Origin of the sequence: Hydrotalea sp. AMD (genome assembly GCF_004100315.1) — a bacterium.
GTDB classification, from domain to species: Bacteria; Bacteroidota; Bacteroidia; order Chitinophagales; family Chitinophagaceae; genus Hydrotalea; species Hydrotalea flava.
In genome coordinates, this window is record NZ_SCKY01000004.1 from 57,672 (window position 1) to 115,342 (window position 57,671).

The 57,671-nt window shown below is 36.4% G+C and carries 50 protein-coding genes and 1 tRNA gene (1 of these 51 only partly in view); 25 read left to right on the top strand and 26 right to left on the bottom strand.

Annotation, left to right across the window (positions count from 1 at the left end):
• A protein-coding gene (locus tag EO766_RS03235; RefSeq protein WP_287100674.1) for an L-serine ammonia-lyase crosses the window boundary here: on the bottom strand, positions 1-1,199 show its 5' portion. The gene continues 238 nt to the left of window position 1, outside the view; the window shows 1,199 of its 1,437 coding nt (coding positions 1-1,199); the start codon lies at positions 1,197-1,199; the stop codon falls past the left edge of the window.
• 121 nt (positions 1,200-1,320) lie between these two features.
• On the opposite strand from EO766_RS03235, the gene EO766_RS03240 reads away from it, so the two are divergent.
• Together EO766_RS03240 and EO766_RS03245 are read left to right on the top strand one after the other, a co-directional pair.
• A complete protein-coding gene (locus tag EO766_RS03240; RefSeq protein WP_179853756.1) occupies positions 1,321-2,517 on the top strand; it encodes a serine hydrolase in 1,197 nt (398 codons plus the stop codon).
• A 95-nt stretch (positions 2,518-2,612) separates the two neighbouring features.
• A complete protein-coding gene (locus EO766_RS03245; RefSeq protein WP_074420217.1) occupies positions 2,613-3,809 on the top strand; it encodes a pyridoxal phosphate-dependent aminotransferase in 1,197 nt (398 codons plus the stop codon).
• 131 nt (positions 3,810-3,940) lie between these two features.
• Here the strand turns inward: EO766_RS03245 and EO766_RS03250 are convergent, their stop codons facing one another.
• The 3 genes from EO766_RS03250 to EO766_RS03260 form a co-directional block, all read right to left on the bottom strand.
• The gene (locus tag EO766_RS03250) at positions 3,941-4,930 is read right to left on the bottom strand and encodes a YpdA family putative bacillithiol disulfide reductase (RefSeq protein WP_074420216.1); all 990 of its coding nucleotides are present in this window, start codon (positions 4,928-4,930) and stop codon (positions 3,941-3,943) included.
• Between the two features lie 48 nt (positions 4,931-4,978).
• The gene (locus EO766_RS03255; RefSeq protein ID WP_074420215.1) at positions 4,979-6,565 is read right to left on the bottom strand and encodes a peptide chain release factor 3; all 1,587 of its coding nucleotides are present in this window, start codon (positions 6,563-6,565) and stop codon (positions 4,979-4,981) included.
• A 272-nt stretch (positions 6,566-6,837) separates the two neighbouring features.
• Positions 6,838-7,446, bottom strand: coding sequence for a GNAT family N-acetyltransferase (locus EO766_RS03260; RefSeq protein WP_287100675.1), 609 nt, complete (start codon positions 7,444-7,446; stop codon positions 6,838-6,840).
• An 83-nt stretch (positions 7,447-7,529) separates the two neighbouring features.
• Here EO766_RS03260 and glmS point away from each other — a divergent pair, with 83 nt between their 5' ends.
• The 5 genes from glmS (at position 7,530) to EO766_RS03285 (ending at position 13,572) form a co-directional block, all read left to right on the top strand.
• Entirely contained in the window at positions 7,530-9,368 is a 1,839-nt protein-coding gene (glmS, locus tag EO766_RS03265) for a glutamine--fructose-6-phosphate transaminase (isomerizing) (RefSeq protein ID WP_074418147.1), read from the top strand.
• Positions 9,369-9,392: 24 nt separating this feature from the next.
• The gene (locus tag EO766_RS03270; protein WP_074418157.1) at positions 9,393-11,630 is read left to right on the top strand and encodes a DUF4954 family protein; all 2,238 of its coding nucleotides are present in this window, start codon (positions 9,393-9,395) and stop codon (positions 11,628-11,630) included.
• 86 nt (positions 11,631-11,716) lie between these two features.
• The gene (locus EO766_RS03275; protein WP_074418148.1) at positions 11,717-12,370 is read left to right on the top strand and encodes a hypothetical protein; all 654 of its coding nucleotides are present in this window, start codon (positions 11,717-11,719) and stop codon (positions 12,368-12,370) included.
• Between the two features lie 69 nt (positions 12,371-12,439).
• A complete protein-coding gene (locus tag EO766_RS03280) occupies positions 12,440-12,913 on the top strand; it encodes a 23S rRNA (pseudouridine(1915)-N(3))-methyltransferase RlmH (RefSeq protein WP_074418149.1) in 474 nt (157 codons plus the stop codon).
• A gap of 20 nt (positions 12,914-12,933) precedes the next feature.
• Complete coding sequence (locus EO766_RS03285) at positions 12,934-13,572, top strand: rhomboid family intramembrane serine protease (RefSeq protein WP_228733069.1); 639 nt, start codon at positions 12,934-12,936, stop codon at positions 13,570-13,572.
• Here EO766_RS03285 and tilS read toward each other — a convergent pair.
• Both tilS and EO766_RS03295 read right to left on the bottom strand, forming a co-directional pair.
• Positions 13,560-14,909, bottom strand: a complete 1,350-nt coding sequence (gene tilS, locus EO766_RS03290) for a tRNA lysidine(34) synthetase TilS (protein ID WP_074418150.1) — start codon at positions 14,907-14,909, stop codon at positions 13,560-13,562. The two genes, EO766_RS03285 and tilS, sit on opposite strands and share 13 nt — an antisense overlap.
• Before the next feature lie 37 nt (positions 14,910-14,946).
• Positions 14,947-16,608 (bottom strand): glutamine--tRNA ligase/YqeY domain fusion protein, encoded by a 1,662-nt coding sequence (locus EO766_RS03295; protein WP_218330350.1) that lies wholly within the window; start codon positions 16,606-16,608, stop codon positions 14,947-14,949.
• A gap of 236 nt (positions 16,609-16,844) precedes the next feature.
• Between EO766_RS03295 and EO766_RS03300 the strand changes: the two genes are divergently transcribed.
• Entirely contained in the window at positions 16,845-18,530 is a 1,686-nt protein-coding gene (locus EO766_RS03300; RefSeq protein WP_287100676.1) for a T9SS type B sorting domain-containing protein, read from the top strand.
• On the opposite strand, the gene hutH is transcribed toward EO766_RS03300, so the two are convergent.
• Entirely contained in the window at positions 18,519-20,018 is a 1,500-nt protein-coding gene (hutH, locus tag EO766_RS03305; protein WP_074418152.1) for a histidine ammonia-lyase, read from the bottom strand. The genes EO766_RS03300 and hutH overlap by 12 nt on opposite strands.
• 194 nt (positions 20,019-20,212) lie before the next feature.
• Here hutH and EO766_RS03310 point away from each other — a divergent pair, with 194 nt between their 5' ends.
• Positions 20,213-21,478 (top strand): MFS transporter, encoded by a 1,266-nt coding sequence (locus tag EO766_RS03310; protein ID WP_074418153.1) that lies wholly within the window; start codon positions 20,213-20,215, stop codon positions 21,476-21,478.
• A gap of 94 nt (positions 21,479-21,572) precedes the next feature.
• Here the strand turns inward: EO766_RS03310 and EO766_RS03315 are convergent.
• Positions 21,573-21,646, bottom strand: a tRNA-Arg gene (locus tag EO766_RS03315).
• A 59-nt stretch (positions 21,647-21,705) separates the two neighbouring features.
• On the opposite strand from EO766_RS03315, the gene ung reads away from it, so the two are divergent.
• Together ung and EO766_RS03325 are read left to right on the top strand one after the other, a co-directional pair.
• Positions 21,706-22,377: a uracil-DNA glycosylase gene (ung, locus tag EO766_RS03320; protein ID WP_074418154.1), complete on the top strand. Its 672-nt coding sequence runs from the start codon at positions 21,706-21,708 to the stop codon at positions 22,375-22,377.
• A 19-nt stretch (positions 22,378-22,396) separates the two neighbouring features.
• Positions 22,397-23,149: a lysophospholipid acyltransferase family protein gene (locus EO766_RS03325; RefSeq protein WP_074418155.1), complete on the top strand. Its 753-nt coding sequence runs from the start codon at positions 22,397-22,399 to the stop codon at positions 23,147-23,149.
• Positions 23,150-23,157: 8 nt separating this feature from the next.
• Here the strand turns inward: EO766_RS03325 and EO766_RS03330 are convergent, their stop codons facing one another.
• Positions 23,158-25,800 carry a putative LPS assembly protein LptD gene (locus EO766_RS03330; RefSeq protein WP_287100677.1) on the bottom strand — a complete coding sequence of 881 codons (2,643 nt, stop codon included), beginning with the start codon at positions 25,798-25,800 and terminating at the stop codon, positions 23,158-23,160.
• A 147-nt stretch (positions 25,801-25,947) separates the two neighbouring features.
• On the opposite strand from EO766_RS03330, the gene EO766_RS03335 reads away from it, so the two are divergent.
• Genes EO766_RS03335 through EO766_RS03345 form a run of 3 tightly spaced genes read left to right on the top strand, consistent with a single transcriptional unit; the run spans position 25,948 to position 29,602 of the window.
• A complete protein-coding gene (locus EO766_RS03335) occupies positions 25,948-26,892 on the top strand; it encodes an N-acetylmuramoyl-L-alanine amidase family protein (protein WP_074420452.1) in 945 nt (314 codons plus the stop codon).
• Between the two features lie 51 nt (positions 26,893-26,943).
• Positions 26,944-27,957 (top strand): MlaD family protein, encoded by a 1,014-nt coding sequence (locus EO766_RS03340; RefSeq protein WP_074419642.1) that lies wholly within the window; start codon positions 26,944-26,946, stop codon positions 27,955-27,957.
• Between the two features lie 52 nt (positions 27,958-28,009).
• Positions 28,010-29,602 (top strand): OstA-like protein, encoded by a 1,593-nt coding sequence (locus tag EO766_RS03345; protein ID WP_074420451.1) that lies wholly within the window; start codon positions 28,010-28,012, stop codon positions 29,600-29,602.
• Between the two features lie 71 nt (positions 29,603-29,673).
• Here the strand turns inward: EO766_RS03345 and EO766_RS03350 are convergent, their stop codons facing one another.
• Together EO766_RS03350 and EO766_RS03355 are read right to left on the bottom strand one after the other, a co-directional pair.
• A complete protein-coding gene (locus tag EO766_RS03350; RefSeq protein ID WP_218330344.1) occupies positions 29,674-31,104 on the bottom strand; it encodes a type III PLP-dependent enzyme domain-containing protein in 1,431 nt (476 codons plus the stop codon).
• A gap of 244 nt (positions 31,105-31,348) precedes the next feature.
• Positions 31,349-31,786 (bottom strand): YqaE/Pmp3 family membrane protein, encoded by a 438-nt coding sequence (locus EO766_RS03355; protein ID WP_218330343.1) that lies wholly within the window; start codon positions 31,784-31,786, stop codon positions 31,349-31,351.
• Between the two features lie 254 nt (positions 31,787-32,040).
• On the opposite strand from EO766_RS03355, the gene EO766_RS03360 reads away from it, so the two are divergent.
• Both EO766_RS03360 and EO766_RS03365 read left to right on the top strand, forming a co-directional pair.
• On the top strand, positions 32,041-32,934 hold the full coding sequence (locus tag EO766_RS03360) for a hypothetical protein (protein WP_143439447.1): 894 nt from the start codon (positions 32,041-32,043) through the stop codon (positions 32,932-32,934).
• Positions 32,935-32,948: 14 nt separating this feature from the next.
• On the top strand, positions 32,949-34,256 hold the full coding sequence (locus tag EO766_RS03365; protein ID WP_074419649.1) for a bifunctional folylpolyglutamate synthase/dihydrofolate synthase: 1,308 nt from the start codon (positions 32,949-32,951) through the stop codon (positions 34,254-34,256).
• On the opposite strand, the gene EO766_RS03370 is transcribed toward EO766_RS03365, so the two are convergent.
• The 6 genes from EO766_RS03370 to EO766_RS03395 all read right to left on the bottom strand — a co-directional run bounded on the left by EO766_RS03370 (position 34,253) and on the right by EO766_RS03395 (position 38,225).
• On the bottom strand, positions 34,253-34,813 hold the full coding sequence (locus tag EO766_RS03370) for an NUDIX hydrolase (RefSeq protein WP_074419650.1): 561 nt from the start codon (positions 34,811-34,813) through the stop codon (positions 34,253-34,255). The two genes, EO766_RS03365 and EO766_RS03370, sit on opposite strands and share 4 nt — an antisense overlap.
• Positions 34,813-35,340, bottom strand: a complete 528-nt coding sequence (locus EO766_RS03375) for a YfiT family bacillithiol transferase (protein WP_074419651.1) — start codon at positions 35,338-35,340, stop codon at positions 34,813-34,815. Before EO766_RS03375 ends, EO766_RS03370 begins: the two co-directional genes overlap by 1 nt.
• 7 nt (positions 35,341-35,347) lie before the next feature.
• Positions 35,348-36,109 carry an ABC transporter ATP-binding protein gene (locus EO766_RS03380; RefSeq protein ID WP_218330339.1) on the bottom strand — a complete coding sequence of 254 codons (762 nt, stop codon included), beginning with the start codon at positions 36,107-36,109 and terminating at the stop codon, positions 35,348-35,350.
• Between the two features lie 2 nt (positions 36,110-36,111).
• The gene (locus EO766_RS03385) at positions 36,112-36,618 is read right to left on the bottom strand and encodes a hypothetical protein (RefSeq protein ID WP_074419710.1); all 507 of its coding nucleotides are present in this window, start codon (positions 36,616-36,618) and stop codon (positions 36,112-36,114) included.
• The gene (fbp, locus tag EO766_RS03390) at positions 36,602-37,630 is read right to left on the bottom strand and encodes a class 1 fructose-bisphosphatase (protein ID WP_074419711.1); all 1,029 of its coding nucleotides are present in this window, start codon (positions 37,628-37,630) and stop codon (positions 36,602-36,604) included. Before fbp ends, EO766_RS03385 begins: the two co-directional genes overlap by 17 nt.
• A gap of 97 nt (positions 37,631-37,727) precedes the next feature.
• A complete protein-coding gene (locus tag EO766_RS03395; protein ID WP_218330338.1) occupies positions 37,728-38,225 on the bottom strand; it encodes a CAP domain-containing protein in 498 nt (165 codons plus the stop codon).
• 116 nt (positions 38,226-38,341) lie between these two features.
• Here EO766_RS03395 and EO766_RS03400 point away from each other — a divergent pair, with 116 nt between their 5' ends.
• Entirely contained in the window at positions 38,342-39,607 is a 1,266-nt protein-coding gene (locus EO766_RS03400) for an aspartate kinase (protein WP_218330337.1), read from the top strand.
• Between the two features lie 3 nt (positions 39,608-39,610).
• Here EO766_RS03400 and EO766_RS03405 read toward each other — a convergent pair whose 3' ends face one another.
• Positions 39,611-40,363 carry a L,D-transpeptidase family protein gene (locus EO766_RS03405; RefSeq protein WP_074419677.1) on the bottom strand — a complete coding sequence of 251 codons (753 nt, stop codon included), beginning with the start codon at positions 40,361-40,363 and terminating at the stop codon, positions 39,611-39,613.
• 140 nt (positions 40,364-40,503) lie between these two features.
• Positions 40,504-41,640, bottom strand: a complete 1,137-nt coding sequence (gene hppD, locus EO766_RS03410; protein WP_287100678.1) for a 4-hydroxyphenylpyruvate dioxygenase — start codon at positions 41,638-41,640, stop codon at positions 40,504-40,506.
• 316 nt (positions 41,641-41,956) lie between these two features.
• On the opposite strand from hppD, the gene EO766_RS03415 reads away from it, so the two are divergent.
• Entirely contained in the window at positions 41,957-43,075 is a 1,119-nt protein-coding gene (locus EO766_RS03415) for a 5-(carboxyamino)imidazole ribonucleotide synthase (protein WP_287100679.1), read from the top strand.
• Here EO766_RS03415 and EO766_RS03420 read toward each other — a convergent pair.
• Positions 43,058-44,095, bottom strand: a complete 1,038-nt coding sequence (locus tag EO766_RS03420; RefSeq protein WP_068241342.1) for a DUF3078 domain-containing protein — start codon at positions 44,093-44,095, stop codon at positions 43,058-43,060. The two genes, EO766_RS03415 and EO766_RS03420, sit on opposite strands and share 18 nt — an antisense overlap.
• Positions 44,096-44,299: 204 nt before the next feature.
• Between EO766_RS03420 and miaB the strand changes: the two genes are divergently transcribed.
• The 7 genes from miaB to EO766_RS03455 all read left to right on the top strand — a co-directional run bounded on the left by miaB (position 44,300) and on the right by EO766_RS03455 (position 51,215).
• Positions 44,300-45,727, top strand: coding sequence for a tRNA (N6-isopentenyl adenosine(37)-C2)-methylthiotransferase MiaB (miaB, locus tag EO766_RS03425; protein ID WP_218330335.1), 1,428 nt, complete (start codon positions 44,300-44,302; stop codon positions 45,725-45,727).
• A gap of 52 nt (positions 45,728-45,779) precedes the next feature.
• Positions 45,780-47,063, top strand: coding sequence for a sigma-54 interaction domain-containing protein (locus EO766_RS03430; protein WP_068241344.1), 1,284 nt, complete (start codon positions 45,780-45,782; stop codon positions 47,061-47,063).
• Complete coding sequence (lptE, locus tag EO766_RS03435) at positions 47,047-47,619, top strand: LPS assembly lipoprotein LptE (protein WP_287100680.1); 573 nt, start codon at positions 47,047-47,049, stop codon at positions 47,617-47,619. The genes EO766_RS03430 and lptE overlap by 17 nt, the downstream gene beginning before the upstream one ends.
• A 20-nt stretch (positions 47,620-47,639) precedes the next feature.
• Positions 47,640-48,797: a hypothetical protein gene (locus tag EO766_RS03440; protein ID WP_074419350.1), complete on the top strand. Its 1,158-nt coding sequence runs from the start codon at positions 47,640-47,642 to the stop codon at positions 48,795-48,797.
• Position 48,798: 1 nt separating this feature from the next.
• Positions 48,799-49,131 (top strand): preprotein translocase subunit SecG, encoded by a 333-nt coding sequence (gene secG, locus EO766_RS03445; RefSeq protein WP_074419351.1) that lies wholly within the window; start codon positions 48,799-48,801, stop codon positions 49,129-49,131.
• 69 nt (positions 49,132-49,200) lie between these two features.
• The gene (mltG, locus tag EO766_RS03450; protein WP_074419352.1) at positions 49,201-50,241 is read left to right on the top strand and encodes an endolytic transglycosylase MltG; all 1,041 of its coding nucleotides are present in this window, start codon (positions 49,201-49,203) and stop codon (positions 50,239-50,241) included.
• Positions 50,238-51,215 carry a YihY/virulence factor BrkB family protein gene (locus tag EO766_RS03455; protein ID WP_074417979.1) on the top strand — a complete coding sequence of 326 codons (978 nt, stop codon included), beginning with the start codon at positions 50,238-50,240 and terminating at the stop codon, positions 51,213-51,215. The genes mltG and EO766_RS03455 overlap by 4 nt, the downstream gene beginning before the upstream one ends.
• On the opposite strand, the gene EO766_RS03460 is transcribed toward EO766_RS03455, so the two are convergent.
• The 6 genes from EO766_RS03460 to EO766_RS03485 all read right to left on the bottom strand — a co-directional run bounded on the left by EO766_RS03460 (position 51,212) and on the right by EO766_RS03485 (position 57,541).
• The gene (locus EO766_RS03460) at positions 51,212-51,700 is read right to left on the bottom strand and encodes a TlpA disulfide reductase family protein (RefSeq protein ID WP_074419353.1); all 489 of its coding nucleotides are present in this window, start codon (positions 51,698-51,700) and stop codon (positions 51,212-51,214) included. The two genes, EO766_RS03455 and EO766_RS03460, sit on opposite strands and share 4 nt — an antisense overlap.
• Before the next feature lie 18 nt (positions 51,701-51,718).
• Complete coding sequence (locus EO766_RS03465) at positions 51,719-52,318, bottom strand: TrmH family RNA methyltransferase (RefSeq protein WP_074417981.1); 600 nt, start codon at positions 52,316-52,318, stop codon at positions 51,719-51,721.
• A 43-nt stretch (positions 52,319-52,361) separates the two neighbouring features.
• Entirely contained in the window at positions 52,362-53,525 is a 1,164-nt protein-coding gene (locus EO766_RS03470) for a dipeptide epimerase (protein WP_228733066.1), read from the bottom strand.
• Entirely contained in the window at positions 53,485-56,517 is a 3,033-nt protein-coding gene (locus tag EO766_RS03475; RefSeq protein ID WP_228733065.1) for a 4-alpha-glucanotransferase, read from the bottom strand. Before EO766_RS03475 ends, EO766_RS03470 begins: the two co-directional genes overlap by 41 nt.
• A gap of 169 nt (positions 56,518-56,686) precedes the next feature.
• A complete protein-coding gene (locus EO766_RS03480) occupies positions 56,687-57,091 on the bottom strand; it encodes a c-type cytochrome (protein ID WP_074419362.1) in 405 nt (134 codons plus the stop codon).
• 240 nt (positions 57,092-57,331) lie between these two features.
• Entirely contained in the window at positions 57,332-57,541 is a 210-nt protein-coding gene (locus EO766_RS03485) for a hypothetical protein (protein WP_068241358.1), read from the bottom strand.
• Positions 57,542-57,671: the final 130 nt, after the last annotated feature.

The following is a 57,671-nucleotide window of genomic DNA, read 5'->3' on the forward strand; positions in this document are numbered from 1 at the left end:
CAGGTTAAACCCAAATGATGCTCCATGGCAATTTCTGCAGCCATTAATGCCTGTCGCTGGCTACCTCCCATACATTCAGTTAAAGCAGCGGCTGCCATGGCACTGCTTACACCAATTTCGGCCTGACAGCCACCCATTGCCGCTGAAATGGTTGCCCCCTTTTTAAATATCGATCCAATTTCGGAAGCGGTTAACAGAAAACGAATAATTTTATCGGTTTCATTTCCATTACAAAAACAAATAAAATATTGCAATACGGCAGGTATTACACCGGCAGCACCATTGGTAGGAGCTGTAACTACCCTGCCAAACGATGCATTTTCTTCATTTACCGCCAAAGCAAAACAACTTACCCAATCTAATGTGTATTGAAAGGCGTTGCCGCCAGCCTGTATTTTAGTAAGCCAAATATCATAATCCGGCGCAAGGGTTCCACCCATTAATTTTTTATTCAGCTCAAATGCCCTGCGTTTTACTTTTAATCCACCCGGTAATTCGCCTTGTGTATGGCACCCTCTGTAAATACAATCTCGCATGGTTTCCCAAATATGTAAAACGCCTTCGCGAGTGGCCTCTTCACTACGCCACGCCAGTTCATTTTCCATCACCACATCACTAATGCTAAGGCCTTTCATGCACCAACGCAATAAATCATTCGCCCTATTAATCGGAAAAGGCAATTCAACCTGATGATGTGTGGAAGCAAGCTCCTCACCTTCCTTCACAATAAAGCCTCCACCAATAGAATAATAAGTAGCACAAATTTCTTGACCATCACTTAATGATATCAAAAAAGAAAGACCGTTTGGGTGATAAGGCAACGTTTCCTGTTTCAAAAAAATAATATCATTTTCAGGTTGAAAATGAATTGCTATTTCATTGCCTAAATACAAAGTGCCCTGTTCTCTAATTTGAGCCACTTTTAGAAGAATGGAATTTACATCAATCGTTTCAGGATTTTCGCCACAAAGCCCCATCATTACAGCAATATCGGTACCATGCCCGTGCCCTGTTTTGGCTAAAGAACCATACAGTAACACTTGCATTTTTTGTACTAACTGTAATTGATATGCAGTCTGTAAATTATTAACGCATTGCAAAGCTGCTTTCCATGGCCCCAATGTATGCGAACTGGAAGGCCCCACGCCTATTTTAAAAATATCGAACACTGATATAGACTCATGTACCTGATTTGCCATTGTGCAAAGTTAGGAACCGGCTTCATGTAATGTTACAGGATTTGTATATTTGGAAATGCTTCAAAAAATGTTTATTTTTTTTATCATCGCAATATTGTTTGCCTGCAATACCCCTAAAAAAATGATGCAGAATATGCTTCCGGTTAATTTTTTAGAAACCTTAATGCAACAACATCCCGACCAATTTTCAGCCATTTTACAAAACCGGCAGGCATATAATGTTCAAATTATTTACACCCAAATTAACCGTGATAAAAACAACCAGCCCATCCTTACAGAATATCATTTCTACACTTCCAACAACTATTTCTATCCGGCCAGCACGGTAAAAATGCCCATTGCTTTTTTGGCATTAGAAAAATTAAATGAAATCAATATTTCCGGCGTTAATGCAAACACCACTTTAATTACCGATAGTAGTGCACCCCAACAAAGTTTTGTTTTTACACAGCCAACCGCTATTGATAGCCGGCCTACCATTGCCAATTACATCAAACAAATTTTTTTGATAAGTGATAATGATGCATTTAACCGCCTTTATGAATTTTTAGGACAAAAAACCATCCTGAATCAACTCAAACAAAAAGGTTATCCCAATGCCATTATCCGCCATCGGCTACAGGTAAGTTTAACGGATGAGCAGAACCGCCAAACCAATGCCTGCTCTTTTTACGACACTTCAGGTAAACAGTTATGGCACCAACCGGCGCAATATAACGATGGTCCATTGCCGAACCTAAATGTGTTTTTAGGAAATGGTTATTACAATAATGGAACATTGGTTCACCAACCCTTTAATTTCTCAGAAAAAAACAGGGTGTATTTAGAAGATTTAACGCATATACTCCGCTCCGTTATTTTTCCGGAATCTGTTCCGCCTCAAAGCAGGTTTAACTTAACAGCCACCGACAGACAATTTCTGTTACATTGGATGAGCGCCTACCCCCGCGAAAGCAATTATCCTAATTATGATACTATTGCATACTGGGATGCTTATTGCAAATTTTTAATGTATGGTTCACAAAAAGGGTCTTTACCCAAAAACATCAGAATTTTTAATAAAGTAGGCGATGCTTATGGTTTTTTAACCGATGTAGCCTATATCATCGATACCCAAAATAAAATAGAATTTATGTTGAGTGCAACCATTTCCTGCAATTCAGATGGCATTTATAACGACGATCAATACGATTACGATTCCATCGGCTATCCATTTATGAAACACATCGGACAACTGCTTTACCAATATGAGTTAACAAGAAAACGGACATACGTGCCAGATTTATCGGAATTTATATTCGATTACCAAAAACAGTAAATTTTATTTAGTTTTTTCAGTTTCTGCTGAAAATTCTCTAATAAACCTGTTCAGTAATTAAGTACATTTGGTGCCATTTAAAAAGCAATTGAATCATGAGCACCAATTTATCTACTTTACTACTGCGTTTCAGCGAACCCGAAACACTTAAAATGGCCAAATTAGGTCGCGAACTAAGGGCAAAAGGCATTGATGTAATTGACCTGAGTTTGGGAGAACCCGATTTTGATACCCCCCAACATATAAAAGATGCAGCCATTAAAGCCATTAACGACAACTGGAGCCATTACACACCTGTTGCCGGATTTGCCGATTTAAAAGAAGCCGTTTGCACCAAATTAAAACGCGATAACCATTTAGATTATAAACCCGAAAATATCATTACCTCAACCGGCGCCAAACAAAGCTTAGCCAATGCCATTTTAGCCTTGGTGGATGAGGGTGATGAAGTAATTATACCCACACCGTATTGGGTTACTTACTCTGAACTGGTTAAAATTGCCCGTGGCCATGTTGTTGAAATAAGAACTACGGTTGAAAATAATTTTAAAATTACACCACAACAATTAGAAGCGGCTATTACTTCCAATACCCGTGTTTTCATGTTCTCATCGCCATGCAACCCTTCCGGCGCTGTTTATACCAAAGAGGAACTGGTTGCTTTGGTAAAAATATTTGAAAAGCATCCAAAAATCACCATTTTATCTGACGAAATTTACGAATACATTAATTTCATTGGTCAACATGAAAGTATTGCGCAATTCTCTTCCATCAAAGAAAGAGTGGTGGTGATTAACGGATTAAGTAAAGGCTTTGCCATGACGGGCTGGCGCTTAGGTTATATTGCAGCCAATACAGATATTGTAAAAGCCTGCGAAAAATTACAAGGCCAGTTTACCAGCGGCACCTGCTCTATCACTCAAAAAGCAGCTGTAGCAGCACTTACCGGCGATTTGGCACCTTCACGTGCCATGACTGCCGAGTTTGCCCGCCGCAGAGAAAAAACATTAGCATTGGTAAAGAGCATTCCGGGTTTTAAATGTTTTGAACCACAGGGTGCATTTTACGTATTTCCTGATGTAAGTGCTTATTATGGTAAAAAGAATGGCACTGAAACTATTGCCAATGCGGCCGATTTAAGCATGTTCTTACTAAACACAGCACATGTTTCATCCGTAATGGGCGATGCTTTTGGTGAACCCAACTGTATTCGATTCTCTTTTGCCAACAGCATGGAAAATATTGAAAAGGCCTGGGCAAGAATTAAAGATGCACTTGCAACTTTGCAATAAACTAATTACCAACGGGATGGTATTGTTGTACCCGGCATTATATACCATTGTGCAGTTTCGTTGCGTCGCACACTTGTACGTTCTGTTCAGTATGCAGCCACTACAAAATACCATCCCGCTTATTATTTATATTATGTATTTTTTGCGGCAATATGATTCAAAATTTTAATCGCATGTTCCCGCGAATTTTCAATAAATAACCGGTGTGTATTCAAACCACCACAAACCACACCGGCTAAATAAATGCCGGGTACATTGGTTTCGTGTGTGTTTTCATCATAAGATGGTTTCTTTACCCCATCATCCGACAATTGAATACCCATTTGCTGCAGGAATGAGAAATCGGGCTGATAACCCGTAGCTGCAATCACCCATTGGTTGGGAATGGTAACCGCACCATCCGGCGTTTGAATATGTACCTGATGTGGTTCTATAGCCGTAATAACAGAATTAAAATATGCCCTGATAGAGCCTTCTTCAATTCTGTTGATGATATCTGGTCGTACCCAATATTTTACCCTTTCACCAATCTGGCTTTCCCGAATTACCATGGTAACGTTTGCGCCCTTACGCCAGGTTTCTAATGCAGCATCAACTGCCGAATTATTGGCACCTACCACAATCACCTGCTGAAAAGCATAAAAATGAGGATCTTTATAATAATGCGTAACTTTTGGTAAATCTTCCCCCGGTACATTTAATAAAAAAGGAATGTCATAAAACCCTGTTGCAGTAACAATATTGTAACTGTGATAAGTAGCCTTTGAAGTTTTTACCTCAAAAACAGGTTTATTTCTTTCCTGTAACGGCTTGACACACAATACTTTTTCAAACAAATGAATATTGAGTTGTTCTTTAATGGCCACTCGCCTATAGTATTCCAAAGCTTCATTACGAGTAGGCTTTGACGCAATGCTCACAAATGGAACGCCACCAATTTCTAACTTTTCAGAAGTTGAGAAGAATGTCATATTCATGGGATAATGGTACAATGAATTCACCAGACATCCTTTTTCAAGAATTACATAATTTAATTGATGTGTTTTTGCTTCTAATGCACAAGCCAAACCAATGGGTCCGCCACCAATAATGATTACATCGAGTATTTCAGATTCGTTCATCGCAAATATTTAATACGAATTAGGGTCAATTCATTTATTCAACAAAAGTTACTTATGAATTTCACTGCTAAAGTGAAAAATAATATCCGGGTTATTGGTAATTTCCGTATTCAAAAACCATTCGCTTTGTGCCAGGTATACCGGATGTCCATCTTTGTCTTCTACGGTATTCTGTTGTTTAAACCTAAGAAAATCTTCTAATTTTTTTGCATCATTACTGGTAAGCCAACAGGCTTTATAAAAAGGCAGCGATCTGAACTCAACCGCAGCGCCATATTCCTGCAATAACCGGTATTGAATCACCTCAAACTGCAACTCACCAACGCATCCAATAATCTTTTTGGTTCCCCCAAATTGAGAAAATAACTGCGCAACACCTTCATCAGTTAACTGCTGTATACCTTTTTCAAGTTGTTTGGCTTTCATTGGATCCTTATTCACCAATTCCTTGAATATTTCCGGAGAAAATGTGGGTATACCCAGAAAATAAAAGTTGGCTCCCGCTGTAAGTGTATCACCAATTTTAAAATTTCCGGTATCAAACAAACCCACCACATCACCAGGATAAGCATCTTCAATCACATCTTTACTTCTTGCCAAAAATGAATAGGGATTATTAAAGCGAATATCTTTATTCAACCGAACATGATGGTAATATTTACTACGTTCAAATTTACCACTGCAAACTCTCAAAAAAGCTATTCGATCTCTATGACGGGGATCTAAATTGGCATGTATTTTAAAAATGAATCCACTAAATGTACTATCATCTGGAGCTACCGATCCTTTTGAGGTAGCCCTGTTTCTCGGTGTAGGTGCAATATGAATAAAAGTATTCAACATCTCCTGCACCCCAAAATTATTCACAGCACTACCAAAGAATACGGGCGCTACTTTTCCTGCTAAATAATCATCAATCACCAAATTGCCATGTACACCTTCAATCAGTTCCACATCCTCTCTTAATTGCGCAGCATCGCGTTCACCAATTTTATTGTCAACAATTGGGCTATTCAAATCATCAATTTGTAATACATCCTCATCATCTGCTTTGGTGCCGGCAGTAAATAGCAATAAATTTTTATTGGTAATATTGTAAACCCCTTTAAAATCTTTCCCACTATTAATGGGCCATGTCATGGGATGTAAAGCAATATTCAATTCTTTTTCAATTTCTTCCAACAAATCAAAACGGTTTTTGCCATCTCTGTCCATTTTATTGATGAACACTATAACGGGTGTGTCACGCATTCTGCAAACCTCCATCAACCGGCGGGTTTGCTCTTCTACCCCATTTACACTATCAATAACCAATACCACACTATCCACTGCAGTTAAAGTTCGGTAAGTATCTTCTGCAAAATCTTTATGGCCGGGTGTATCTAATAAATTAATTAAATAACCTTCATATTCAAAGGTCATTACACTGGTAGCTACAGAAATTCCACGCTGGCGCTCAATTTCCATAAAATCGCTGGTGGCATGTTTTTTTATTTTATTACTTTTTACAGCCCCTGCTGTTTGAATAGCACCCCCAAATAATAGTAATTTTTCAGTAAGTGTTGTTTTTCCGGCATCGGGGTGAGATATAATGGCAAAGGTTTTTCTTCGTTCTATTTCCTGTTGATAATTCATTGATTAATGCGCAATTACTTTTAATTTTTTATAAATAGGAGCCGCAAAGGTACAAAATTGAGGTGTTATGAGCTAAATTGCCATTTTCAATAAATCAACGTCTACATAAGTGTGTAACTAACTACAAACAAGTACCCAATTTTTTGTTGATATGCAATTCTTATTGAAATATGATAGAACAATTGAATCAATTAAGAATAAAATAAAGCCTTTGTTGCATAGACCATTTTGCATAAAACCAAAAATAAATACGAACTAATCAATTTAAAAAATCATATTATTTTACACTGCTCCTCCAACCTTTGTTTCACCCCTTCCATCCATTCATTTCTTAAGATACTCAATACCATTGAATCTCTCCTTCTCCGGTTTGCACTCAATGCATTGTTACGCAAAATCCCTTCCGTGGTAAAACCTATTTTTTTCATGGCAGCAATACTTCTTTTATTTAACGTATCTGCCCTGGCTTCTACCCTTTCAAACATTATCGTTTCAAAAGCAAATGAAAGCAGTAAATATTTACAGTGCAAATTCAAACCAGTTCCCTGAAATTTTTTTCCATACCAGGTATACCCCAATTGCATAGTTGCATGTGCGCTTTGAATATCATAAAATCGGGTGCATCCTGCGTATTCCTGCCACTTTTTATCGTACACAATAAACGGATAGGAAATACCTGTTTTTCTATCCATCAAAGCCTTATCGATGTATTGTTTAAGCAAATCATCACCGGCAGCAGACTGAATAGAATATTGCCATAACTCTGGCTCATGTTGCGAAAAAAAACGCAGATATACCTCATCATTTTGTTGTAAACTACGCAATTTTACGCGTTCATCTTCCAACACAATTTCATCTAAAAAAGGAAATACAAGTTGCATGCAAATAGAGTATTTATGCATGAACATACAAATTTTTCCATTAAAATTTAGGATATTGCACACTCATCTTAAATTCGATTATTATGTGTGGAATTGTTGGTTATATCGGTAAAAGAGAAGCTTATCCGGTTATTATTAAAGGCTTAAAACGTTTGGAATACAGAGGCTACGACAGTGCAGGTGTTGCATTGGTAAATAATGGCGCTTTAAATGTGTACAAGAAGAAAGGAAAAGTAGCTGAACTGGAAGAAGAAGCACTTGGCAAAAATGTACATGCACATATTGGTATTGGGCATACACGTTGGGCTACTCATGGAGAGCCCAGCGATAGAAACGCACATCCGCATGTCAGCAACAATGGTAATCTGGCCATGATTCATAATGGTATTATTGAAAATTACGTTGCTATAAAAAATGATTTACTGAAAAAAAGCTATCACTTTACCAGTGATACAGACACGGAAGTATTACTGAATTTTATAGAAGACATTCAAAAGAACAATAGTTGCAGCTTAGAAGAAGCTGTTCGTATCGCTTTAAAAAGAATTGTAGGCGCCTATTGTATTTTATTGGTAGATAAAAACGATCCTGAAACTATCATAGCTGCCAGAAAGGGCAGCCCGTTGGTAATTGGCATAGGTAAAGGGGAGCATTTTTTAGCCAGTGATGCCTCTCCAATTATTGAATATACCAAAGAAGTGGTGTATGTAAACGATTATGAAATTGCCATTGTTAAACCCGATGAGCTTACTTTAAAAAATTTAGGCAACGAGAAACAAACCCCTTTCATAACGCAATTGGATATGGATTTAGCTGCCATAGAAAAAGGCGGTTATGAACATTTTATGCTGAAAGAAATTCACGAACAGCCTGAAACCATTCACGATTGCTTACGTGGCCGATTGTTACCCGATGTTGGAAAAATTATGATGAGTGGTATCGAAAACCATATTGAAGCACTTACACAGGCACAACGTATCATTATTGTGGCTTGTGGTACCAGTTGGCATGCCGGTTTAATTGCAGAATATATGATTGAAGAATTATGTCGCATCCCGGTAGAAGTTGAATATGCCAGTGAATTCAGATACAGAAACCCTATCATACACCAGGGAGATGTTATTGTTGCCATTTCACAAAGTGGCGAAACAGCCGACACATTGGTGGCATTAGAAAATGCAAAAGAAAAAGGTGCTTTTATTTTTGGAGTTGTGAATGTAGTAGGCAGTAGTATTGCCCGGTTAAGCCATGCAGGTGCCTATACCCATGCAGGGCCTGAAATTGGCGTAGCCAGTACCAAAGCATTTACCGGTCAGTTAGCCGTATTGGCAATGATGGCTTTTAAAATAGGTTTGGCCAAAGGCACGTTATCTTATGAACGTTATAAAGCACTCATGCATGAATTAGAAGCCATTCCGGAAAAAGTAAAAGAAATTTTAAAAGATACATCCAATATTCAAAGTATTGCAGAAAAATATAATAATGCGCACGACTTTTTATTTCTTGGCCGGGGATACAATTTCCCCGTTGCATTGGAAGGCGCTTTAAAACTGAAAGAAATTTCTTATATACATGCCGAAGGATATCCGGCGGCAGAAATGAAACATGGTCCTATTGCACTTGTTGACAATACCCTACCCGTTGTATTTGTTGCAACCAAAGACCGCTATTATGAAAAAGTAATTAGCAATGTGCAGGAAATTAAAGCACGTAAAGGCATTATCGTAGCTGTTGTAAGCGAGGGTGATACAGTATTACCCGGAATGGCGGATAATATTATGTATGTACCGGATGCCGATGAAATTGTAGCACCTTTATTAAGTGTTATACCACTTCAATTGCTCAGTTATTATGTAGGGGTTACAAAAGGATACGATGTAGATAAACCACGCAACTTAGCCAAAAGTGTTACCGTTGAATAATGAATGATCTTAAAATTAAAACAAATGCCTGAAAATAATATTCAAAAAATTCCCATGCCACAATTGGGATATAATTTTATTCCTTTGCAGTTTTTGCCAAAAGGTAAAGATGAATATTATTTAAGAGATACCCAGAACAGAAGCGGTATACAATACAGGCGCTTAACGGCATATGAAATTGAAGCTTTGGTTAAAAACAGAAATACCAGTGACGACTGGAATAATATTCTGGTATCCGATGCATTCAATCCTGAATTGGTAAAAAATTGTAAATTTTTTGGGCTGGTTAGAATTGGTAAACTGGAACCGGTTTGCCTTAACTTTAGTGATTTAACCATTCCTGTAGGTTTATACAACTCCATCATCATTAGTTGCGATATTGGTGATAATGTAGTAATTGACAATGTAAATTATCTTTCGCATTTCATTATTGGCAATGAATGTATTTTGGCCAATATTAATGAAATGGTAACTACCAACCATGCTAAGTTTGGAAATGGTATTGTAAAAGAAGGGGAAGACGAGGCCATTAGAATTTGGATGGAAATTTGCAACGAAAATGGCGGCAGAAGCGTAATTCCATTCAATGGCATGTTACCCGGCGATGCTTATTTATGGAGCAAATACAGAGACGATTCTATTTTGCTGCAGCAATTTAAAAATTTTACTGAAAAGCAGTTTAACCAAAAAAGAGGATACTACGGAAAAATTGGCAGCAGAACTGTTATTAAAAACTGTGCAATTTTAAAAGATGTTTGGATTGGTGAAGATGCCTATATTAAAGGCGCAAATAAATTAAAAAATTTAACCATTAATTCTGGTAAAGAAGGGCAAACGCAAATTGGTGAGGGTTGTGAACTGGTAAACGGCATTATTGGTTATGGATGCAGAATATTTTATGGTGTTAAGGCGGTAAGATTTATTATGGCTTCGCATTCCCAATTAAAGTATGGTGCAAGATTAATTAACTCATATTTGGGCAATAATGCTACTATTTCCTGCTGTGAGGTACTGAATTCACTTATTTTTCCCGCACATGAACAACACCATAATAATTCATTTTTATGTGCGGCACTTTTAATGGGACAAAGCAATATTGCAGCGGGTGCCACTATTGGTTCAAACCATAACTCCAGAGGTGCAGATGGCGAAATGGTGATGGGCCGGGGCTTTTGGCCGGGTTTATGCGTTAGCCTGAAGCACAATTCAAAATTTGCCAGTTATACTATTTTAGCCAAAGGCGATTATCCGGCTGAATTAAACATCACTTTACCATTTTCATTGGTAAGTATGGATAATGAAAAGAACCAACTTGTTATTATGCCGGGCTATTGGTTTATGTACAACATGTATGCATTGGCACGTAATAGTTGGAAATATATTGACAGAGATAAAAGGCAGGAAAAAATTCAATACTTAGAATACGATTTTTTGGCCCCCGATACCGTCAATGAAATGTTTCAGGCATTAGAAACATTAGCATATATTACCGGAAAAGCTTATTTCAATAAAGAAGCGAATAACAGCCAAAATGATGCAACAGTCTGTATTGCAAAAGGCAAGTGTTTATTAGAACAAAGAGATTTGGATACCATTGAACAATTAGAAATTGTATTACCCGGCGTAGAGAATACCAAACGCAAAACCGTTGTAATAAAAGTTTATCAGGCGTACGATTTATACAAAAAGATGATAGCCTACTATGGAGCCAATCATCTTTTAGGATGGATAACATCCAACCAAATCGATAGCATTGCAAGCTTAAAAAAATCATTCACAATCACGAAAAGAAATGAGTGGATCAATGTAGGCGGGCAATTGATGGAAAATGCAACTGTTGAACAATTATTAACCCACATTAAAAAAGGCATTATCAAAAACTGGGAAGATGTACATGATTTTTATCAATTGCAAGGCCAAAAATATCCTTTTGAAAAAACCATGCATGCATTGGCCTCCCTTACGGAACTGTATAATATTGACTGGAAGAAAGTGGATGATTCATTTTTATTGCAATTATTCAATGAAACGCTCAAAACAAAAACCTGGATTACTGAACAAATATATCTTTCCCGAAAAAAAGATTATATCAATCCTTATCGAAAAATGGTGTATGGTTCCGATGCTGAAATGGAAGCCGTAATGGGTAAGCTATCGGATAATACTTTCATTAATCAACAAAATAAAGAACTGAAAACCTTTAAAAAGAAGTTGCAACAATTAACAGAGCAACTGCATTTATCAGAAAATGCTAAAAAATAAAGGGGTAAGAAAATTTAAACCACTACCCCGGCAGATAAACTTCATTCTAATTTGTTGGTTATATTCGTGGTTCGCAAAACTATACTATGGATTCCATCTTTTTTTCAAAGAAGGGTTTAATTGCTTTATTATCGTTTACCCTTTTAATTACATTTATTTTTTACTATTTTTTTGCCATTAAAATTGACAAGGAATATAGCAAATTAATTTATAGTGAAGCCCGCTTTAATGGCATTAGTCAAAATATATTGCAATCATCCAATGCAAATTGGTCATTATTCCTGCAAACTTCATTGAGCAATACACCTAAACATACAAATGAAAACTGGCAGCAGGTTATTGCACAAAACAATGCCCGTTTCGATAGTATTTCTAATCAAAACCTGTTACACCAAAACGACGGATTCATTTTAGATAGTTTAAAAATAGCCAGAAAAAAGTACAATACACTTATTGCTTATTATTACAATCACCTGCCACAAAACAAAGATTCTGTTCAATTGATTATTGAAAGTGTTTTAAATCCGGCATTTCAACAATACCAACAATTTTTAAACAATTTTTTGAAAGCACACAACGATGACATGTTGGAAATGAGTAATCAATTTACTTTCAAAAATTTGTTCAAAAGCAAATTGTATTTATTAATTGGCTTAATACCTGTTTTTTTGCTTATTTTTCTTGCAATGATAGTATTCATTTATGTATTAGTAATTAGTTATGAGATTATTAAAATTTAAAAAGCACCTGATGTTATCAATCAATTAGCAACAACTAATGATAATGTATCCGGTTTTAAACAGTATAACATGAAAATTCAATTCTGGTCGGTAGGTAAACCACATGAAACATTTGTGCAAGCCGGCATTGAAGATTTTACCCAACGCATTCAAAACTATTTTTCTATTGAATGGGTGATCATAAAACCGGTAAAAAATGCGGCCACACTGTCAGTATCTGAATTAAAAAAAGAAGAAGCCACCAAGCTTCTTAATATTTTACAAAAAGATGATTATCTGATTTTGTTGGATGAAAGAGGGCAACAATTTACCTCCGTTGCATTGGCCGAATTTTTTCAACAAAGAGCCAATACAGGTCATAAAAAAATTATTTTTTTAATAGGCGGTGCATTTGGTGTGGATGATGTAATTTTAAACCGTGCTGATTTTGTGTGGAGCCTGTCAAAATTAGTTTTTCCGCACATGTTGGTACGGCTAATTTTAGCAGAACAGGTATACCGGGCATGTACTATTTTAAAAAACGAAAAATATCATCACCTTTAAATAGCTGCTCAATCATCTGTATGATTTCAATCACCATCATCATCATTGCGGTTACCTGTATTGTTTCATTCATTGCGTTTTCTAATGACACGCTGATGGATGATTTGATATTCTACCCTCCTGCTATCACTCATCAACACCAATGGTATCGATTTATTACCTGCGGTTTTATTCATGCAGACATTATGCACCTGGCTTTTAACATGTATGCATTTTATATGTTTGGTGAAGCAATAGAAAGTTTTTTTGTGACCATTTTTGGAGATAGAGGCAAACCCTTGTTTTTGATATTGTATATCAGTTCATTGGTGGTATGTTTATTACCTACCTATTTTAAAAATACAGATAACAATTCATACAGAAGTTTGGGTGCATCGGGTGCTGTATCGGCAGTAGTGTTTGCTTTTGTATTTTTAGCACCTACACAACCATTAGGTTTAATCTTTATTCCTATTGAATTTCCTGCTTTTATATTTGGTGTAATTTATCTTGGTATTTCGGCTTATTTATCCAAAAAAGGCAGTAGCAGAATTAATCATTCTGCCCATTTTTGGGGAGCCATTTATGGGATTGTATTTTTGATTATTACCACCAGATTTCTTAGCCCATTTAATCCTGTAAATCATTTTATTAATGAAGTTACCGGCTATTTCAGATAGGTAATTTTAATGCAGTTGTTTGATGTGGTACACAAACGAAAACGGTTATCGGCACGGTATCCAATTACCCAAATAATTTTTTTATTCATTTCTAATACCCAAACAGCCTCCTTTTCAGGCACAGACAACTTTAAATCTATCAAAAACCGACTGATTTTCTTTCTGTGTTGCATGCCAAAAGGATAAAAATAATCGCCTGTTTTCCATTTTCTTAAAATCAGCGGAAACTGAATGGCAGCCTCATCTACAACAATACTTTCCGGCGAAAGTTGGAGGTTTTTGGGTTGCTTTAATTGCTCAAAATGCAATTTCCCATTCGCAAAATCTACATGATTGATAAAAGCAGGTATAACAATTAAATCTGCAGCCAATTCTGTTAATGATTGAATGAGCAACCAGTTTCTATTCCTGATAAAACGATGGGTTGGGGTTTGCAGGATACTTCCATTTTGTGCATCTAATAATTGCGCTACGGCTATCATTTGTTGCGGGGTGCATCCAAAAGGCTTACACAATTCCCACAAAACGGTTTGAAAAGGAATTGCTTTTTTAAATAAGGCAATGGGAATTTGATATCCATCTTTATTGGGTATCAATAATTTTTTTCGATGCAAATCGATAGCCTGCCGATATAAACCGGCAGCTTCTGAGAAACGCCGAATGTTCTCAATAAGCACTGTTTCAATATTGGGAAATTGTTGTAGTAGTATAGGAAGGAGTTGCAGCCTGATAAAATTTCGGGTATAATGATCACTTGCATTGGATGAATCTTCCACCCAACGAATATGATTTTGCTGCGCATAGGCCAAAATATCTTTTTTAAAAGCAAATAAAAGTGGCCGGATAATTTTAGTATTTTCAGATGGAATACCCTGTAAGCCTTCAATGCCCGTACCTCTGAAAAAATGATGTAGTAATGTTTCAATGTTATCATTAGCATGGTGTGCAGTTACAATAACAGCATTGGGTTTTTCAGAAAAAAATGAATGGCTTAATAATTCATAAAACCATTGGTAACGTAGCTGCCTTGCTGCAAGTTGTATAGAAATTTTTTCAGTTGCTGCAAATTTTACGGTATCTGCCCTGTTCAAAAAAAATTTTGTTTGGTAGTGATGAGTGGCTTCCTGCACTATGCGTTCATCTCTATAACTTTCTTCTCCTCTTAACTGAAAATTTACATGTGCCACTGCTAAAGTAAAACCCATTTTATGCAGTAAATCAAGCAATACCATACTATCAACTCCACCACTCACTGCCAACAATATGGTGCAGTTTTGCGGGTGTAGATAGGAAAATTTTTTTTTCCATTCTTGCTGAAATGCATGCAGTAAATCCATAAATATCAATTAATGCCTCCATACATTGAAAAGCATGCTATGCTTTTTTCATTTCTTTTGCCCAGGTATCTTTAAGACCCACCGTGCGGTTAAATATGAGCTTTTGCGGGTTGGACTCTTTATCGAGACAAAAATATCCTTTACGCATAAACTGATAACGCTCTGCAATGTTTGCATTTTGTAAAGCGGGCTCTGCAAATACCGTATGCATCACTTCTAAAGATTTGGGATTGAAATAATCTTTAAAATCGCCTTCAGTAGCATCCACATTTTCCACGGTAAATAACCGATCATACAACCTTACTTCTATGGGTACAGCATGCGCTACACTTACCCAATGCAAGGTACCTTTTACATGAATACCGCTGGTATCGTTGCCGCTTTTACTTACCGGCAAATAAGTACATTTTAATTCAGTTACATTTCCGGCGGCATCTTTTATTATTTCGTTGCACTGAATTATATAGGCGCTCTTTAACCGTACCATTTGTCCGGGTGCTAACCTGAAATATTTTTTGGGTGGCTGTTCCATAAAATCTTCCCGTTCAATATACAATTCGCGACTAAAGGGCATGGTGCGAAGTCCGGCATTGGGATCTTCAGGATTATTTTCAGTTTCAACCCATTCGGTTTCATCAGCAAAATTGGTAATGGTAATTTTCAAAGGATCAAAAACAACCATTCTGCGAAGCGCTACTTTGTTTAAACGCTCCCGTACATAAAATTCCAACAAACCAATGTCTACCAGGTTCTCCCTTTTGGCAACACCAATACCATCGCAAAAATCGCGAATGCTTTCAGGTAAATATCCTCTGCGGCGCATGGCACTGATGGTTGGCATACGGGGATCATCCCAACCGGCTACTAATTTTTCATTTACCAATTGCAATAATTTTCTTTTACTCATTACCGTGTAAGAAAGATTACGGCGAGCAAATTCGTATTGATGTGATGGGTAAATACCTAATTGCGCAATAAACCAATCATATAACTCCCTATGCGGAACAAACTCTAATGTACAAATGGAATGTGTTATATTTTCAATGCTATCACTTTGTCCGTGTGCAAAATCATACATAGGATAAATACACCATTTATCTCCTGTACGATGGTGGTGTGCATGTTTAATGCGATACATTAAAGGGTCACGCATGAGCATATTGGGATGTGCCATATCTATTTTAGCACGCAAAACCTTTTCGCCATCCTGATATTTTCCATTGCGCATTGCTTCAAAAAGTTGCAGATTTTCTTCTACACTTCTGTTGCGATAAGGGCTATTTACGCCCGGTTGTGTAGGGGTTCCTTTTTGTGCAGCAATTTGCTCACTGGTGCTGTCGTCTACATAAGCCAATCCTCTTTGAATTAACTGAACAGCAAATCCATACAATGTTTCAAAGTAATCGCTGGCATACAATTCATGTTTCCACTCAAAGCCTAGCCACCGAATATCTGCTTTAATGCTTTCTACATATTCCGTATCTTCTGTTATCGGATTGGTATCATCAAATCGTAAGTTGGTGTATCCGCCATATTTTTTTGTAAGTCCAAAATTCAGGCAAATACTGGTTGCATGCCCCATATGCAAATAGCCATTGGGCTCAGGAGGAAATCGGGTAATAATTTGTTTGTATTTACCCGATGCCAAATCTGCTTCAATAATCTCTTCCAGAAAATTTAAACTTTTTTCTTCGCTCATACCTCTGTTGGTTGTAGTGGACAAATGTACGTTATACACGTATATAAAACTTGCTGCAAGCCTTTGTTCAATGATTTATACTCATTGATGCATTATAGAAAATTCGCTTTAAAGCACTTTTAACCTATTATATTAAAATTGTTAAAACCATATCTAAAAGCAGCAGAAAGCCTATTTTGCAATTCTAATAAGAAACTGCGTATTACAAATTGATGAATCAGCACAAATATATTTTTTTGCTTTTTGTTTTGTTTTTCCTGCAGCAAACTACTATTGATGCACAAAGCGGTGTTTGTTCCTTAAAAGGGCAAACCCCTGCCAGCGCTTTCCCGGTTTGTGGAGTTAAAACATTCACACAAGGCTCTGTTGGTATTTGCGTCAATACACCCATACCCGTACCCCCTTGTAATAATGCATTTATAGCCACCAATAAAAACCCTTATTGGTATAAATTTACCTGTTACCAATCAGGCACCCTGGGTTTTATGATTACACCCAATACATTAAGTGATGATTATGACTGGCAAATATTTGATATTACAGGTGTTGACCCCAATACTGTATTTACCAATGCTTCGCTTTTTGTAGCCTGCAACTGGTCGGGAGTTGGTGGTTTAACAGGTACTTCCGATACTGCTTCAGCAGCCAATCAATGTGCTTCCCCACCCACCTATGCACAGGGCGGTGTTTCGCCCTTTAGTAAACCACCCAATATTATTGCAGGGCATATCTATTTGTTATTGGTAAGCCATTATACTGACAGCCAAAGCGGATATAGTTTATCATTTTCTGGTGGTACAGCTAGTATTACAGATCCAAACATTCCTACTTATATAAAAGCTTCAGGTATTTGTGGTGGCAAAGAAGTGTATATTAAATTAAGTAAAACGGTTCAATGTACTTCTATTGCTGCCGATGGCAGTGATTTTACACTTTCTCCGGCTGCCACTGTACAATCTGCCTTAGGTGTTGGTTGTAATAATGGCTTTGATACAGATTCCATTATTGTTCAGTTAAATTCACCGCTTTTTCCTAATAATTACAGTATTCAACAATTGATGGGTTCTGATGGAAATACGCTGTTAGATAACTGCTTCAATGCGGTACCGTTGGGTACTCAATCTTCTTTTACCATTACTTCGCAACAATTGGTAAAAGCCGATTTTTCTTATGCCATTCATTATGGTTGCCAGTCAGATACCGTTCAATATACTTTACAGGCGCAAAATGCTACAGATTGGTTATGGACTTTTGATAATGTAACGACCAGTACCAATGCAAATCCGGCAATTATTTATCCGAGTCTGGGGCAAAAGCAAATTAAATTGGTGGCATCTAACAGCGTTTGTGCAGACAGTATTTTTAAAACCATTGTATTGGATAATTATCCGCCAAAAGCATTTTTTATAGCACCCGATTATATTTGCCCGAATGATGCTGTAAACTTTACAGATTCAAGTGTTGGGTTGATTACAAAATGGTATTGGGATTTTGGCAACGGACAAACCAGCGGCTTACAAACGCCTGCTGTACAAAATTATCCCAACAATAACCGAACTACCAATTATCCGGTTCAATTAATAGTTACCGATACTGCAGGTTGTACCAACACCTACACCAAACTGCTCAAAGCAGTTCCCAATTGCTATATTGCTGTACCATCAGCATTTACACCAAATGGAGATGGATTAAACGATTATTTATATCCGTTAAACGCATACAAAGCCATTAACCTGCATTTTTCAGTGTATAATCGATATGGGCAAATTATTTTTCAAACAACAGATTGGACCCAGAAGTGGGATGGTACCGTAAATGGTTTGGCACAGCCGAGTGGTACCTATATTTGGACGTTGAATTATACCGATAGCCAAACCGGAGAAAAGTTTGCTTTAAAGGGCACCACTGTTTTAATCCGGTAAATGATAAGTTTTTATGAATTGAATGGCAGCCATCATATCGTCATGCAGCACCCGGTCTTTTTCATTAAAAGTTACCACTTTTCTAAAATCAGTTATCACTTTTTCAATAATTGGCGCACTGGTTTCGGGACGTCGAAATGTTAATGCCTGAACCGCAGTTAACAATTCTATGGCCAACACTTTTTCTACATTTTCAATAACACGATAACATTTTGTAGCGGCATTGGCCCCCATACTCACATGGTCTTCCTGATTGTTTGAAGATGAAATACTATCTACACTGGCAGGTGTACACAATTGTTTATTCTCGCTTACTATTCCGGCTGCTGTGTATTGCGGAATCATAAAGCCGCTATTCAAACCAGGGTCTTTTACCAAAAACAAAGGCAACCCACGTTGGCCACTAATGAGCTGATACGTTCTTCGCTCGCTAATATTGGCTAATTCACTCATGGCAATTGCCAAGAAATCTAATCCTAACGCCAATGGCTGTCCGTGAAAATTTCCGCCGCTTAAAATAGTATCCTCATCAGGAAAAATATTTGGATTATCCGTTACCGAATTAATTTCACGTGTAAAAGTTTCCTGTACAAAATGCAATGTATCGGCAGTCGCACCGTGCACCTGGGGTATGCACCTAAACGAATAAGGATCCTGTACCTGATGTTTTTTTTGAAGTGCTATTGGACTATCCTGTAAATATTTTCGCAATGTTTCAGCGCATGCAACCTGTCCACTATGCGCTCTGATTTGATGAATCAGTGACTGCAAAGGTTCATTTGTACAATGAAACGCATCGAACGAAATGGATGCAATAAAATTAGCCCATTGCAACAAATGATATGATTGATGAATACAATATACCCCATAAGCACTCATAAACTGAGTACCATTAATTAAAGCCAAACCCTCTTTACTTTGCAAAGCAAGCGGCTGCCACTGCAATAATTCAAAAGCTTTAGTTGTTGGCATTTTATTGCCTTTATACTTTACTTCACCCAATCCAATTAAAGGCAAACTTAAATGGCTAAGGGGAGCTAAATCTCCGGATGCTCCCAAAGAACCCTGGGTATACACAACAGGCAAAACAGCTGCATTATACATATCAGCCAGGCGTTTAACGGTAGCCCATTGTACACCGCTATGGCCATACACCAACGATTTTATTTTCAACAACAAGATTAATTTCACAATGGCTTCCGGCACTTCTTCACCCATTCCGCAGGCATGAGACATTAACAAATTATATTGTAATTGTTCTATTTTTGCTTTATCTATTTGCACATTTTGCAAATAACCAAAACCGGTATTAATACCATAATATGCAGCCTGCGCATTTTGCATTTTCTCATCTAAATAATTACGACATCTGATTACTTTTTCCTGAGCATCTTTGTCAATATGCAGTTCAAACTGCTCATGAATGGTAGTAGCAATTGCTGAAAGTAAAATCCACTCGGTGTTTACAGTAAAAACAGGCAACTTCATATAGCAGCATTTATTGCGTAAATGTAAGGCAAACTAATATTGAAAATGTATTTGAGTGTAATCAACACAATAAATGTTCTGTCAATTAAAAAAGAAAAAACAGCTTCAACAAAAACATTAATCGTTCATGGTTTTATTGTAATGTATATTTGTTACCTCTCGTTCATCTTTTATTTCTGAACAAAAGCTGTTACATGATGCTACCTAATTCCATGCGGGCATTGCAGTATAGAAATTTCAGACTATACTTTGGCGGTCAGGCAATATCACTGATTGGCACTTGGATGCAAAGGATAGTTGTAAGCTGGTTAATTTATACTTTAACACATTCTGCCTTTATGCTGGGTATTGTAGCCTTTGCAGGACAAATACCAACTTTACTGCTATCACCCTACGCCGGCAGTTATGTTGACAGGCATAGCCGTTATAAAACTTTACTATTTACGCAAATCGCCTCTATGATTCAAGCAGGCATTTTAGCAGCATTGGTAATAACAGGTACCCATACAGTCAATAGCATTATAGTATTAAGTGTATTGTTGGGCATTATCAATGCTTTCGATACACCAGCCCGACAATCTTTTATGATTGTATTGGTTGAAAAAAAAGACGACTTGCCCAATGCTATTGCTTTAAATTCAAGCATGGTTACATTGGCACGTTTAGCCGGGCCGGCAGTTGCAGGCATATTACTCAGTAGTTTTGGAGAAGGTGTTTGTTTTTTCATTAATTTTTTAAGTTTTATTGCAGTAATTGTATCGTTACTATTCATGAAAATAAAAGTACCACCTGCCAAAACAATTAAGGAGCCCATCTGGGAAAATTTGAAAGAAGGTTATCAGTATTTACAACATAGCAAAGGCATCCGATCGGCTATTTTATTAATAGCCTTAATCAGTTTTTTTGTAATGCCCTACAATACATTATTTCCGGTATATGCACAACAGGTATTTAAAGGCAACGTAACCACATTTAGCTGGCTAAATAGTATTGCCGGTTTAGGAGCATTAATGGGCGCTGTTTATGTAGCCACTCTAAAACCCGGTAAAGATTTTTTAAAAATTATTACATGGTCTAATGTATTAACATCTGTTTGCATTATATTTTTTTCATACATGCAAAATTTATGGATTGGATTAGCCATTATTATGTTGGGCGAAAGTGGACTGCTGGCATTAATTGCATCTACCAATACCTATATACAAACCCATGTTGAAGAGCGGATGCGAGGCAGAGTAATCAGCTATTATGTAATGGCATTCCTGGGTATTCAGCCCATTGGCAGTTTAGTAATTGGATATTTAGCGCATAAAACCAGTGCACCATTTACTTTGTTGCTGGAAGGTATTGCAGGAATTATTTCGGTTACTGCTTTTATTCCTGCATTTAAAAAAGCCGGCATGGGTAAGGTGATGAACCCTGCCATTGAAAAATATATTCCAAAAAATCCCTTTAAATAAAAAAACTTAATTATAAAAGTACAATGCTGAATTCATTTCAATTTCGGTCAAAAAAACCTCATCGGTTTGGATGAGGCCTTTAAATTTGATGTAGTGATTCGGATTGGATTCGAACCAATGACCTACTGCTTAGAAGGCAGTTGCTCTATCCAGCTGAGCTACCGAACCAAATGTTTAGGGCGCAAAACTAAATTTTAATTAGTTTGCATCCAAACACATTTCAAAAAATGGACGTAAAAATTGAAAACAGTTGGAAAGAACAGTTACAAAAAGAGTTCACTAAACCCTATTTTTTGCAAATTGTAGCCCATTTAAAAACAGAAAAAGCTACCGGAGTTACCATTTACCCACCCGGTAGTTTAATTTTTAATGCGTTTAATACTACCCCATTTCAGGAAGTAAAGGTTGTCATCATCGGGCAGGACCCCTATCATGGGCCACAACAGGCTATGGGCTTAAGTTTTAGTGTTCCCAATGGTATTACCCCACCACCCTCCTTACAAAATATATTTAAAGAATTACAAGACGATTTAGGTATGCCCATCCCCTTAACCGGCAACCTCACTCCTTGGGCAAAACAGGGCGTTTTATTGTTAAATGCCGTATTAACAGTGCGTGCCAATGAAGCGGCCAGCCACGCTAAAATTGGCTGGATGAATTTTACCGATGCTGCCATAAAAAAAATTTCTGAACAAAAAAAAGGAATTGTTTTTTTGCTTTGGGGAAAATTTGCGCAGGAAAAACAACAATATATTGATGCGAATAAACATTTTATTTTAAAAGCGGCTCATCCTTCTCCACTTAGTGCCCATAACGGTTTTTTTGGATGCAGGCATTTTAGTAAAACCAACGAAATATTAATGAAACAGGGCAAAACGCCCATTGACTGGAAACTTTAAATGATAAACTAACATTAAAATGCAATATTTAAAGAACTTTTCTGCCCGTATCTGGGCTTTTTGGGGAATTGTATCCTTCATTGTTACATTTTTAATTTTTTACATACCCTCTATGCTATGCTATGCCATTCCCGGCAAAAGAGGACAAAAAATTTTTATTGATCTTTCCCGCTATTGGATGAATATCTGGTTGCCGTTAATTGGCTGCCCATTAAAAGTATATGGTTGTGAAAATTTTGAAAAAAACAAAGCCTATATCGTTACCTGCAACCACAATGCATTGTTAGATGTGCCACTTTCGGCACCCTATACCCCATCGCCCAATAAAACCATTGCAAAAAATTCATTTGCAAAAATTCCCATATTTGGATGGTACTATAAAAAAGGTTCAGTGCTGGTTGAAAGAAAAAGTGAGCGTAGCCGTATACACAGTTTTGAAGAAATGAAGAAAGTTTTAAAAGATGGGATGAACATGTGCATCTTCCCCGAAGGAACCCGAAACAGAACCAACGAACCGCTTAAAAAGTTTTATGACGGTGCTTTTAAACTGGCTGAAATAACCAAAGCGCCGATTATTCCTGCTATTATTTTCAATACCAAAAAAGCCATGCCTATCCATAAAAAATTTTATTTATGGCCGCATAAATTAGCCCTTCATTTTTTACCTCCGGTTGAGGCAGATGAATTATCTGCTCAGGAATTAAAGGAAAAAGTATTTTCAATAATGAAGGATTATTATACAGCCAATGAAGCACATCCCTTCAAAAAATAAATTGATTATTAGTTGTAATTTGAAAAAGTTCGGGAACGGTTAATGCGCAAATCGCGTAAAATACCCGATTTAGGATTGAGTGTAATACTGAACGAACGCCATAATCCGATGGGCGTTACATTAATAGACATTTGCCAACAGTGCATTTCACGGGTTAAAAACATACTTAATTGTTGCAGTTTACCGGCATTAAAATCAAAATAACCCGTACCGCCTACTTTCCATTTGGTAGTTAAACTAAAATCGCCTTGAAAGTTTACGTTCGAGGAAATTAGTGTGTTAAATTGATACCTGCTTAAAGAATCAACCTGCAATTGCTTCGAAAAATTGAGTGAATACGACAAGGAGAGTGTCCACGGGATATTAAAATCGGTATACTCGGCCGGATTACTACGCACATATTGCAATTGCATTTGCTGCTCTTCCGGAGTCATAAAGGGATCAACAGGTATCTGACTTTTCGAATCTTTACCATCCTTCGATTTGCTTTTAAACTGCGTTGAAATGGCAATATTGCCACCCGTTAACCTGCCTAACGTGGGATGATTCCCACTCCACGTAAACACATTTTTCCTAAAACCAAATTGATCCACCTGATAGGGGTCTAAAATTGCACTGGCCGTAATGTTTATTTTATCGAATAAAGTACTTCGGGCATAAATATTAAATGGTGCCAATGCAAAACTATCGGCTAATAAATTGTAAGATGAGTTAAATCCAAACCCATCTAATATTTTTATTTTTTTAATGCCGTTATTGCTGGTATCAGTTTTGCTTTTCACTTTCATCTCCAATAAATTATCTACTCCAAAACTAATTCCACCAAACGCACCTTCAGGAAATGCACCGGGCAGCACTCCATCAAACTGCGAAAAACGAAGTACATGGCCAAACGTATCTACCTTCATGGAGTAATAAAATTTGCCATTCATGTTTGGTGAATAGTTTAAGGCAATAGTTGGCCTTATTTCATGCCGAATGGCCTGAATACCGCTGGAATGTTTAAACTGATACGTTCCAAAAATACGGGTGCTGGCGCTGATGCCATACGTCATTTGCCGGGCAGCAAAAAAACCTTTTCTTATGCTGGTATCTAATCGATAGTTTATACTATCCCAATTACGAAATATTTTTTGTCCATACCATCTTTCCTGATAAGAAACGGAAGGACTCAAAGTAACTGGCCCCAATTGTGGTAAAGTTAAGCTAATGGGTATATTGTGTATAAATCCATACTGGGCTGTATCTAACAATCTTTTAAAACTAAATGCCGAATCGTAAAATGAAAGTTGATTGGTGAAATTGCCGGTATATCCAATACCAATACTCTCCCACCATTTTGGTGCACCCACCTGTTCCTTTTTTTGAAATGGATAAAATGTATTCACATTGTAACTGACAGTAGGCAAATTCAAATTAACTAAGCCTGTATTACTATTTTGATTGTGATTCAAGTTTACGGATAAATTAGACTTACCTCCAAAATCTTTACTATAACTAATTGATGAATTTAACTGATTATTAAAATTAACAAATGGATTGTTCAATACATATTGATTAAACTTGGTACTACCAAAGTTTACATTAGCACTAAAAGTGGTTCCAGGACGTGCTTTATTATCACGTGTATGAGTCCAGTTTAGCATAAATGATTTAGAAATATTATACTCCTGTGGTGTTAAATAATTTTGATTTAGGGCCTTAATACTTTGGAAGCTAAAATTTAACGCTCCCTGGTAATGGTAACGAACATAATATTTGGGGTTAATTGTAAATGAATAACCCCCATAGGAGTATATGTTAGCACGAGTAGTAACATCAAAATTGTCATTCAACACTTTGTAATAGCCTAAATTTTCTAACCCCAATCCAAAATCCTGACTAACAATAAACTGAGGCGGTAATATACCCGAGTGCCTTCCGGTTGATAATGGATAAATTCCAAAAGGTATACCAATTGGAATGGGAACCCCCTCGAATTCGGGGGATGCAGGGCCGCTAACTGCTATTTTGTTACTAATCATTTTTAATTTGCGTGTTCTAAAAGCAAAGTGGGGCGTATCTAAATTACAGGTGGTAAACCGGCCTCTGTAACCATAAAAAATATCTTTCCCTTCTTTTTTTAATACATCGGCATGCACAAACAATTCGCCTTCATTAAAAAAGCTGTTGGTGGTGCGGCCCTTCATGGTTTTTAGGTCAAATAAAATAGAATCACTGATCGATTTTGAATCGCCCTGTGTTAATTTGGGCTTGGTATCTAAATTCGTGGAAGTATCATTCAATCCATAAGCCCTTACCAATTGTGATTGCTGGTTATAATTAATGATGGCCGCCTGCAATTCTATATCTTTATATTTTGCATCTGCCTTGCCATATAAAATGAATTGTTTGGATGGAATGAGCAATACACCCGAATCAGCAGCGGCATAATGTACCGGTGCATCTAAAGAATCTTTGGAAAGTTGCAGGGTGTCAGTTTTTGCAATACCACTGGAATCTTTGGAATTACGTGAACTGTTGTTTTTGCCACGTACAACCACCGTATCCCCCAATTGTTGAGTTGTATCAATTGTTGGAATGGTATCAGAAAATGCTGTTAATGAATTGAAAAAAAATTTTGGGGGCGTGTTAAAAGCATTCAAATTCATTGAAATCAGGAGTATTATGCCAAAAGCTATACACCCCGCAAGGGTTTTTACGTTAATTTTACCGCGTAATCTCATAATAACTGGAGCAAAAATAGGTGCTTCACATTAAATAGTTCTATTACTATAATTCCTTTAACGTTTGAACGAATGATAAAAAAAATTGCAGTACCTGGATTGATAAGTTTTTGGTGTATTTTAATTTTCGCATCTTTTGCCTACCCCATTCAAAAAAATGCCCAACAACCGGGTCCAAAACCGGTTTTAAAAAGAATTGTAATTGATCCCGGGCATGGTGGCAGTGATTTTGGTGCCTCAGGTAAATATTCTCACGAAAAAGATATTGCATTAGCTGTTGCATTGAAATTAGAAAAAGAAATTCATAAACAAATGCCGGATATAGATGTATATATGACAAGAACTACTGATGTTTATGATAACGTAAAAGTAAAAGCTATTAAAGCCAATCAGGCAAAAGGCGATTTATTTATTTCTATACACTGCAACTATGGGGATCCTATCAGGCATAGTGAATTTATTGGTTATAAAACACAAACCTACCACAGAAAGGGGAAAAAATATACCAGAAAAGTAAAAGCTTACAAAACTTATACAACTCCAAACCCTGCTAAAGGCACTGAAACTTACATCTGGGGTGTAGATAAAAACGATGATAAAGAGAAAGCATTGAGAGAAAATGAATCTTTATACATGGATAGTACACTGGCCAATGAAATGAAAGATTTTGATCCAAATGATCCTGCAAAAATTGTATTGTATTCCTTAAAAACACAACAATATGCAGAACGCAGCCAGAGTTTGGCTTTAACGGTAGAAGATGAGTTTACAAAAATGGGCAGAGTAAGTCGCGAAGCCAAACAGCGAGGAAAAGGTATTTGGGTTTTACAAGCGGTAGCCATGCCGGCTATTTTGGTAGAAACAGGCTTTCTTTCCAATCCGGAAGAAGAAGATTATTTAAACAGTCAAACCGGACAACAGGAAATTGCAGAAGCCATTGCCAGAGCCGTAAAACGCTACAAATTTTCTTTAGAAAATAAAATGCAGGTAAATGGCACTGCACAAAACCCAAAATAATACTACTTTCCATAATATTAAGCTTCCATAATAACCCTTAGATTTGCGTTTATGAAGATTTCGAACGAAACAAAAGTAGGTGCACTAACTGCTATTGCCATTACTTTGCTGATATTGGGCTTTAATTTTTTAAAGGGGCATAGTGTATTTAAAACGGGCAATTTTTTATATGCCAAATATCCCAATGCAAAAGGCATCATGGTATCTAACCCTGTTTATATCAATGGCTATCAAATTGGTAGTGTTTTTGATATTGAAAATGCTGACCGCGATTTAAAAAGTATCATCATTGCCATTAAGCTAAAAAGTAGTTATAATATTCCTAACAACTCGGTTGCCTCCATTAAAGAAGGTTTTTTAGGTGCCCCCAGTATTGATATTCAGTTGGGTAACAGCAATACTTATTTACAATCCGGTGATACATTACTAACCAGCTCTAACCCTGGATTACTGGGCCAGATAGGCGATAAAATCAATCCCATTAGTGCACAATTAACTACTACTTTACATTCATTAGATAGCGTGCTCAATAATATCAACACCATTTTCGATCCACACACCAAACACAATCTACAAGAAGTAATTGCCAATATCAATAAAACTACCGCAAGTTTAGCTATATCGTCAGTTGCTATTCAAAAAATGCTGGACAAGCAAAGTGGAGCTATTGTGCAAACTATGAATAACGTAAATAGCTTTACTAAAAATTTAAGCGATAACAATGAAAAAATTACACAATCGCTTTCACATGTAGAAGCTGCCACCCAACAATTAGCCGATGCTGATATGAAAGGCACTATTAATGAACTTAAAACCACTATTGCCAATTTAAATAATGCATTGAATAAAATTAATTCGGGTGATGGTTCATTGGGTTTGTTGCTGAATGATAAACAATTGTACAATAATTTGAATAATACGGTTCGTAGTGCCAATATTTTAATGGACGATCTGAGAGCACATCCTAAACGATATGTAAACATTTCTGTTTTTGGCCGAAAAGACAAGTCGGGACCGCTAATAGCACCATTGAATGATACTTCAGTTCAACAACAGCATAAATAAACACATGCCTTTTCTAAAATTAAGTATAATTACATGCCTGTTATTGTTTTTCATGGGCATAGTACAGGCACAAACCAATACTGCAGATACCACCGGTAAAAAAACAATTACCATTATTTATGCGGATACATACAACTTTCAAAATAAAGACACACTGGGGCAATTTATAGCTCTGGTGGGTCATGCTGAAGTACAGCAGGGTAAAACTTTATTTTATGCAGATAGCATTGTATTAGACCAAAAGCAAAATATTTTGGAAGCTTTTGGCAAGGTACATATAAATGATGCCGACAGTGTTCAAACCTATTCGCAATACCTGAAATATCTGGGAAAAGAAAAAAAAGCTTTTTTAAAAAATAAAGTAAAATTGACCGATGGTAAAGGGGTATTAACCACCAATGAATTAGAATATGATACACAAATTAAAATAGGCAATTATACCAATGGCGGAAAAGTTGTGAATGGTAAAACAGTTTTAACCAGTAAAGAAGGAACTTATTATGGTGATACTCGGGATGTAATATTTAAAAAGAATGTGGTATTGATTGACCCGGAATATAAAATTTATACCGATACACTTTTGTACAACATTAATACCAACATTACTACTTTTGTTTCACCCTCCAAAGTTATTAACGGCAACAGAACCATTAAAGTAAGTGATGGTTATTACGATTTAAAGCATAAAATTGCTAATTTCGGTAAACGGCCATTTATTGACGACAGCACTTATACCTTTACTTCAGATTACATGGCATTTAATGATAGTACCGGTTTGGGCGAATTTCAAGGCAATGCTGTTTATAGAAGTAAAGACTCAATAGGGGGGTACGATATTATTGCCAATAATATAAAAACCAATAAAAAAGAAGATGCGTTTTTAGCTACAGAGCAGCCCATATTACTCATTAAGCAAGAAAAAGACAGCATTTATGTTGGGGCAGATACATTAAAATCGGGAAGGCTTTCAACATTAACCAAAACCAGAGCAGTACCGATTATCAGAGATTCATTGGGAGCTGCTAATCGATTACTGATAGATAGTGCTGAAGCATTGAAAGATAGCAGTACCAATCGTTACATTGAAGCCTACCACCATGTAAAAATATTTTCTGATTCATTGCAGGCAGTGGGCGATAGTTTATTTTATTCCCTGCATGATTCTGCTTTTCGTTTGTTTACCCAACCCATTGTATGGTCAAATGAAAATCAAATTACAGGCGATACTATTTATTTGTTTCTGGCCAATAAAAAACCAAAAGAGTTAACTGTATTTGAAAATGCTTTAACCATCAGTAAAGTAGGAACCGGCTATTATAACCAGGTACGTGGCAACATCATGCATGCATTTTTTTCAGATGGCAGAATTAATTATTTAACCACTCGTGGCACACCGGCAGATAATGTTTACTATGTGGAAGATGATAACCATAAATTTATTGGAGTAAACAAATCAACCTGCAGCGTTATTGATGCTTATTTTGATAATGGTGAAATTCAAAAAGTTGTATTTATCAACGATTTAAAAGGTGATATGAACCCTATGAATCAGGTAGATCATGCATCGCTCAGGGTTCGAGGTTTTAAATGGCAGGATCAGCTAAGGCCCAAAAGTAAGTTTTCCATATTTTCAAATACAGAATAGAAAATACAATCCATTAAAAAAACCGACCGGTTAAAAGGAGGTTTTAATAGTGATTTTTATAGTTATAAATACTATTTTAAATAACCCAGTATTTTTAACATGCTTTGTGCAGATTGTTCTTTTGCATACAGCCAGTCAATCAGTTTACCGCTTTTATCATATTCAACAATTACATGCTTTGGTGAAGGAATTAAACAATGTTTAATGCCTCCATAACCACTAATTTGATCCTGATAGGCACCTGTATGAAAGAAACCTACATACAGGGGTTCTTTATTGTTTTGCTCATTTTCTTTTTCAGGCGAAGAAATTTTAGGTAAGAATACTTCGTTAATGTGTTCTTCACTGTCGTAATAATCATGACTATCGCAGGTTATTCCACCTAAAACTACCCTATGGTATTCATTTTCCCATTTATTAATGGGCAGCATTAAAAATTTTTCACCTATTCCCCATGTATCAGGTAATGTAGTGATGAAAGATGAATCAATCATATACCAACACTCCCGGTCGTTCTGAATTTTCTGGCCTGTAACACTGTAAATATGTGCCATACTCTCCCCCACTGTAAAACTGCCAAATTCAGTATAGATATTGGGCATGGGCACTTTGGCTTTTTTGCAGGCTTTTTTAATATTGCCAACAATTTCATTAATTATGAACTGATAATCATATTCAAAGCCCAATGAATGTTTAATGGGGAAACCACCGCCAATATTGATAGAATCTAACTCCGGACAAATCTTCTTCAACTGGCAATACAGGTTAATAATTTTGTTCAATTCACTCCAGTAATAAATATCATCTTTAATGCCTTTATTCAAAAAAATATGCAGCATTTTTAGTTGAAACTTATCTTCAAAACCTTCTATTTCATCTACATAAAACTCTAAAATATCTTTAGCTCGCATACCTAAACGCGAAGTATAAAAAGGAAAAGATGGTTCTTCTTCTGCTGCCACCCGAATACCTAATTTAAAAGGTTGTTTTACACTTTTTTTATAAGCCTGTAATTCTTCTTTATTATCTAAAATTGGAATAACATTCTTAAACCCTGTATTAATCAGTTTGGCAATACGACTGGTATAGGCTTTTTGCTTGTATCCGTTACAAATGATAAATATATCTTTATTTATTTTTCTGCGTTCGTATAACCGGTTAATAATCTCAATATCATAAGCATAAGAGGTTTCCAGATTAATATTGTGTTTCAATGCTTCTTCAACAATAAAAGAAAAATGAGAACTTTTGGTACAATAACAATAAAAATACTCTCCTTCATACTTATGCTTTTTAAAAGCAGACTGAAACATGGCTTTTGCTTTGTTAATCTGCATGCCTATTTTGGGTAAATAGGTAAGTTTCATGGGAGTGCCATACTTATCTATTAATGCCTTAAGATCTAAGCCATTAAAAGTGAGATAGCCATCATCGTTTACGTTAAATCCTTCCTGCGGAAAATGAAAAGTTTGTTGAACCAGCGAGGTGTAGGTATTGTTCATTGAAGAACGATGGTTTTTAAAAAATGAAGAAATTGCTTACAAATAAGTTGCAAAAATAATGGAAGTTCGAACCCAAATAATAAAAATTTTGCGATAAGTACTTTTATTAATTTGACTAAGCCGCACTTATGCAAATATTTAAAGTTACAAGCAGCCGTTTCTTTGCAAACAGTTATTTGAAATTTCACAAAAAAACCGACAGATAAATTTTAGCTGCCGGTTTATATAAATAATATTTAAAATATTATCCGCCCAAAATTACAATCAAAGCATAAATAATACCGGGCAGGAAGAACAATAAAGTCAAAATTAAATCAATCCAGAACTTAGTGTTAATAGCATCTTCATGCAAATACACGGCTAATGGTGGTAATAAAATGGCTAAAATTACCAATAAAAGAGTGTTGGTATCAGTTGAAGTCCCTGCCTTTTTTTCTGCTTTGTATTGCTTTAATAAAGCTTTTGATTCTTTGATTCTGAATTTTTTTTCTTTATGCGATAAGCTTTTAAACTCGGCTAATGCATTATGTAAAACAGCACTATTTAGCGTAGCCCCGCCTTTTCCGGCAGAATCGGTACCACCATTACCTGGCTTAAAAGGCAGGCTGGATGCCATTGAAGGTGTAAATGCTATCATGCATAGCATCCAAAATGGAACGATGAAAATTATTTTGCGTAACATAAACAGTTAGTTTTATTGTTAAAAAGAAGTTAGTATTTGCCTGTAAATTACACTGTTTTGTTGAAATGGTACATTATTTTATCATTATAAAATATATTATTTCTTTTTATTTGAGAAAAGGAATCAAATCCGATTAAAAACAAAAGAGTTTAGCGTTCTATTAACCAATTTTAGCACAATAGATGTGCTGAACTAAACGTTCCATCAATAATTTTCAACAATTGGAATTAGCTGATAAAATAAGATAACTTTGTATGAACAATTCCACCATAGTGTATCAAAATTTTGAAATAGAAAAAAACTGGAAAGCAGCTGCATATACCTTACTAATTTGTATCGGTATCTTTTTGCTGTTCTTTTTTCTAAAATGGACTTTGCCTCAAATTCCACCACCTGTTACAGAAGATGGAATAGAAGTAAACTTAGGAAACAGCGAAACAGGTTTGGGCAATATTGCGCCACAGATGCAGGGTACCCCTTCCTTAAATCAGGATGAACAGTTAAAAACACCACCCCCTTCCAAACAAATACAATCCACTCCTGAGGTATTGGCCAATGAAGTAACCAATGAAAATGATGAAGCCGTTGGCACGTTAGAAAAAAAAGTGAATCCCCAAAAACCATTGAACCACAATCCTACGGTTTTACACAGAAAAATTTCTGAAAACACAGTTATAAAACCTACTCCGGCACCACCCAAACCTAAAGCTTTGTTTAAAGGTGGCACATCTACTACTTCCAGCGGTAATGGTGCCGATTCTTATAACGGAGTATATAACCAAGGCATTGCCGGCGGCAAAGGTGATCAGGGCAAGCCCAATGGCAACCCCAATAGCGACAGTTATATCGGAAACGGAGGCGGTGGTACCAGCGGTGTAAGCATTAGAAATGGGTTGGAAGGCAGACATTTTACCAAACTACCCAGTTTTGAAGATGATTTCAATGAACCTGCAAAAGTTGCTGTTGATATTACAGTGAACAAAAGCGGACAAGTGATTCAGGCCAGTATTAACCCCAGAGGTACTACTACTACCAACCAAAATATTCGAAGCATTGCCTTGAAGAAAGCAAAATTATTAAAATTGAATGCAGGCGATACTGATAACCAAACAGGCACCATTGTATTTAGCTTTAAATTGAATGGTTAATTATTACCAAGTATATGAATTACAGGGAAACAATCGCCTACTTATATGAGCAATTGCCTATGTTCAGTAAACAAGGCGAATCTGCTTACAAAAAAGATTTAACCAACACCCTATTGCTATGTGAAAAATTAAGGAATCCACAACAGCATTTTAAAACCATTCATATTGCCGGCACCAATGGTAAAGGAAGTACCAGCCATATGTTGGCTGCTATTTTGCAAACTGCAGGTTATAAAACAGGCTTATACACTTCGCCACATTTAAAAGATTTTAGAGAACGCATTAAAGTAAATGGCAACCTGTGTTCAGAAGAATTTATTGTATCTTTTACCGAGCAAATGATTCCGGCTATTCAATCCATTCAACCTTCTTTTTTTGAAATTACCGTTGCCATGGCTTTTGATTATTTTTCGAAACAACAGGTTGATATTGCAGTGATTGAAACGGGTTTGGGCGGAAGATTGGACAGTACAAATATAATTTTACCGGAACTCTCTGTTATTACCAATATTGGCTGGGACCATATGAATTTACTCGGCAATACTTTAGAAGCCATTGCATCAGAAAAAGCAGGTATCATCAAGAAAAATATTCCGGTAGTAATTGGAGAAGTAATTCCCGAAACAAAATCTGTTTTTGAAAACAGCGCCAAACAAAATAGTGCCCCGATCATTTTTGCGCAGGAACAGTTTTCGCTTTTCAAATATCAACAAACCTTAGAAACACTTACGGTAACCGTTAAAAATAATAATAGCGGCCTGCATGAAACATATACTTTAGATTTACCCGGGCTATACCAAACCAATAATCTGATTACAGTTTTAACATCCATACAACAACTGAATAAAAATGGATGGAATTTGCAGGAATCGGTTGTGCAAAAAGCACTTGCACATACAAAAAAAGTTACCGGCTTACATGGCCGATGGGAATTATTACAGCAACAGCCCAACGTTATTGCAGATGTGGCACATAATGAAGCGGGCATACAACAACTATTGCAACAAATTGCCATCAGCCAATACCGGCATTTACACTTGGTTTTTGGTATGGTAAAAGATAAAGATGCCGATACAGTTTTAAAGTTGTTACCAAAACAAGCCAGTTATTATTTTACACAGGCACATATTCCCAGAGCTTTGGCAGCAGATATTTTATTGGAAAAAGCAAGCATATTTGGTTTAAAGGGCAAAACTTATTCGCAGGTAAATGAAGCTGTTCGTGCTGCTATTCAACAGGCCGGGAAAAATGATTTAATTGTGGTTTGTGGCAGTGTATTTTTAATTGCAGAAATAGATAAAGAAAAATTTATATCACTTTAAAAATACAGTTCTCCTAATTGTTCTAATGCAAGCATGATACAGGTTATATGCATACTTTGTATAATTTTGTTTGCCCGAATCATTTGTTTTATTTCAGCAATATTAGCCAGAAATACCTCTAAATCTTCACCGGAATCAAAATTTTGAGCAGCTACTTTTTCACCACCTGTTGCTAAAAATAGATGCATGATGTTATTGTTGGTAGATGGATTGGCGGAAGTAACACCTAATTTTTGAAAATGAGTAAACTGATATCCCGTTTCTTCTAACAATTCTCTTTGTATGGCCGCTTCCGGTGATGCATCGGTGGCATCAATACATCCACCTGGCGTTTCAATATCAGTTCGGCCTAAAGCATGGCGGTATTGTTTTTCCAAAATTACTTTACCATCCTTCGTCAGTGCAAAAGCCGTTACCCAATCCGGAAATTCATACACATAATAAGGGTTTATGATTTTACCATTCGGCAACATGCAGGCATCTTTTCGAATAGTGGCCCAGGTGTCTTTTAATAAGTATGTAGAAGAAAGCGTTTTCCAGGTTAAATCTCTTTCCATTACCAGTTCATTCTTTCTTTGAGTGATATAATATGCGCTGTATGATGTTTTCCATGCCAGACATATAAACCTAATAACAACCACAAACTCATTTCTCTTCCTTGTTCGGGATGAATAACAGTTCGTTCAAAATCCTGTTGTGATAAATCTTTTATTGCTGCATACCATCTTCTATGCAAAACATGCAATAGTGTTAGTGAAACATTAACAGGTACCGTTTCATTATCTGCCAGTAATGCCCAGGCTTTTTCTTCATAAGGTTTAATAACAGGTTTTAATTCTGTTAAACCCAATTTAAATCTGATGTAGGCATTCATGTGGCTGTCTGCTACATGGTGTATCAATTGCTTCACCGTCCATCCACCATCGCGATATGCTGTGTTTAATTGAGCTGCATCGAATGTTTGTACAACTCTTTCCAGTTCTTCGGGCAATAACTGAATATCTCTTAACCATTCAATTTTTTGCGCCTCAGAAAATGGCTTCGGTTCATATTTCCCAATTGGGTAACGCTCATCTTTTTGCATAGTGGTATTATTCTTCTCTTAATGATTTGCCGGTAAGATGTATAAAAACATCTTCCAGCGTTGCTTTTTTCACTTCTTTTGTTCGTTCAAAACCGGTTGCTACCAAATTATCAATTAATTCATTTGGGGTAGCGATTGATTTTATTTTTCCACTATCAATAATGGCCACCCTGTCGCAAAGTTCCTCTGCCTCATCCATATAGTGCGTTGTAATAATTACGGTAGTTCCGGTTGATCGAATGAGTTTGATTAAATCCCATAAATTACGACGAGCCTGCGGATCTAAACCGGTGGTAGGTTCATCCAAAAAAATAATCTTGGGATGATTAATCAGTGTGGTAGCCAATGAAAACCGCTGCTGTTGCCCTCCACTCAACTCCTTATATTTTGTTTTGGCTTTATCGGCTAATTTTACTTCTTCTAATATTTTCTTTTTATCGATGGTTTTATTGTATAAACCTGCAAACAAGTCGAGCAATTCGTTCAATGTTAAACCGGGATAATACCCACTCGATTGTAATTGTACCCCTATAATTTGTTTAATTTCATTTGGATTTTTATCTAAATCAAACCCATCTACACAAATTTTGCCGCTTGTTTTTTCTTTTAGCGTTTCTATAATCTCAAGAGTGGTTGATTTGCCAGCACCATTGGGACCCAGTAAACCGAAAATTTCGCCTTCCAATACCTGAAAACTAATGCCTTTTACTGCGGCTACATCAGCATAATTTTTTGTAAGTTCCTTTACTTCAATAATTGTTTTTTGCATAACTAAAAATTTATGGCCAATCCTATTTTATTTGCCGAAAATCCAATACCTGCTTGTATTTTAGGTAGTTTTTGATGCTGCTTTTCATTAAAAAACTGAACTGCCATGAGCAGGTTTTTCTGCCCCGAAGCTATTAAATATCCGCCAACAATGGTTGAAGTAAATCCGGCACCTATTAAAATCCAGCCGGTTGATTGGTGGTTATTGGAAGCCAGCCCAACGCCTGCACCCATCATACCTGCACCCAGCACACCCAAAATATTACCGAAAATTTTGTTCGACTGATGTTTTTGATACAAATGTATTAACAGGGGGTCACCCATTCGGTAAAAAAGGGCTTTAAACTCTCTGGCACCGCGGTACATCGTGTCCTCATATAAAAGGGTATTGATTTTCGGATTAATGAAATAATTCAGTTTTCCGGGATCTAATACCTGCTGTGCTTTTACATTGTTTTGTAACCCACCCACCAATAATAGAATACACAAAATTTTAAAAACCGGCTTCATTTGTTTCCTTTAAATAGTTTTCTAATTCATCCATCATCTGCCTGCTGCCAATAAACAATGGCGAACGTTGATGTAATTGATGGGGTTGTACATCTAATACCCGTTGTTGCCCATTGGTTGCCTTTCCGCCGGCCATTTCAACAATAAAAGCCAATGGATTACACTCATACAATAATCTTAACTTTCCATTGGGGCGATCAGTTGTTCCGGGATACATAAAAATACCCCCCTTTAACAAATTGCGGTGTACATCGGCTACCATACTGCCAATATAACGCTGGGTATATGGTCCTCCCTCCGACTTTGGTTTTTGCTGACAGGCTGTGATATATTTTTGTACGCCTTTGTCGTATTTAAAAAAATAACCGTGATTCACTGAATAAAAATTACCGGTTGCCGGGCATTGAATATTGGGATGGCTCAAACAAAATTCACCAATGGAGGGATCTAACGTAAACCCATTTACGCCACGTTTAGTTGCATACACCAACATAGTAGATGAACCGTAAATAATGTAACCAGCTGCTACTTGCTTGTTACCGGGTTGTAAAAAGTCCTCTTTAGTACAAGGTGTGCCTTTAGGGCTAACCCTTCTAAACACACTAAAAATGGTTCCAATAGAAATATTTACATCAATATTTCCGCTGCCATCTAAGGGATCAAACAAAACAACATACTTACTGTTGTTGCTCACTTCATCATCAAAAATTACAAAATCATCTAATTCTTCACTGCCAATACCTGCACAGCTAATGCCATGTTGTAATGCCCCCATAAATTGGTTATTGGCAAAAATGTCTAATTTTTTTACATCCTCACCTTGTACATTAATGGAACCTGCATCGCCCAAAATATCAACTAAACCTGCTTTATTTACTTCTACATTTACACGTTTGGCAGCGAGGCCCATATCGCGCAGTAAGCTACTTAATTCACCTGTAGCAGTAGGAAACTGTCTTAACTGCTGAATAGTAAATTCATCTAAGGTTAAAATTTTTCTGTTAACCACCATGGCATTTTATGTTTTCGATAAAGATAAAGGGCAGATAGAATACATACAATATTTTTTTATGCAATCGTGTTCGCCCTACACATTAAATGCCACCCTGTTAATTTGGTTTATATATAAAAATTTGGGTAAAATATAAATTCCCATCATTACTTTGTGCAATACCAATGGCTGTTAAATTATAACTTCCTTCAATATTTTTTTTATGCCCCGGACTATGCAGCCAGCCATTTACAACAGCCTGGGCATCTAAATGGCCTAATGCAACATTTTCTGCACCGCCACGCAAATACCCCAATTTACTTTTAATGGCATTAAATCGATTATCGAAACCATCATGCCCAAAAACAACCCGGTGTTTGGCCATATCGTTACTATGCTCCACTGCTTCAGTGTAAATCGTCTTATCCCATTGTAAAGGAGCTAAGCCCATACCCGTTCGATGTTGATTAATGTAATACAACACATCTTTCTCCATTTTTGCAAAATTGGTAACAGCGGGGCTATGTAAGGTATCAGTACCAATACAACCATTGCCAACAAAAGCCAAAGTAATCAGCGATAATTTTACAGTTTTAAATAGAAATGAAAATAGCATTGTATTATTTTTTGCATGTAAATTCAATAATTATACCAACAAATTTTTGGTAAACTTTTAGATGGCATAATTACTGTAGCTTTGCAAATCTTCCACCTAATCATTTGTTAAATAGCATGATTGTTTATAAGTTCGGCGGGGCAAGCATTAGCAATATTGATCGCATTCAACAGGTTATTGAAATTGTAAAAAACATTCCGGAAAACGAAACGGCCATATTGGTTGTTTCAGCAATGGGTAAAACAACCAATGCATTGGAAAAAGTGGTAGAAGCATTTTACAACCAGAACCCAACAGAAGCCATAGCACTTTTTAATGTAATTAAAAACCAACATTTAACAATTGCAAAATATTTATTAACTCAACAATACAATGAATGCTATTCAAAACTGGTTGATGTTTTTACAGAAGTAGAATGGTTGTTACACGATAAGCCTGTAAAAGTATTTGATTATTATTATGACCAGATTGTTTGTGCGGGAGAATTACTCAGCTCTGCTATTCTGCATTTTTATTGTAAGGAAAATCATATTGCCAGTAAATGGGTGGATGTTCGGGATGTATTGTTAACAGATAATAATTTCAGGGATGCAGCCATTGAATGGCCAATAACCGAAAACAAGGCAAAGCAAGTTTTTTTAAAAAATGATGCAGCAATTTATGTTACCCAGGGATTTATTGGTGCTACATCTGATAATGAAAGCACCACTTTGGGCAGAGAAGGGAGCGATTTTACCGCAGCTATTTTAGGCAATCTGTTACATGCTGATAGTGTAACCATCTGGAAAGATGTGGAAGGTGTGATGAGTGCTGACCCGAAACATTTTCCTGAAGCTGTTTATATTCCTGAATTAAATTACAGTGAGGTTATTGAAATGGCGTATTATGGTGCCCAGGTCATTCATCCCAAAACCATCAAGCCATTACAAAACAAAAACATTCCATTGCTGGTAAAATGTTTTCAAGACCCTGCACTGCCCGGTACCATCATTCATAAAACACAACAACTGCAATTACCTCCTATACAGATTTTAAAAGAAAAACAGGTGCTGGTTACCTTGCAAAGTCTTGATTTTTCTTTTGTAGGCGGTGTATCCATGAATAGCATTTATGCAATTTTGCAGGAATTGAAACTCATTCCAAACCTAATTCAGTTCGGTGCCATTTCTGTTCAAATTTGTTTAGATGATAAACCGGAAAAAATTGCACAATTGGCTTTAGCTGCAGCAGCAAATTTTGATGTTCAGGTAGAAAAAGGCTTACAGCTATTCACCGTTCGGCATTACAATACAGCTATTGCCGAAAAATTAAATCAGAAAAATGCAGCGGTGTTGCGCCAACAAACACCTGTTACCATTCAAATTCTAAAAAAAACCACATAAAATTTAATACATTACATATTTTCCCTTCTCATTAATGGTAATAACGGGCAGGGTTTTATGTTTCTCAAAGTAATTGTATACTTTTTCCAGGCTCTCAGTAAAGTTTGCATATTCTTTATCATCCTTGGTAATCTTATCCAAATAAGCCAAACTTTTTGGATTATTAAAGCGTACAGGAAAAATATGCACCGGTATAAAATCTTCGCCATTGTTTTTTGCATAAGATGCCAGTAAATACAATTCATCAATCTGATTATCCATAATAGGAATACAACCCACTGTTACGCAAGTCCCATGAATAAAAATATCGCTGCCGGGCTTAAGCGAATCAGACAATAACTGGTCTGAAACATTAGGATAATTAAGACCTAATGATAAATAATAAGTACTTTTAGGATTAAACAGATTAATATAATAAAAGCCCTCAGGTACCTGATAATCCCCTTCAATTCTTTTTGGCCCTAATCCTCCGCTTAATGCACAAATTTTGTATGTTTTAAATAATTTAAAGGGTTCATTGCTATTATTCCGCGCCCATACTTCTAACTGGCTATCGTATTTAAAGCTACGGATGTATAATTGTTTGGGTGGCCAGCTTAGCCTCTCTTTTTTAAACTGTCTTGCAAGGGTATCTTCTTTTAATTTAAATGCATTTGCTACACGTACATTTGATTTTTGATAATCTACAAACGACGTTTGTGCATTTAAATGGCCAAACGAAACAAACAGTATACAGCACAAAACAATGACTCGCATCCGATTTTCAATTTTTTATGGGTACATATCATCCAAAAATCTCCATGTTGTTATAACGACATGGAATAAATATTCGTATTAAAAACCGAAAATAAACAATCCTGATAAATCAAAAATGTGAAATTATGCAGATACTGTGTTTATAAATTACCCCGAAGTGCCTGTTCGCATTCAATAGCTTCAAAAAGTGCTTTAAAATTGCCCTTCCCAAAACTTTTTGCCCCCCGGCGCTGAATAATTTCAAAGAATAAAGTGGGTCTGTCTTCAACAGGTTTGGTAAAAATTTGTAATAAATAACCTTCTTCATCCCTGTCAATTAATATCCCTAATTTACTCAGTGCCTGTACATCTTCCTGAATGTTGCCCACCCTTTCTGAAATGGTTTCATAATAAGAAGCGGGTACTTTTAAAAATTCAACACCACGATTTTGTAGAGCCATTACTGTTTCAATAATATTATGGGTTGCCAAAGCTACATGCTGTACCCCTTCCCCATCATAAAACTCAAGGTACTCTTCTACCTGCGATTTCTTTTTACCTTCTGCCGGTTCATTAATAGGAAACTTCACAAAACCATTTCCGTTACTCATTACTTTGCTCATCAAAGCTGAATATTCGGTTGATATATCCGTATCATCGAATGTTAAAATGTTTCTGAATCCCATTACATTTTCATAAAATGACACCCATTTATTCATTTGATTCCATCCTACATTGCCTACACAATGGTCAACATACAATAAACCGGTTTCAGTTGGCTGATAGTTTGTATTCCATATTTGATAGCCGGGCATGAACGGGCCATTATAATTTTTTCGTTCAATAAACAAATGCACGGTATCGCCATAGGTATGAATTCCGCTTATTACCACTACCCCATCTTTATCGGTTAATGTTTTGGGATCCATAAAACTTTTGGCACCGCGATGCGTGGTTTGCTGCCAGGAGTTGGTTGCATCGGGTACACGTAGTGCCAATACTTTAATACCATCGCCATGTTTAAAAATATGTTGTGCTATTGGGTGCGATGATTTAAGGGGTGTAGTGAATACAAAGGTTAATTTGTTTTGCCGCAATACATAACTTGCTGTGTCATGATTGCCGTTTTCGGGCCCGGAGTAGGCAACACTTTGAAAACCAAATGCGGTTTTATAGTAATGGGCAGACTGTTTGGCATTTCCCACATAAAATTCTACATAATCTGTTCCTTCCAATGGAAGGAAATCCTGAACTGCCAGATTGGAAATACCAGTATTTCCTTTTACCTGAAAAAACATAAATACAAATTTTAATGACTGAAAAAATGAGATACAAAAGTTAGTAGTTCTGCAACTGTTAGCCGGCCGAGTCCATAGCCAAGGCAAACATCAGCAAACAATAATTTGCCCTTCTGTCATTAAATAATTTGTATGGGTAATCAGGTAACATGAATCAAAAGTAAAACATTTAAGCAAAATGCATCATAACATTGTGCTACCGTTTTATCTTCGCAATGGAATTGCAAACAGTATTGTTACCAATACCATTCAATAACCGTATTTTTAAAAAATACGATTTGCATTTTTGCATCATCATTTTTAAAGTATCATACCCATGAAAGTAGGCATTTTAGGCGGCGGTCAATTAGGAAGAATGTTATTACAGGCTGCAGCCAACTATACTGTAGAAACCTTTGTGTTGGAGCGTGATAAGCATTGCCCTGCAGCTCATTTATGCCACCACTTTGTGCAGGGTGATATTACCGATTATAATACAGTGTATGCTTTTGGAAAACAGGTAGATGCATTAACCATTGAAATTGAAGCGGTAAATGTAGCAGCGCTGGAACAATTAGAAGCAGAAGGCATTAAAGTATATCCTTCACCCGGTGCCATTAAAATTATTAAAAATAAAATTTTACAAAAAAAATTTTATCAGCAACATCAAATTCCTACGGCCCCTTTTGTTATTACTGCTGCATTAAATGACTTATTTCAGCATACTAATTTTTTACCTGCTGTTCATAAAATTGGTGAGGGCGGGTATGATGGCAGAGGTGTTCAAATTATCAGGAGTGAAAAAGAAATTGAAAATGGGTTTAATGATCCTGCTGTTTTGGAAAAAATGATAGCTATTGAAAAAGAAATTGCCATTATTGTATCGAGAAACCACAAGGGCGAAACAGCTGTTTATCCTCCCGTTGAAATGATTTTTGATTCGGTTTTAAATATCTTAGAATACCAGATTGCCCCTGCCAGAATTAGCCAGCAATTGCTATGGAAAGCAGAAGCCATTGCCATAAAAGTAGTTCAGGAACTGAATAGTGCCGGCTTATTTGCTATTGAATTTTTAATTGATAAACAACAAGAAATTTGGGTGAATGAAACTGCACCAAGGGTGCACAATAGCGGCCATCATACCATTGAAGCCAGTTATTGCAGCCAATACGATATGCTGTGGCGCATTATTTTAGGTTATCCATTAGGTAATACAAAACTCATTTGCCCCTCAGCAATGATCAATGTTTTAGGTGAACCCGGTTATAGCGGTACACCGATTTATCATGGATTAACCGATACCCTTAAAACAGAACAGGCCTTTGTTCATTTATATGGTAAACTAACCACTAAACCCGGACGCAAAATGGGGCACGTTACCCTGCTGGCTAAAGATGAAGGTGAACTGATTTACCAGGCTCACAAAATAAAACAAATGCTAAAGGTGATTGCCTGAGGTATTTAAATTAATTCTTGGATCAATAATGGTTGGAATAGACGGCGGTGCATTGTTAACGGGAACGGGTTTATGCAATTTTTTTAACGGCATGGTAAATCCTAAGCCTATAATACTTTTTACCTGCAATGCCGGCGAATCGCCATTCGGACCAAATATTTTTACATTATCATCATAAATCATATCTAAACTATAAGAGGCGGTGAGGTATTTATTGATTTTAAAATTGAACTGATTGGTCATGAAAAAATTGATGTTTTGGGGTTGCTTCAGATAATTGGAAAATAAATCAACCCTACCTCTGTAATCTACATTCTTAATAATAGTTGTATTGTAATTAATGGTTGCAAAAGCACCAAACTCGTTCAAAACATGGCTTCCTGAATCTACCCCATAAGCTTTTTGGTTAGATAAATACTGATTGGCTACTATTACCCAACGGGAAGTGATGGGTGAAAGGAACAATGAAAATTTATCAGTGGGCTTATAATCGAAACCGGCAGCCAGAATCACAAATGCAGGCGATAAAAAACTGGAAGCAAATACCGGCGCTCCATTGGGGTATGTATACCCATCAAAAAACTGAGAACGAAAATTAAATAATCCGGACAAATACCATTTACCCAGCGTATCAACTTTATAACCATACTTACTCACAAAATCAATTCGGTCATCATTTTTTCTCCCACCTAAACTTGTAGTTTGAATATATCCCAGATTAACATCCAGGTTATTATCCCAACTATGCCGTTCCTTTTTATAATAAACAAAATAATTAAAATAGGAACTAACTGCTAACGAAAAATTATCACCTCCTGCAGCCCAGTTACTCAACGAACCCTGTGATAAACTAAAATTAAATAACCCCCCTCTTTTCCAACGCCAGTTAATGGAATCTTTATCCTTATCCTTCTTAATCGGTCTGTAAATCTCATTTTTTAATGTGTTCACTAAAATATCCTGTGCCTGCACCTGACTGGCCCCCAGCATTAACAAAAAAATAAATCCTATTTGCTTCATGAAAGTTTGGCGATTAAATGAACAATGACCTCATGCAAAACAGTTCTTGCTTTCTTCAAACAGACCATTGCTTAAAAATATAAATACCTGCTCAATTCGTACAAAAATAAAGGCATTTCTTTAAAATTATTCAATCAATCTCTGACAAAGTGTCACCACAACGTACAAAACTGTATTTTTGCAGTCCCAAAATAATTTTAACCAATGAACATATTAGATTTACCTACTAAAATTCATGATGAAAGCAGGCAGGGAGAAGCCTATGCTCCTGTTGCACAGGAAACAGCACTATTTTCAAAAAAATTTTATATTGAAAGCTATGGCTGTCAAATGAATTTCAGTGATAGCGAAATTGTTGCCGCCATTCTGCATCAGGAGGGATTTGGTGCAACCAAACAGTTTGAAGAAGCTTCGCTCATTTTATTAAATACCTGCTCCATTCGTGAAAAAGCAGAACAAACCATTCGTAAAAGATTAACCGAATTTAGAAAAACAAAAGAAAAAAAACCGGAACTATTAATTGGAATTTTAGGCTGTATGGCCGAACGCTTAAAAGCCAAGTTGTTAGAAGAAGAAAAATTAGTGGATATTGTAGTTGGGCCGGATGCGTATCGTAGTTTACCCGCATTGATTGCCGAAGCCGAAACAGGTCAGAAAGCAGTGAATGTATTATTGAGTCGGGAAGAAACCTATGCCGATATTGCACCCATTCGGTTAGACAGTAATGGCGTTACAGCTTTTGTTTCTATTATGCGTGGCTGTAATAACATGTGCAGTTTCTGTGTGGTTCCTTTTACACGTGGGCGTGAAAGAAGTAGAAATGCTGATTCAATAGTTGCCGAAGTGGAAGATTTATTTCGCCGCGGTTACAGAGAAGTTACCTTATTGGGTCAAAATGTAGACAGCTATCATTGGTTGAATGAAGCAGACAATACTTCGGTAAACTTTGCGCAGCTTTTAGAGAAAGTTGCACTTGTAAATCCATTACTGCGTGTTCGTTTTAGCACATCACATCCAAAAGATATAACAGATGATGTGCTTTACATCATGGCAAAATATAAAAACATTTGCCAATACATTCACTTGCCCATTCAAAGCGGCAATTCACGAATTTTACAATTAATGAACCGAACTTACAACAGGGAGTGGTATTTGGCTAAGGTAGACCGTATTAAAGAAATAATGCCCGATTGCTCTATTAGTACCGACATCATTACCGGATTTTGTACCGAAACAGAAGCAGAACACCAAGATACTTTAAGTGCCATGGAATATGCACAATACGATTATGCCTATATGTTTTTTTACAGTGAAAGGCCGGGCACACTTGCAGCAAAAAGATTTACCGACGATGTACCGGAAGCAGTAAAAAAAAGAAGGCTTCAGGAAATCATTAACCTGCAAAATGAACTTTCTAAAAAAAGCTATATGAATGATATGGGTAAAAGCTTTGAAGTATTAATTGAAGGCGAAAGCAAGAAAGACAATTTATACTGGAAAGGCAGAAATCCGCAAAATAAAATGCTAGTATTCCCCAAAAAACAATTCAATTACAAACCTGGAGATTATGTAAATGTGCTGGTACACGATGCTACACAGGCAACTTTATTGGGAGAAATTATACCTGCATAAAGTATTCAAAATCATATAAAAGCATCCTATTTAAACTTTAATAGCATTGGGTATGGATTTACAAAGTATAAAAAACAGATTTGGTATCATAGGCAACTCTCCTGCACTCAATTTTGCTTTAGATACTGCAGTTCAAGTAGCGGCAACTGATTTAACCGTATTAATTGTAGGAGAAAGCGGAGTGGGTAAAGAAGTATTTTCACAAATTATACATGCACTTTCTGCACGTAAACATAACCCATTTATTGCCGTAAACTGTGGGGCTATTCCGGAAGGAACGATTGATTCTGAATTATTTGGACACGAAAAAGGTGCATTTACCGGTGCAGTAGACAGTCGCAAAGGTTATTTTGAAACAGTAAACGGAGGTACTATTTTTTTGGATGAAATTGGCGAAATGCCCATGGGTACACAAGCCAGACTGTTGCGTGTTTTAGAAACAGGAGAATTTATCCGGGTTGGTTCTTCAAAAGTGCAAAAAACCGATGTTCGGGTAATAGCCGCTACCAACCGCGAATTAATTGAGTTTGCAGAAAAAGGCCGGTTTAGACAGGATTTATATTATCGTTTAAGCACTGTACCCATTCGGGTACCTGCTTTAAGAGACAGACAAGAAGATATACCCCTGCTGTTCAGAAAATTTGTAGTTGATTTTGCGGAACGCTATAAAACCAATCCTGTACAATTGAATGAGGATGCCAAAAATATACTGATGCACTATCCATTCCCCGGCAATGTAAGAGAACTAAAAAATCTGGCAGAACAAATTTCGGTTTTAAGCAACGAACCCATTTTATCAGCACAGGAATTAAGGCGTTTTTTACCTGAACGGCATCAAAATAATTTGCCGGTTTTAGCGCATGCAGCCGATGCTCCGCATCAGGAATTTGCCAATGAACGGGAACTACTATACAAACTTTTTTTCGATATGAAAAAAGATGTAACAGAGTTAAAAAAAATGTTCCTTGAAATTCTTAAAAACCCTTCTCTGGCCGGCAGTGCTGCACAATTTACCAAAGAATCTTTGATACATGATGTAACTACCCACCACGAAGACGGGTTGCACCCGCTCTTTCCGGCAAATATTACCAATCAGAATACACTGGCACCTGCTGCTTTATCAGCCAATGCCGGACAACCGGTAATTCTTAACCATGATGATGTACATCATCATGAAGTGGTTGAAGAATCGCTCAACATTATGGATAAAGAGAAAGAATTAATTATTAAAGCACTGAAAAAACATAAAGGCAAGCGAAAAGATGCAGCATCCGACCTGGGTATCAGCGAACGTACATTGTACAGAAAACTCAAAGAATATGATATTGAAGAATAAGCAAATACTATTTTTAAAGCCAATGAAGGCTTTCAAAGCAAACCCGGCATTCTTGCATCACATACATGGCTGGATGTTGTTATTCGGTGTGCTGTTTCTATCGGGCTGCAAAATTTATTCCTTCAAAGATGTTTCAATCGATTATTCCAAAATAAAAACCATAAAAATAGGGTTTATAGAAAACAGGGCCAGCTATGTAAATCCACAATTAAGCCCGCAGTTAACCGACAAATTACAACTTAAAATTGCCAGCCAAACCAAATTAATTCGTACCAATAACGATGATGCCAATCTGGTAGTGAGTGGATATATTTCTGACTACTCTGTTTCAACAGCAGCCATCTCTGCACAACAAGCCAGTGCCAACCGTTTAACCGTTTCAGCACACATAACTGTTAAAAATAATGTTGAAAATAAAACAGATGAATTTGATGTGAGCCGCAATTATGATTTTTCTTCCAATTTGTCGTTACAACAAGCCGAGGGGCAATTAATTACAACCATTGTAAGTAATATTTCAGATGATATTTTTAACCATATCTTTTCTAACTGGTAAGCTTATTGTATTTTCACAACATGAATGCTGTAATCAATCAAACTGCTTATGCTATTTTGCAACAACCTTTAGAAAAGGTTGCTGTAGAACACTTACAGCAAATTTGCAAAAGTTATCCATTTTTTACGCCTGCTCAGGTATTATTGGCCGCTAAATTACAGCAAAATGCACCGAATTTACTGGTACAGGCCCAAATCCATATCATTGCTGCACCTTGCAATATAACCTGGGTAAACTACCTACTAAACGAAACACCGGCCAATCCAACAACCGCGGGGAGGGAATCTGTGGTATTATCAAATGAAAGCAAAACCAATGCAGCAATTGCCCCTTCTGAAATGAGAGCTGAAGAACAATCTGAGCGGACAGATATGACCGATCTTGCGGCAATCAGCAACATTCCGGAAACAGAAGCAGTAACACATTCATTTTTAGAAGAAGTTAAAAATGCAGATCACTTCATCGAAATAAATCCCGAGCCTTTAGAAAACAGTGATGATTTGCAAGCAGTTGATTCTACGAATACTATTCAGGAAGAACTGCCACATGCTTTAGCAGAACATATCACTGAAAACAAAAATAATGCTGTGCCGGAAACAGCATTGCCGCAAAACAATATGGCCATTGCAGAACAAGAATTAGTGGAACATTTGGAAATGCAGGCAAATGATGCCAACGAAACAGACCAGCTGCCCGAAACTTCATCTGAAAACAAAGAACCAGCGGTTGAAAACGAAAAATTATCTGATATTATTGCAGCACAGTGGGCTTCATTTCAGGAGCCGGTTGAAACAGATGAAGAACTAACTTACGAACCGCCGCATTTACATACCATAGATTATTTTGGATCGTTAGGCATTACCGCTGATTTAACCCAAGAGCCACAAGACAAATTAAGTAAGCAACTTTTAAAATTTACTGACTGGCTTAAAATTGTTAAAAACCAGCATACCCCAGATACACATGCGGTACAACAGGCAGAAGTAGACAGTATTATACCTGGTATTGCTCAAACCTCAAACGAAACCAGAGAAATTATTACTGAAACCATGGCAGAAGTGCTGATAAAACAAGGCAAAATAGATAAAGCGGTTCAGGTTTATATTAAATTAAGTTTTTTAGATCCTGATAAATCTGCTTATTTTGCAAAAAAAATTGAACAACTAAAAGAAATGTAGCATGACTGTAATTTTTATTATTTTAATTGTAATTGCCTGTATAGCCTTAGGTTTTATTGTATTAATTCAAAATCCAAAAGGTGGTGGTTTAGCAGGAAATGTAGGTGGATTTGGCAACCAGATTATGGGTGTTAAGCAAACAACTGATGTTTTGGAAAAAGGCACCTGGTTATTTGCTGCAATTATTACCATACTCTCTCTGTTTTCTACCATAATTTTCAGAGGATCCACCAAAGGGCCCGATACTTCAATTATACAAAAAGTGAACACCAATCAAAACACAGCACCCACCAACAGTATTCCTTTAAATACTCCGCCTCCGGCTACTAAATAACTTTTTATTTATAAAATATTTACCCTGTCTGTTTGCTGCAGACAGGGTTTTTATTTATCTTGAACTACCATGCGCAAAATTATAGGCACAGTCGTTGTACTAATTGTAATCATAACCATTGGTTTTTTATGGTTTTTAGAAAGCCCTGCTACTGCTTTCAATGATAAAAAAACTTATTTCACACTTTCTGATAACAGTTTAAGCAGTCAACAAATTACCCAATCATTAAAGCAACAGCAAATTATAAAATATGGCTGGCCCTTTCAATTTGTATTAAAAGAATTGCATATAGCCAAACACATTAAACCAGGTAAATATGAGGTTAATAAAGATGCATCGCTGTTAAGCATTATTCGAATGTTGAAAAACAATCGCCAGGCCTCCATTAATTTAGTGATTACCAAATTGAGAGTAAAGGAAGATTTGGCCAAATTAATTGCAAAAAACTTTTCAACCGATTCGGTACAGGTTATGCAATTTTTAAATAGCAATGATTCGTTAAAAGAATATCATGTAGATACTGCTACTATTTTCACCATCATTTTGCCCGATACCTATACTTTTTATTGGAATACATCAATTAGAAAAATTTTTAATAAATTATATATTGCTGACAGCTTATTCTGGACCAAAAACAACAGGTTACAAAAAACTAAAGAGATAGGTCTTACCCCAACTGAAGTGTATATATTAGCCTCTATTGTTGAAGAGGAATCGAATATTGATGATGAAAGAGGAAAAATTGCCAGTGTATACCTAAACAGATTACACCAGAATATGGCATTACAGGCTTGTCCTACCATTAAATATGCCATGAAAGATTTTGCGTTGACACGTATTTATGAAAAATACTTATTAACTCCTTCTCCTTATAATACCTATCGCAACAAAGGTTTACCACCGGGCCCTATTTGCACTCCTTCAACTAAATGCATCGATATTGTTTTAAACGCTCCTAAAACCAATTATTTATATTTTGTAGCAAAAAGCGACTTTAGTGGTTACAGCCATTTTAGCAGTAATTTTGCAGAACACAATGCGTATGCAAAACAATACCAGCAGGCATTAGATGCTGCTATGGCTAAAAAACAAAAAATGAAGGGCGAGTGACAAAATTTGAAAAGACATTAGTTTCCTTCCCTCCCATTGCATTTGCAATTCGCAAAAGCAAGCAAATTGTTATTCCGGGTTTTAAAGGAATACCCCTGTTTTATGTAATTCGGTTTTTTTTTCAACAAATTAATAAAATTGGCATTATAGACAGGGCTTCAGCAATTTCATTTAATTTAATCATGGCTTTACCGGCCGCTTTTTTATTTATTTTTTCTATCATACCTTATTTACCGGACTCTTTTGATTTTAAAGGGCAAATGCTGAATTTATTTAAAGATTTAACCCCCAACTCAAACACATATAAATTAATTACTACCATAATTAATGATTTATTGAAAAAACATGTGGGTGTTTTTTCTTTTGGTTTTATTTTGGTTTTGTTTTATGCATCTAATGCAACAATGGGTATTGTAAGAACTTTCGATAAATCAATATCTGAGAAAAAAGCTTATTTTTTGCATCGAAGATGGCGCGCTATCCGATTAACTACCTTATTAATTTTATTGGTACTGGCCTCGTTGCTGGTGTTAATAGGACAAGGCGAGCTAGCCGGTTTATTGCGTGAATTTTTTCATTTCAGAAAAAAAACTTTTTTTCCCTGGTGGAATACCGTTCGTTGGGGTATTATTGTTTTATTTATATTTTTTGGTATTGCCTTTATTTATCGTTTTGCACCGGCCATTCAGAAAAAATGGCCACTCATATCACCAGGTTCTATTCTTGCAACTTTATTAATGTTACTAACCACTATTGGGTTTTCATTTTGGGTAAATCATTTTAGCAGTTATAATAAAGTGTATGGCTCAATTGGAACGGTATTAATTATTATGTTACTGATATACCTGAACTCTTTAATACTTTTAATAGGATTTGAATTGAATGTAAGTATTACTATTTTGCAACAACAAGCTGAACAGGGTAAAGCAGAAATGCTGGCACAAACAAAAAATGCAAAACAATTACAACATTAATGCCCGCCATTCAACATTTCCTGAACAGCTAAAGGAATTTGCGGTGCGGTTAATTGACGGTTATAAAATTGCCGGTATTTTGTAATCGGATTCATCATTAAAGTAGCAGGTATATTTCCATTCCATGTTCGGTCTATTTTAGGGCAAAAATCTGCTGCATTGGTTTCATTCAGCCACCAAATGGTAGCACTGTAACCATGTTGTTTTACAAATTTGGCAATGGTTTTGGGATAATCATCGGCATAATCTACACTAATTAAAATAATTTTTACTCGGTTTCCTGCAACCGCTTTTATTTCATTTTCAAAGTAATTTAACTCATGTATACAAGGTGTACACCAGGTAGCCCAAAAGTTAATGATAACCGGTTGTGTGGTGGTATCAATATAATGCACCACATCATTTATTTTTACTTTTTCAATATTTTGGGCATGCAGCTGCCGAATCACTAAAAACAAGTAAAAAACAAAAAATATTTTTTTCATATCAATTGATTGATAACACTAATCATTTTCAGCATTGGGTACGCCCCACTCTGATAACAACCGGTTAATACTTTGAGCAGCTAAACCCGGGCTGTTATAATGCCCTGCCTGTTGTTTCTGACGAAATGCTTCATAAATACTCACTGCGCATGCAACAGAAATATTCAGGCTTTGAATAATACCTACCTGTGGTATAATAAAATTGCCATCGGCTAACCGGCGTGCATCTTCACTAACTCCTTCATGTTCATTACCAAAAACCAAAGCAATGCTGTTTTGTACAAAATCAAGTGCATACAATGGTTCGGCATTGGCACACAAATGAGTGGTATAAATTCTTTGATATTGCGTACGAAGTGCGTTGTAGCACGCTTCAACATTATCATAAGCATGAACGGTAAGCCATTTGGCAGCACTACTACTGCTTTTGGCACCAAACTTTTTGTGGCGTGCTATTTTAGTGGTGATGATATAAATATCCTGAATACCTACTGCATCACAACTACGCATCACTGCGGATATATTGTGTGGATCCTGCACATTCTCCATCACTACTGTTAAATTGGGCTGTCGTTTATATAAAACATTCAACAATTTTGTTTTACGTTCGGGTGTCATAGCATTTATAATTTCATTTACCTATCTAAAAAAATTTAAAAGATTATTGTTTCAATTGAATACCCAGTCCAGATTTTCCCAATATATCCACCTTCCCAAATTCAAAATTTAGTCCGGTTGCAATATCTTCTTTTAAAAGCAATGGCCCGTCCATATCCACATAATCTAATAAAGGTAAAAATTGTGCAATAGCAGCAGAGCCTAAGGTAGATTCATTCATGCTTCCCATCATTACCTGTAAACCGAGTTTTCTTGCCTGAGCAATCATACGTTTGGCTGGTGTTAATCCACTGCATTTGGTTAATTTAATGTTTATGCCATGAAAATGATGTAAACATTTTTCAACATCGGTTTCAAGCACACAACTTTCATCTGCAATTAAAGGCAAAGATGATGTTTGATACAAAACCTTCATTCCTCCCCAATCTTCTTTTGCTAATGGTTGTTCAATGAATTGCACACCTAATTGTTGTAATTGAGGAATTTTGATGAGCGCTTCTTCTAAAGTCCAGCCGGCATTGGCATCTATTCTAAATACTGCATTAGTGTGTTTTCGTAATAGAGCTACCAGCTCAATATCGTTGGGAACACCCAGTTTAATTTTATAGATGGGCCAGGGTTTAGCCAGCATTTTGTTTACCATATTTTCAGGCGTATCAATGCCAATGGTATAATCGGTAAGTGGTGTATTATCCCATGTTACATTCCATAAACGGTAAACCAATTGTTGTTCCATTTTACCAAACAAATCCCATGCAGCCATATCCAATGCAGCTACCAGAAAAGGATTGCTTGGAAATAAATGATGCAAATAATGCCAATAACGCTCAGGTTCGGTTAAAGCAAATTTTTCAACAAAAGCTCTTTTTTGCTCCAATGCTTCTATCATTGAATCCACCGTAACATCATAATATTGAATGGCAGGTGCTTCGCCATAACCTATTAGTGAACCTAATTGCAGCGCTACCAATAATGATGGCTGATGGGTTTTTGTTCGCCCTCCTGAAATTGTAAATGGATACTCAAAAGGAAGTTCTATTTTTTTATAATATAATTTCATTTGCAATGCATAAAATAACCGCAAAGAAACGCCAAACGAATGGCTTCTAAAAAAATAAACCGGCAACAATACCGATTTATACAATATTAAAAAAGAAATTGACAGACTATCTGCCGCTTTCCTGCACCATTTTTTGCAGCGCTTCATTAAACAAATTAGCATCAATGAGCTGCTCTAATGTAAGATGCATTCTATAACGCCAATAATGTTTTGGATTGGATGGAATATTAATACGTTCATCATTCGGATTGTTTCTTCTGATGGATTCATCCATTCCTAACAAATCCTGCAACTGAAATATGCTCCACATAGCCGGCGAATACAAATGTTGCAATACAATGGCTGTGTTAATCCAGGCTTCACAATAATAAGGGGCATTATCCCATTGCCCTAATTCATTGTTGTAAAATTGTTGAATTTTATGCTTATCTTCTTCCCACCAGCCCCTAATGGTGCTCATATCATGAGTAGAGGGGGTAACCACACTTAAATAAGGCGCATCATTGGGATGAAAAAATGTTTGCTGTGGGTTTTTAGGCATTCGTTGAATTTCGAGGCTTAATAAACCTAACTGACGCATTACTTCCGGAACACAGGCTGGCACCAACCCTAAATCTTCACCACAAATCAACATATTGGTAACGCGTTTTAATGCAGGTAATTTCTGCAAAGCTTCTTTCATCCAAAAATCATCCTGCCTGCGGAAGTAATAATCTACATACAATTCTTTTAATTGTTGTTGAGAATGCGCATCTAAATGGCGAAATGAAATGGTAGCATCCATAGCAAATCTAAAATGGAATTGCTGTGCGTTACTGCCTTCTTCTTCAAAAAAGATAACATTACTGATTAAATCGAACAGCCCCTGTTTCATTTTCTGAGTAAATGCATCGTCATTCCAATGGGCCAAATATTGTTCAACTTTACGTTGGGTATTGCATTCTTCTTTTAGTGTATAATTTCCAAAACCATTGTATTGCAAAAAAGTATTGCGTACAAAATCGGCATCATTGCCAAAAACTTCGGCTAATACTTCTTCATTAATATAGGGCTTTGTAAACCGATAGTAATCGAACCAAATATTTCTGCTATACAATTCATTGATGTGTATGGGTAAAGCAGGTACAAAGCGCCCCATAATACCCTCTACTGCATCTATAGGTATACTCCATATTCTAAAAAAACCTAAAATATGATCAATCCTGAATGCATCAAAATAATAACGCATTTGTTCAAATCGTTTCTTCCACCACGCAAAACCATCCTGCATCATTTGTTGCCAGTTATAAGTGGGGAAACCCCAATTTTGGCCTTTTATGGCAAAATCGTCGGGTGGTGCACCAGCCTGCATATTCAAATGAAATAAATGCGGTGCCTGCCAGGCATCTGCGCCATTTCTACACACACCAATTGCAATATCACCTTTCAAAATAATTCCATTTTGGTGGGCATAGCCAGTTGCCTCCTGCAACTGACTGTGCAGGTAAAACTGAACAAAATAATGATAAGCAATAGCATGGTATTGTTCAGAATCAGGTGAAGCCATGGCTTCAATGGCCGATTCATTATAAATACCATTCTCTGGCCATTCACTGAAATTGGGCGTGCCATACAAATCTCTCAAATAACAAAATACAGCATATGGAATTAACCAATGACTATTATTGTGAAAGAATGTTTTAAATTCATCTGATTGAAACAAGACTTTCTGTTGTAAAGGATATAATTGCTGTAAATATTGTTGTTTTAGATGCATTACAGCTTCATAATCAACTGTATCTAATGCATTTAATTGAAGGCGTTGCGCTTCTATGCTATCCAACAAGTGCAAATTTTCAGTTGAAGTAGCTTTTTTTAGGTTTAGGTATAACGGATGCAATGCAAAAGCAGAAATGGCAGCATAAGGATAAGAATCTGCCCAGGTATGCGTTGCTGTAGTATCATTCACCGGTAATATTTGCACTAATTTTAATCCTGTTTTTTTGGCCCAGTCTACCAACAGTTTTAGATCAGTAAACTCTCCTACGCCAAAACTCTGCTCGCTTCTTAAACTAAAAACAGGAATTGCTACCCCTGCTCCTCTCCACGTATTATTGGGTAATACAGCAAATCCGGCATTCATTATGGCTAAAGTATCAGTTGCATTTGTTGCATTTATGGTTCTGTTTTTGCCATTTTCAAACCGAACAAATTGTTTTGTATTTGTATTATAAACACCAAATTTAAATTGCAGTGCCTGTTTGGCTGTTGATAAGTTGAGCTGTATAGAATAAAAAGATTCATCTTTATACCGCTTTAACAGCAATGGTTTTTCAGTATTCCAATTGTTTAAAATGGTACTTTCACCGCATAAACAAAGCACTTCATCAGCTGACAGTAAGGGTGCTTTTACTTTTAACAAATGAGTTGTACCGGCATTAATTTTAGTGGTATCTGCAACCTGCCTGGGTTTGGGCAATAAAATTTGCTGAAACGGTTCTGTATAAAATGCGTTTTCATAATAACCTGCAAAATTCCAAGCATCTTCAATTAACAGAGTTGATTTTTTAACATAAGCAGGTGATATTTTTTTATCATTACCCCAATCATAATCAATCGTTCCATCTTCATTTTTTAGTATATAATGATAGGTAATTCCTTCTTTCGGTATTTCATTTAGTTGAAAAGTTATTGTAATTTGCCAATACTCCTGATTCAGGTACTGCATGGGAATTGCCTGATTAATATCTTGATTTCCCAGCTTGGGATGATTGCCGGTTATAAAAATATTTTGCCCGAAATGGGTACTAAATTTTAAAAGAAAAGTTACCTGCAATTCAGTAATTGATTTTGATTTAGTAGCAACAGATACTTTACTTTTTTGTGTTGCCGTTGTTGCATCTTTTTTTGATGAGGTTTTGGGCTTTTTAGTTGATGTAGCCTCTTTGGCTGCTATCTTCTCTCCTTTCGGTGCCGCTTCCTTTTTGGCTGATTTTTTTTTCAAAACTTTTTTTTGCTGCTCTGCTTTTGTTGCATCAGGAGTTGCAGAAGCGGAAGATAAAGTTGAGGGTTCTTCTATTTTTTTTACACCACTTTTTGTTTTGGATAATCCGGTATTTTCAATTTCACCAGATTGCGTAATCGTTAGTTTTTTAGCCAATTTTCCTGATTTTAGATGTACTAAGTTAATCAATTAATGTGTAAATTAAACACATTAATTGATTTTCACAAAAACAAAATGCAACAAAGCACGGGATTTTGTAATAACCCCAATAAAAAACAGATTGCTCTACGTATAGCAATCTGTTTTTTAAGAAAGAATCGGAATATTATTGCAGCTCTGGTTTTGATTTTCCCCTGTGGCAGGTACCGCAGGTTACCACCTGAAGTTGAACACTATCAGTATGGGGAATTTGGCGCACATATTTTTCATTAATTTCCATCGTCATGCGCATCATATCACGAGCTATATCTTTTTTAGGATTTTCATCACTGGCCGGATCCATTCTTCCAGGCTGGGTTTTAGAAGGCGCATGGCAAAAAGAACATTTAACTCCCAACGCCGCCTTAAATCCATCCATCACATGCTCCAAACTATCATGACTAATATTTTGAGGCAACACTTTTAAATTACGCGGCTTGGGTTGTGTAGGAATGGTAAAAGAAATAATGCCAATGGCCAATACAGATAGAATGGCTGAAAAAACAAAAAATTTTCTTTTGTGAAAATGCATAATCATTTATTTGAATGATACTAAAAGTAAGGAATGCGATTTGAATTTGAAATTATTTTACATAAAATGTTCATTAAAATAAAAGAGGCTGTCTCAAAAGTCCGAGGCAGCCTCTTTTTATTCGGTAAAGGGTAAGGCGGTGGAGAAAGTTTTGATTTAAGCCATTCTCAAACGCTTCATTTTACTTTTGAAACTTTCTCTTAACACTGTAATAAAAAAACTTAAAAATGTAGCTATGATTTATAGGCCCCAACGATTGGTAAGCTTTTGTCTTAAAGCACGCTTTTTCTGATTTTGAATATGCCAGACTGTTGCAGCACTAATATGTGCTGATTTAGCAGGTACATGATTGCTTAAATTGGTAGCTACTGTTTCTTTTACTTCTGATACCAATTGGTTCAGATGTTCTTTTTCTAATTGCACTAATGAACTGTTTTGTTTGTTTTCCATAACATTATTATTAATTTTTTAAAATAAAGGTCATCAGCATGTGTATGCTTGCGGATGAAAACTAATAATCGTTAGAAGAAAAATAGAATGGCAAGTTGCTTAATCCGTAAGTAGATGTTATGCTATTATA

What these genes read in the sequence shown, in the direction of transcription:
- EO766_RS03240 (WP_179853756.1), top strand. Translation starts at nt 1,321, where the DNA reads ATGATGCAGAATATGCTTCCGGTTAATTTTTTAGAAACCTTAATGCAA.
- EO766_RS03245 (WP_074420217.1), top strand. Translation starts at nt 2,613, where the DNA reads ATGAGCACCAATTTATCTACTTTACTACTGCGTTTCAGCGAACCCGAA.
- EO766_RS03250 (WP_074420216.1), bottom strand. Translation starts at nt 4,930, where the DNA reads ATGAACGAATCTGAAATACTCGATGTAATCATTATTGGTGGCGGACCC.
- EO766_RS03255 (WP_074420215.1), bottom strand. Translation starts at nt 6,565, where the DNA reads ATGAATTATCAACAGGAAATAGAACGAAGAAAAACCTTTGCCATTATA.
- EO766_RS03260 (WP_287100675.1), bottom strand. Translation starts at nt 7,446, where the DNA reads ATGCAACTTGTATTTCCTTTTTTAGATGAAATTGTGTTGGAAGATGAA.
- glmS (WP_074418147.1), top strand. Translation starts at nt 7,530, where the DNA reads ATGTGTGGAATTGTTGGTTATATCGGTAAAAGAGAAGCTTATCCGGTT.
- EO766_RS03270 (WP_074418157.1), top strand. Translation starts at nt 9,393, where the DNA reads ATGCCTGAAAATAATATTCAAAAAATTCCCATGCCACAATTGGGATAT.
- EO766_RS03275 (WP_074418148.1), top strand. Translation starts at nt 11,717, where the DNA reads ATGGATTCCATCTTTTTTTCAAAGAAGGGTTTAATTGCTTTATTATCG.
- EO766_RS03280 (WP_074418149.1), top strand. Translation starts at nt 12,440, where the DNA reads ATGAAAATTCAATTCTGGTCGGTAGGTAAACCACATGAAACATTTGTG.
- EO766_RS03285 (WP_228733069.1), top strand. Translation starts at nt 12,934, where the DNA reads ATGATTTCAATCACCATCATCATCATTGCGGTTACCTGTATTGTTTCA.
- tilS (WP_074418150.1), bottom strand. Translation starts at nt 14,909, where the DNA reads ATGGATTTACTGCATGCATTTCAGCAAGAATGGAAAAAAAAATTTTCC.
- EO766_RS03295 (WP_218330350.1), bottom strand. Translation starts at nt 16,608, where the DNA reads ATGAGCGAAGAAAAAAGTTTAAATTTTCTGGAAGAGATTATTGAAGCA.
- hutH (WP_074418152.1), bottom strand. Translation starts at nt 20,018, where the DNA reads ATGAAGTTGCCTGTTTTTACTGTAAACACCGAGTGGATTTTACTTTCA.
- EO766_RS03310 (WP_074418153.1), top strand. Translation starts at nt 20,213, where the DNA reads ATGATGCTACCTAATTCCATGCGGGCATTGCAGTATAGAAATTTCAGA.
- ung (WP_074418154.1), top strand. Translation starts at nt 21,706, where the DNA reads ATGGACGTAAAAATTGAAAACAGTTGGAAAGAACAGTTACAAAAAGAG.
- EO766_RS03325 (WP_074418155.1), top strand. Translation starts at nt 22,397, where the DNA reads ATGCAATATTTAAAGAACTTTTCTGCCCGTATCTGGGCTTTTTGGGGA.
- EO766_RS03330 (WP_287100677.1), bottom strand. Translation starts at nt 25,800, where the DNA reads ATGAATTTGAATGCTTTTAACACGCCCCCAAAATTTTTTTTCAATTCA.
- EO766_RS03335 (WP_074420452.1), top strand. Translation starts at nt 25,948, where the DNA reads ATGATAAAAAAAATTGCAGTACCTGGATTGATAAGTTTTTGGTGTATT.
- EO766_RS03340 (WP_074419642.1), top strand. Translation starts at nt 26,944, where the DNA reads ATGAAGATTTCGAACGAAACAAAAGTAGGTGCACTAACTGCTATTGCC.
- EO766_RS03345 (WP_074420451.1), top strand. Translation starts at nt 28,010, where the DNA reads ATGGGCATAGTACAGGCACAAACCAATACTGCAGATACCACCGGTAAA.
- EO766_RS03350 (WP_218330344.1), bottom strand. Translation starts at nt 31,104, where the DNA reads ATGAACAATACCTACACCTCGCTGGTTCAACAAACTTTTCATTTTCCG.
- EO766_RS03355 (WP_218330343.1), bottom strand. Translation starts at nt 31,786, where the DNA reads ATGTTACGCAAAATAATTTTCATCGTTCCATTTTGGATGCTATGCATG.
- EO766_RS03360 (WP_143439447.1), top strand. Translation starts at nt 32,041, where the DNA reads ATGAACAATTCCACCATAGTGTATCAAAATTTTGAAATAGAAAAAAAC.
- EO766_RS03365 (WP_074419649.1), top strand. Translation starts at nt 32,949, where the DNA reads ATGAATTACAGGGAAACAATCGCCTACTTATATGAGCAATTGCCTATG.
- EO766_RS03370 (WP_074419650.1), bottom strand. Translation starts at nt 34,813, where the DNA reads ATGGAAAGAGATTTAACCTGGAAAACGCTTTCTTCTACATACTTATTA.
- EO766_RS03375 (WP_074419651.1), bottom strand. Translation starts at nt 35,340, where the DNA reads ATGCAAAAAGATGAGCGTTACCCAATTGGGAAATATGAACCGAAGCCA.
- EO766_RS03380 (WP_218330339.1), bottom strand. Translation starts at nt 36,109, where the DNA reads ATGCAAAAAACAATTATTGAAGTAAAGGAACTTACAAAAAATTATGCT.
- EO766_RS03385 (WP_074419710.1), bottom strand. Translation starts at nt 36,618, where the DNA reads ATGAAGCCGGTTTTTAAAATTTTGTGTATTCTATTATTGGTGGGTGGG.
- fbp (WP_074419711.1), bottom strand. Translation starts at nt 37,630, where the DNA reads ATGGTGGTTAACAGAAAAATTTTAACCTTAGATGAATTTACTATTCAG.
- EO766_RS03395 (WP_218330338.1), bottom strand. Translation starts at nt 38,225, where the DNA reads ATGCTATTTTCATTTCTATTTAAAACTGTAAAATTATCGCTGATTACT.
- EO766_RS03400 (WP_218330337.1), top strand. Translation starts at nt 38,342, where the DNA reads ATGATTGTTTATAAGTTCGGCGGGGCAAGCATTAGCAATATTGATCGC.
- EO766_RS03405 (WP_074419677.1), bottom strand. Translation starts at nt 40,363, where the DNA reads ATGCGAGTCATTGTTTTGTGCTGTATACTGTTTGTTTCGTTTGGCCAT.
- hppD (WP_287100678.1), bottom strand. Translation starts at nt 41,640, where the DNA reads ATGTTTTTTCAGGTAAAAGGAAATACTGGTATTTCCAATCTGGCAGTT.
- EO766_RS03415 (WP_287100679.1), top strand. Translation starts at nt 41,957, where the DNA reads ATGAAAGTAGGCATTTTAGGCGGCGGTCAATTAGGAAGAATGTTATTA.
- EO766_RS03420 (WP_068241342.1), bottom strand. Translation starts at nt 44,095, where the DNA reads ATGAAGCAAATAGGATTTATTTTTTTGTTAATGCTGGGGGCCAGTCAG.
- miaB (WP_218330335.1), top strand. Translation starts at nt 44,300, where the DNA reads ATGAACATATTAGATTTACCTACTAAAATTCATGATGAAAGCAGGCAG.
- EO766_RS03430 (WP_068241344.1), top strand. Translation starts at nt 45,780, where the DNA reads ATGGATTTACAAAGTATAAAAAACAGATTTGGTATCATAGGCAACTCT.
- lptE (WP_287100680.1), top strand. Translation starts at nt 47,047, where the DNA reads ATGATATTGAAGAATAAGCAAATACTATTTTTAAAGCCAATGAAGGCT.
- EO766_RS03440 (WP_074419350.1), top strand. Translation starts at nt 47,640, where the DNA reads ATGAATGCTGTAATCAATCAAACTGCTTATGCTATTTTGCAACAACCT.
- secG (WP_074419351.1), top strand. Translation starts at nt 48,799, where the DNA reads ATGACTGTAATTTTTATTATTTTAATTGTAATTGCCTGTATAGCCTTA.
- mltG (WP_074419352.1), top strand. Translation starts at nt 49,201, where the DNA reads ATGCGCAAAATTATAGGCACAGTCGTTGTACTAATTGTAATCATAACC.
- EO766_RS03460 (WP_074419353.1), bottom strand. Translation starts at nt 51,700, where the DNA reads ATGAAAAAAATATTTTTTGTTTTTTACTTGTTTTTAGTGATTCGGCAG.
- EO766_RS03465 (WP_074417981.1), bottom strand. Translation starts at nt 52,318, where the DNA reads ATGACACCCGAACGTAAAACAAAATTGTTGAATGTTTTATATAAACGA.
- EO766_RS03470 (WP_228733066.1), bottom strand. Translation starts at nt 53,525, where the DNA reads ATGAAGCGCTGCAAAAAATGGTGCAGGAAAGCGGCAGATAGTCTGTCA.
- EO766_RS03480 (WP_074419362.1), bottom strand. Translation starts at nt 57,091, where the DNA reads ATGCATTTTCACAAAAGAAAATTTTTTGTTTTTTCAGCCATTCTATCT.
- EO766_RS03485 (WP_068241358.1), bottom strand. Translation starts at nt 57,541, where the DNA reads ATGGAAAACAAACAAAACAGTTCATTAGTGCAATTAGAAAAAGAACAT.